The organism is Bacillus sp. 007/AIA-02/001, from assembly GCF_004634455.1.
Classification (GTDB): domain Bacteria; phylum Bacillota; class Bacilli; order Bacillales; family Bacillaceae_G; genus Bacillus_A; species Bacillus_A cereus.
The window spans coordinates 57,672-115,342 of the sequence record NZ_SEIY01000009.1 but is presented as its reverse complement, the minus strand read 5'-3'; the positions used below and the strand labels follow the sequence as shown (position 1 = coordinate 115,342).

The following is a 57,671-nucleotide window of genomic DNA, read 5'->3' as shown; positions in this document are numbered from 1 at the left end:
TTAAAGATGTTTGTAAAGAATTACAGTTTACATATGGCATAGATATGGATATAACGAGAACAGCGCGGGTATCAACAGCGCAAGTATAAAAAGGGAAAAGAAAGCAGATCCTTTGCTTTCTTTTTTTATGTAAGAACAGGGAGAGTAGGTTTTTAAGATGAAGGGGAAGTTGCAAAATATTCATCCGTTAGGAATGACAATTATAATAGGGACTTTATTTGCGAGGTTCGCCACGTCAATGAGTATTCCTTTTTTAGCAATTTATTTAACGACTGTGAAAGGTGTATCAGCTGGAATGACAGGTGCTATTATCGGAACGAGTGCACTTGTTGGAGTGTTTGCTAGTTTTATCGGAGGGAATTTATCAGATCGATTCGGTCGAAATATGATTATAATATGGTCCATGATCGTTTGGGTCTTTGTATTCATTGGTTTTTCACTTGCAGATCATGTTTTAAGTTTCTTTTTATTAAATGCTTTGAATGGATTATGTAGGTCATTTTTTGAGCCAACATCAAGAGCGTTATTATCAGATTTAACGAAACCTGAGTATCGTTTACTCGTATATAATTTGCGTTACGGTGCAATCAATGTTGGAGTAGCGATTGGCCCACTTGTCGGGTTACAGATTGGAAGCGCAAAATCAACAATTCCGTTTTTAGTAGCAGCTGGAGTATACATTTTATATACAGCTATATTAGCGTTCCAATTTAAGAAGTATCCGATTGGAAAAAAGAAAGTAAATACAGAAAAGCCTGTCACAATGTTAAAGGCAATTCGTATTTTGCGAAAGGATGTCGTATTTTTAGTTGCACTAGTTGGTATTATTTTGAGTAATTGTGGTTTTTCTCATTTAACGACAACAGTATCTCAATATTTTGCAAATGCACATATATTTCAGGATGGAGTGAAATTATTTTCATATATGCTAGCTTTAAATGCGATTGTTGTAGTCGTAATTCAATACCCTGTTATTCAAATTTGTAAAAAGTATACACCGTTAACATCAATTATGGTGGGGGCTTTATTTGTGAGTGGGGGATTATTTGGCTTTGGAATAGTAGAATCCATGCTAGGTGCTGCCGTTTGTACAATTATTTTTACAATTGGAGAAGTCTTAATGTTTTCGATGACGGATGTATTTATTGATGATATTGCTGTTGCGCATCTAAAAGGAACATACTTCGGTGCGATGGGCTTTTCGGGAATTGGAGCAGTAATAGGTCCGTGGTTTGGAGGAGTACTTCTCGATTACTACGGGTACCAAAATGGGTTTGCAGTATTTTCAACATTAGCTATATTCTCAACTGTGGCATTTCCTGTGCTTTTAGTTACAAAAGGTTTATTGAAAAAAAGATATGATAGAAATTCTAATATAGAAATGCATGCGAAATAACATAAGCCCCAGTACCAACTGGGGCTTATGTTTGTATTATATTAACTCTTAATTTGAAAAAAGAACTTTCTTTTCATGTTTATCAGCAACTTCATTTTTGGAAATATGAATGGCCAAAAAACCATTCTCTAAGCAGGCTAGCATCTTCTTATAAATAACATTAGCGGGTAAAGGGATAGTTCGCTGCAAAGAAATGTTTTTATGAAGTATGCAAATGGTTAGGCCTGTCTCCATCTTTTTAATGACTACATTTTGTTCATTGGCATTTGGTACATCTGTTTCCAAAATGTATTCTTGTTCAGTTTCGCAAAGGTCAATATGAATTTGATTTGGGAAACTAAAGTTACTACAAGAGTCAGAACAAAACTGATCCATCCATTCTTCGAAACCATCAACATGAAAAAGACAATCCTTCTTTTTCTTGCCCATGTAAGACACCCTCCGTAAAATCTCAATTCATACTATGTTATGCATGAATGAATTAGGGGTGAAGAATAAATGGAAAAATATAAACATTGTATGTGGAAAAGATAGCTAGTGTGCACTTTTTGTTTTACATATCATGATGCGCATGATGTTTTTGGCGTGAATGGTTACGGTTTTTTACTTTATGAGATCCGCTTAATGGTTCAGGTTGTCCTTTTTTTTCTTTCGCTTCACGATTGTTTTTTCCCATTGTATGTGACACCTCCTCTTCCTTTTTAGAATGAGAGAAGTTTGCAAATTTATACGAGAATGTTTTTAGAAAAAAAGGTAAAGATAATTGGGACTAACTATTACAGAAAGGGGATTATATAATGCCATATCATAAAGATAAACAACAAGCGTTTCAAGCAGCGCAGCAAGGCGTTACACAAGCAGAAAATGCATTTAACAACATTGTGAAAAATGATCCAAACTACGGTCATGATTTAAAAGAATTACGCCAAGAGGTTCAGGAAGCATATGAACAAATTCAAAATGCACTAGAGGTAGCTTCAGAAACACAACGTCCACAACTTGAGCAATATGAAAATAATCTCCAAAATATAATGCGAAATGTAGATCAATTAGAAAAGTAAATTAGGTTGTTGTGTATTTGACAACCTCTTACTTTAATGAACATTATGCGAAAACAGAAAATTTTTCTATTCGTTTTTTCTTTATTATGCGCAGTACATATATTTCAAGTTGAAAAAGTGGAAGCGAAAATGTTGCTCAGAAAAGAGCTAGAACCAACTGGCTATGTAACGTGGGAAGTACCTAATAATGAAAAAATTATTGCCATTACATTTGATGATGGACCAGATCCAACGTATACACCACAAGTTTTACATTTATTACGTCAATATAAGGCTGAAGCGACATTTTTTATGATTGGATTTCGAGTTCAGCGCAATCCATATTTAGTGAAACAAGTGTTAAAAGAGGGACATGAGATTGGAAATCATACGATGAATCATTTATATGCAAATAGTTCATCAGATGAAAAATTAAAAAAAGATATTTTGGATGGAAAGAAATTTTTCGAAAAATGGGTGAAAGAACCGTTGCTATTCCGTCCTCCTGGTGGATATATTAACGATGCTGTATTTAAAACAGCAAAAGAAGCAGGTTATCAAACCGTTCTATGGTCGTGGCATCAAGACCCACGTGATTGGGCAAATCCAGGGGTGGAATCTATCGTAAATCATGTAGTGAAAAATGCTAAAAGTGGCGATATTGTATTGTTACATGATGGAGGAAATGATCGTAGTCAAACGGTAGCAGCACTAGCAAAAATTTTACCTGAGCTAAAAAAACAAGGCTATCGATTTGTAACGGTTTCAGAATTGTTACGTTATAAACATTAGAAAAAATCCCAAAAGGTGAATGTTCCTTTTGGGATTTTTCGTTACTGGTTCTTTTTGCGTTTCTTATTATTTTGTCTTTCTGCAGGAGTTAAGTTTTCATTTGCAAACTCTTCGTTATAACCAGTACCTTGTCCTTGTGCGGATGCTGCATTCATTCCTGAAATAGTATGATTTGCTTTTCTTTTACCCATTTTATTTCACCTCTATAACATTTTTTTGTATGTTGAATGATGAGCAGTTCATAGTGTGTATGAACTATAAGTAAAGCGCTAATAGAGCACTTTACTTTATGGTAATAGTATTCATAAGGAGCATGAACACTATTCAAATTTAGAAACATAAAGAAAACTTATGATAATCTATAAGTTTCTTATTATTTACTTATTTAGAAAGTTGTAATAAGATATTATCGTAAGGTATTGAAAAGTTTGTCTACATTTTATATTCAGACAACTTAGTCACGTTTAACAGGGGGGAAACATAATGGTCAAACATAATCCATTTCAATCACGTGCAACTTTTGAAGTAGATGGAAAAACGTATCATTATTATGATTTGAAAGCGCTTGAAAATGCAGGGGTTGGCAACGTATCTCAATTACCATATTCCGTGAAAGTTTTACTTGAATCAGTACTTCGTCAAGTAGACGGACGTGTAATTACAGAAGAGCATGTTACAAATTTGGCGAAATGGGGAACGAAAGATGTGCAAGATATCGATGTTCCATTTAAACCATCTCGTGTAATTTTACAAGATTTCACTGGTGTACCAGCTGTTGTTGATTTGGCTTCGCTTCGTAAAGCAATGGCAGACATGGGTGGAGATCCTGATAAAATCAATCCAGAAATTACTGTAGACCTTGTAATTGATCACTCTGTACAGGTTGATAGAGCGGGTACGGCAGACGCGCTTGCATTCAACATGGACTTAGAGTTTAAACGTAATGAAGAACGTTATAAATTTTTAAGCTGGGCACAAAAATCATTTGATAACTATCGTGCAGTTCCACCAGCTACAGGTATTGTACACCAAGTAAACCTTGAATATTTAGCACCAGTTGTTCATGCTGTGAAAAATGCTGAAGGTGACTTAGTTGCATACCCAGATTCATTAGTTGGAACAGACTCACATACAACAATGATTAATGGTATCGGCGTTCTTGGATGGGGTGTTGGTGGTATTGAAGCAGAAGCAGGAATGCTTGGACAGCCTTCATACTTCCCAGTACCTGAAGTAATCGGTGTGAAATTAACAGGTACACTTCCAAGTGGTACTACAGCAACTGACGTTGCCTTAAAAGTAACGCAAGTATTACGTCAAAAAGGTGTAGTTGGTAAATTCGTTGAGTTCTTCGGTAATGGACTAAAGAGCATGCCTTTAGCTGACCGTGCAACAATTTCAAATATGGCACCAGAATACGGCGCAACTTGTGGATTCTTCCCAATCGATGATATTTCATTAGAATACTTACGTTTAACAGGTAGAGATGAAGAACAAATTCGCGTTGTTGAAGAATACTGTAAAGCGAACGGTTTATTCTATACAGCAGACAGTAAAGATCCAATCTACACTGATCTTGTAGAAATTGATTTAAATACAATCGAATCTAACCTTTCTGGACCGAAACGCCCACAAGATTTAATTCCACTTTCAGATATGAAAGATGCGTTCCACAAAGCTGTTTTAGCACCAGTTGGAACACAAGGACTTGGATTTAATGAGCAAGAGTTCGATAAAGAAGTGAAGGTTACATTAGAAGATAAAGAAGTAACGATGAAAACAGGTGCAATTGCAATCGCTGCAATTACAAGCTGTACAAATACATCAAACCCATACGTATTAATTGGAGCAGGTCTAGTTGCGAAGAAAGCAATTGAAAAAGGACTTGTAGTACCTGAGTATGTAAAAACATCATTAGCACCAGGATCTAAAGTTGTTACTGAGTACTTAGATAAGTCTGGTTTAACAACATATTTAGATCAATTAGGTTTCCAAACAGTTGGTTACGGTTGTACGACTTGTATCGGTAACTCTGGTCCATTAGCGCCAGAATTAGAAGAAGCAATCGCAGCAAACGACTTATTAGTAACATCTGTTTTATCTGGTAACCGTAACTTTGAAGGGCGTATCCACCCACTTGTAAAAGCAAACTACTTAGCATCACCACCACTAGTTGTGGCATATGCACTTGCAGGTACTGTTGATATTGACCTGAAAAATGATGAAATCGGTAAAGATGCAAATGGCAATGCTGTTTACTTCAACGATATTTGGCCATCAGCTAAAGAAATTGAAGATGTAGTTCAAAGTGTTGTTACATCTGAACTGTTCAAGAAAGAATATGCACAAGTATTTAACAGCAATGAGCGTTGGAATGAAATCCAAACTTCAAATGAAGCGTTATATACTTGGGATAATGATTCAACATACATTCAAAACCCACCATTCTTTGAAGGATTATCTAAAGAGCCAGGTGAAGTTGAAACATTATCAGGCCTACGCGTAGTTGGTAAATTTGGTGACTCTGTAACGACAGACCACATTTCACCAGCAGGTTCAATCGGTAAGCATACACCAGCTGGACGCTACTTATTAGAAAACGGCGTACAACCAGTTGACTTCAATTCTTACGGTTCTCGTCGTGGTAACCATGAAGTTATGATGCGTGGTACATTCGCGAACATCCGTATTAAAAACCAAATCGCACCAGGAACAGAAGGCGGATATACAACATATTGGCCAACAGGTGAAGTAACGTCTATCTATGATGCTGCTATGAAATATAAAGAAGATGGCACAGGCCTTCTAGTTGTTGCTGGTAAAGATTACGGTATGGGAAGTTCTCGTGACTGGGCTGCGAAAGGAACAAACTTACTAGGTATTAAAGCAGTAATTGCAGAAAGCTTTGAGCGTATTCACCGCAGTAACTTAGTGTTAATGGGTGTACTACCACTTCAATTTAAAGATGGCGAAAGTGCTGAAACGTTAGGTCTTGTTGGTAACGAGTCATTTGAAATTCAAATCGACAAAACAGTTAGACCACGCGATCTTGTGAAAGTAGTTGCAACTGATGCAGATGGCAATGAAAAACAATTTGAAGTAGTAGCTCGTTTCGATAGTGAAGTAGAAATTGACTACTACCGTCACGGTGGTATTCTGCAAATGGTTCTTCGTGAGAAAATTGAAGAGTCTAAAGTGTCGAACTAAATAATTGAAATGAATAATAAGGAAGCTAACAATAGTTAGCTTCCTTATTTTATGGAAAGGGATGAAACCATATGGTTTCATCCCTTTCTTTTTTACTACGAAAAATGGAGGAAACGTCATGAAAGAATATAAAAGAATTCTGTTACCGTTACAGAAAGAAAAAATATTAGTAATAGCAGCTGTATGTAGTGGGATAATTGCTGCCATTTTAAATTTATCTCGCCCAATTTTCATGGGATTAATTGTAGACAATCTTATTCAAAGGGAGCTAAAAGGTGCGTATGTATATATAGCTTTGTTTGCGGGTAGTCACTTTTTAATGTGGGCGAACAATCTTTTATTTGATTATATAAGTTCAAAAGCGAGTCAACGTATATTACAAACGAAACGTATAGAATTATTGCGTCACTATTTCTCATTACCGTTTGAAGAGAGTGAGAAGATTAAGCAAGGAGAGTTAGAAACTTTGGTCGTGTCTGATATTCCGAACTGGGTCAGATTATATGGCTCTATATTAATAGAATATATACACGCTATTGCCCAATTTATTGGAGCTTTCATAGCACTACAACATATAGATATACAGTTTATATTGTGGGTAACTCCGTTTTTATTTTTAAGTACAATTGTTCCAATACTGATGGGAGAAAAGGTAAGAGATATTGCAAGCGTTTCTCAAAAAAATCACTCAAGTGTTGTAGAGATGGTGTCACAGTTTGTAAAGGGGATACAAGATTTGCGGAGTTTACAAAAAGAAAAATGGGCAATTCGCTTATTTAAAGAAGTAACGGCACAATCGTATAAATCAGAAGTAAAGAAGACGATGATGCAACATTGCATTGGAGTAGTTGGAACGGTGATTGAAACAGGAGCATATATTGTTGTTCTCATTATAGGTGCACAAAAAATAATGAGGGGAGAAATAGAAGTTGGTTCACTCATTGCAGTGTTAGCGACAATTGAGATGCTCTTTTTCCCTGTCCGTTATGTGGGCGATTTATTAATAATGACACAAGTTGCAGTCGCTTCGGCAAATAGAGCTTTTTGCTTTTTAAATAAACGAGCAGCAGATAGCAATGTAGAAAGAGCGATGGGGATCAGGATAACAAATGTTTCATTTCAGGAGAATGACGAAGAGAAATGCAGAATTCATAATATTGATTTGCAAATTCGTCCTGGTGAACTCGTTATGATTGTGGGAGAAAGCGGTGCAGGAAAAACAACGCTTTTAAAGTTAATAACGGGCTTGTATAAACCATCTAACGGTAGCATTGCTTATTATGATAATGAAGCTCGTATGACTACAGTGTGGCAAGAACCACGTTTTTTCCGAACGACGGTAACAGAGAATATGTATTTCGGGGAAGAGGGTTTAGAAAATCAGTTAGAAAAAAATAGTGAACTTATAAATGCAACGCCGATTATTAGAGGGTTACCTGAAGGGAGTCAAACTGTGCTACATAAAAGCGGTGAAGAGTTTTCGGGAGGCGAAAGAAAACGTCTTGCATTATTGCGCGCGATTGTATCAAATCCAACTCTTATTATTTTAGATGAACCGACGGCCGGGTTAGATCCGGGCAATCAAGAACTGGTTTGGAATATGATTGAAGGGATAGGAAGAGATGTAACGAGAATTGTGGCAACACATGATGTAGAGAGAGCGATGATAGCAGATTGTGTTGTTGTCATAAAGAATGGGACTATTGTGGAATGTGGGAATCCTAGAGAATTATTAAATTGCAACTCATTGTACAAAGAGTTGCAAACAAAAAGATAAGAGATATGTAATGCTCTTATCTTTATTCCGCTATTTGCCGGGCAGCCCGATTGGTGAGGGCTGATTAAAGTTTCACTTTATTCGGTCTCATTAAGTTGATAAGTATAAGAATTCGAATCACTAGAATTAACTTCTTTGACGAGAGTAAGTTGATTTGTATCTGGATTATATTTGAAAATCTTAATTGTATGTTCGCTACTTAGTAATGGATTATATTCTTGAATAGCGAATGTATTTTCCGCGATTTGTGTCATATTACTGGTGGGAACATTTTCTATGGAATCATGATTTGTAGAAATTTCAACGACTTTTTCACTGTTGAAAAATAAAAGAACGATTACTAAAATAACTAAGCATATTCGTATATAGCGTAGCTCTTTGGTGATAGGGTGTTCTCCCAAAACAATCATCCTTTCTATAGCTATTCTATAGTAGTAATGGTAGTCATCGTGAAAAAAGTAATAATGCCGAGGCCTGCCAAAAGGATAAATGAGATTAATGCGATATAGAGACAAATATGTCCAACTTGTTTTTTTTCAGGATCTTTACTAAATAGTGAGATAATCCATGTGATAATTCCGATTGGGGAAAATATAAAACTAAGAATATATAGAAGTATTTTTTTAAATAAATTCATGAGAGCTCCTTTCATTGTAAAATGTTCTATGTATTTCTAATTATATGATTAAAAGGTAAATATTTCATCTTAGTTATAAAAATTCTGATTATTTAGAATGTGAATATTTCCAAGCTTATCCGTATAAGCTAAAATAAGGTATATAGTATTTTGATGAATGTGTTAAAAGAAGATAATACGTTAGGGTGATATAAAATGTGGCGAAAGCTTACGATTATTGTAGTGTTACTTTGTTTAGCGGGATATGCAGCTTATGAACAGTTTGGTCATAAAGAGCAGGCGGTAAAAGTGAAGCAAGAAAAAAGTGAAGCTGCGATGAAAGAGATTATCGCAAGGAATGGTATTGAGATAGGGAAGAGTGCACCGGACTTTACATTAACGAAGTTAGATGGGACAAATGTAAAGTTATCGGATTTAAAAGGAAAGAAAGTAATTTTAAACTTTTGGGCTACGTGGTGTGGACCATGTCAGCAAGAAATGCCTGATATGGAGGCTTTCTATAAAGAACATAAAGAGAACGTAGAAATTTTAGCGGTCAATTATACGCCTTCAGAAAAAGGTGGGGGGGAAGAGAAGGTAAGCAATTTTGCTAAAGAAAAAGGAATTACTTTTCCTATTTTATTGGACAAGAACATTGATGTGACAACAGCTTATAAAGTAATTACGATTCCAACTTCGTATTTTATAGATACAAAAGGTGTCATTCAAGATAAGTTTATTGGGCCGATGACACAAAAAGAGATGGAGAAAAGAGTTGCTAAATTAAAATAACGGTGAAAAGGTAGAGATGGAGAGTTCCCATTTCTGCCTTTTCTTTTTCAAGTAGTAATCACTTCATGATATGATGTAAGAAATATAACCGTTTAGAGATAAAGGAGTGTATGGAGTGGGGAATGTATCCTTACCGTTAGATTATGTTGTAATTGATTTTGAAACAACAGGATTTAACCCTTATAATGATAAAATTATTCAAGTTGCAGCAGTGAAATATCGTAATCATGAATTAGTAGATCAATTTGTTTCATACGTGAATCCAGAGCGGCCAATTCCGGACCGAATAACGAGTTTAACAGGTATTACTAATTATCGCGTTTCAGATGCACCGACGATTGAAGAAGTGTTACCTTTATTTTTAGCATTTTTACATACAAATGTTATTGTGGCCCATAATGCTTCTTTTGATATGCGCTTTTTGAAAAGTAATGTAAATATGCTTGGGTTGCCTGAACCTAAAAATAAAGTAATTGATACTGTATTTTTAGCAAAGAAATACATGAAGCATGCGCCTAATCATAAACTTGAAACGTTAAAACGAATGCTTGGAATTCGTTTAAGCTCTCATAATGCATTTGACGATTGCATTACGTGTGCTGCTGTTTATCAAAAGTGTGCAGCTATTGAAGAAGAAGGGAAACGAAAAGTAAATAAGGCTATGCTTGATGAAACTGCGGTATATGAAGCGGTGAAAGAAATACTTGCATGTAATAAACGTAATGTAGAATGGCTACGTTGTATGAACGTAGGAAGTTATTTAGATATAAAAGCTTTTTATCCAGTTATGAGATTAAAGGTAAAAGGGCGAAAGAAATATGTATTAACAGAGATATTAGAAGAAGATGTGAAAGAAATATGTACAAGTTTAAAATGTGAACCGGCGTTAAAAAGTGAAGTTGGTAATACGAGAATTATGCTTAATAGCTTAGAGGATGTTATGAAATTAGAAAGTTATATTTTAGAGCAGTATGATTTTGTATTACAGGCGCTTCATGATTATAAAGAAAATGAAATGAATGCAGATGAAAAGTTGAAAGAGTATTTAAATATTATGGTATAAAAAACTCCGTGTGCAATATATTGTACACGGAGTTTTTTTAGGAGTACTAAAACATAAAATTTTCTTGCAAATCTGATTAAAGAGTTTTTTGTTTGCTCATACTATGTAATAAGAAAGCGAAGGAGAGAGGGTGAACAACATGAGAAGAAGTCGCCGTAAATCGTTTGAAGAACTTGTAAATGAAAATAAACAACAATTATTAAGCGATCGTGAGGCAATTGATCGCATTGAAGAGCGCATTGAAAAACGTTATGAAATGAAACTTTTTAAGCAAGCTGAATAATTCTTAACACTAGTACGATACTAGTGTTAAGGAGGCGATAGTAATGGGTAATCCGAAAAAAAATTCAAAAGACTTTGCACCGAATCATATTGGAACACAATCAAAAAAAGCTGGTGGAAATAAAGGAAAGCAAATGCAAGATCAAACAGGTAAACAACCGATTGTTGATAATGGTTAAAGAAAAGGAGAATATTACATTCTCCTTTTTTATGTATAAATTTGCGGAAAGATAGGTAATTTAAGATGGTGTGTATATACAATATTAGGAGGGAAGTACATGCCAAATCCAGATAATCGAAGTGACAACGCTGAAAAGTTACAAGAAATGGTGCAAAATACAGTTGATAACTTTAATGAAGCAAAAGAAACAGCGGAACTTTCTAATGAAAAAGATCGTGCTGCTATTGAAGCAAAAAATCAAAGACGTTTAGAAAGTATTGACTCATTAAAAAGTGAAATCAAAGATGAATCTTAACAAAATGTACAAAAAGGGCTGACTTTTGTCAGCCCTTTTTCGTAATCGTAAAGTTTTCAACAAGTAAACGCCAATTTTGTGGAAATGGCAAGCCAATCTTCCAATAACTAATACCGCCAATGCCCTGCTCTTTCATTAAATTGAATTTACTTTGAATAGACCTCGCATCTTCAAACCAAACTTCATGTTGTACGCCATTTTCGTCAAAGTAATTAAAATGTGGAGCTTGAGCTGTGAAATCATAGCGGATAGGAACATTATATTTACGAGCAAGTGCAACAGCTGCGACAGAGCTAACTGCTTTTGCTGGTGGATTCCCTTGTTTGAACGGAAGTTTCCAATCGAATCCGTATAAGTTTTGCCCCATCATAATTTTTTGGGGAGGCATTTGAGATTTTGCGTATTGAAGTACTTCTTTTACAGGACCAATAGGAGAGATTGCCATTGGTGGCCCGCCCTGCCAACCCCAGTCATATGTCATAATGACGACGAAATCAACAATTTGCCCTTGCGCTTTATAATCATGGGCTTCGAAAAATTTTCCCTTTTGATTTGAACTTGTTTTCGGTACGAGAGTTGTGCTTAATGTGTACCCGCTAGGTAAGCGTGTTTTTACATTTCGTAAAAAGCGATTATAGGCCTCGCGGTCTTCGGGTGCTACACTCTCGAAATCGAAATGAATGTCTCGCATGCCATATTTTTCAGCTGTTTGCAAAATGTTAGTAATAAATTTGTTTTGAATCGTTGCGTCGCGTAAAATAACCGATGTTAGATCTGCACTGAAATTACCATTTTCAATATTTGTAATAACGAGCATAGGGATTGTTTGCCCTTGCGTTGCAATATTAGCAATTTTAGCTGTTTCAGTAGGTTCTTTTAATGTGCCATCTCTTTTTGCCTCAAAACTAAAATAAGCTAAATATGTTAAAAATGGATTGATGGCACGTGTAGCATTAACTAAACTCTCTTTAATCGGTATAGTGGAAGGTTGTAAATAAGCGATGGATTCTACAGCTCGTTTTGTGCCTTTTGGTACATATAATTGTTGTCCGACATGGAGAATAGATTTTAAAGATAAATTATTAACTTTAGCTAAACTAGCGAGGGGGACATTATATGTTTGAGAAATCCGATAGAGGCTGTCACCAGGCTGTACATAATAATTATTTCCTTTCGTATTAACGATAAGTGCCTGACCAACAACGAGCGTTTCAGCGGGATTTAGTCCATTGTCTTTTACTATTTCGTCAGGTGTTGATCCATATTTTGATGCCAAGCTATATACGCTATCACCGCTACGAACCGTTACAATTTGAATCATATGCTTGCTCCTTTCGGGAAAAGATTCACTATTTTTATTTTATTTTTGATGTCACTGTATTATGATTAAATGTATGCAAGGTAGCAGAAGTGAAAGAAGGGAAGAAACAGTTAGTGTATATCTACAAAAATATATAATTAGTGATAAAATATTTGTAGATGAAAAATTGTCGCCGGAGTAAAGTAGTTTCATGGGATGAAAAATATGAAAGTATATTCAATTGGTGATTTTGCAAAAAAAGGCAGGTAGGATAGAACAAACTAGTTGCCATCTTCAAGGGAAAATAAGCTAAGAAGATGGTTAAGGGGTTGCTGGAAAATGATGCTTGCGAAGAAAGTGAGAATCAAGCCGAATAAAGAACAAGAATTGCAACTTTGGAAATCTGTTGGTACGGCAAGATGGGCTTATAATTGGACACTGGCGAAGCAAGAAGAGAATTACAAGAATGGCGGAAAGTTCATATCAGACGTTTTTTTACGGAAAGAATTAACTGTATTAAAGCAGTCTGAAGAATATGCTTGGTTGTACGATGTTTCAAATAATATAGCCAAACAAGCGATTAAAGATGCTTGTGAAGCATATAAGCGATTTTTCAAGGGACTGGCTGATAAACCACGATTCAAAAGCAGAAGGAAAGCAAAACTCTCTTTTTACAATGATAATGTCAAGTTAAAAGTAAAAGAAAAACAAGTTTTGATTGAGAAAGTTGGTTGGGTAAAAACATCCGAAAAGTTACCTGTAGGGGTTAAGTACTCTAATCCACGCGTTAGCTTTGACGGTAAGTATTGGTATTTGTCTGTCGGTATTGAACAGGAGTTTACAAAAGAGAAATTAACGGCTGTTTCGTTAGGAATAGATATTGGAATCAAAGAATTAGCATATTGTTCTGATGGGCAGAGGAAGAACAATATCAACAAAACAAAAATGGTAAGACAGGTAGAGAAACGCCTTCGTAGGTTGCAACGTCAAGTTTCTCGTAAATATGAAATGAATAAGGAGGAAAACCGTTTTGTCAAAACAAGCAACATTATAAAAATCGAGAAAGAGATACGACAACTACATAGAAGGTTATCAAATATCAGAAAGAATCATCTTCATCAATCCACGAGCGAAATTGTGAAAACCAAGCCATTTCGCATTGTGATGGAGACGTTGCATATGAAAGGTCTGATGAAGAATAGATACCTAGCTAAAGCGATTGCGAAGCAGTGTTTATATGAGTTCAAAAGACAAATTCAATACAAGTGTGAAAAATATGGTATTGAATTTGTAGAAGCTGATACATGGTATCCTTCTTCAAAAATGTGTTCCAGTTGTGGAAGCATTAACAAAGAACTAAAACTTTCTGACCGTGTATACAAATGCACTTGTGGTCACGAAATGGATAGGGATTTAAATGCGGCTATCAATTTGTCACGGTATGAATTAGCCAGTTAACATCTAAAAAAGTTACGGCTAATATGTAGGATTCGTTGTATCCGAATTTACGCCCTCGGAGTGTTACATCAAACGAAAGTAGCTTCTGTGAAATCGGACACGTAGAACAGGGAAATAAACAAAAATTATAGATTTTTATAAGTTTATGGCAACGGCGAATATACATATGTTTGTAGCAGAACATGAAGTTGAAATCCGTTATGCGGAAACAGATCAAATGGGTGTTGTTTACCATTCAAACTACTTAGTGTGGCTTGAGTTAGGTCGCACGAAACTTATACAAGATTTAGGTTTTTCATATGTTGAAATGGAGAAAGAAGGAATTATTTCTCCTGTGTTAGATTTACAAATTTCATACCGTAAAGCGATGCGTTACGGAGAAAAAGCAATCGTAAAAACATGGGTAGATACTGTGAGCCCACTTCGCGTTGTATATGGATATGAAATATATAATGGTGATGGTGAACTTTGTATTACTGCAAGTACGACGAATATTTGTGCGAAAAAAGAAGGGTTCCGCCCTGTATCATTTAAAAAGTTATATCCTGAGTGGTATGCGAAATATGAGGAAATTAAGAAAAAATAAAAAAGCGTGGCAGAAGCCACGTTTTTTTATTTTTCATAATTAAATTGTGGGAAGTCGTCACCTTCGTTAAGTGTAACAGATAAATTATGTCCATCGAAGAACCATTCATCATCGCCTTCAATAAAGAAGTTAATACCTTCTTCTTGAATTTGAACAGCAGGATGTGCAGGATCATCTTTACGAATCCCTAAAGAAAGTCCTTTTTGCACAGTACTGCAACCACCGTATTGTACGAAAAAGCGTAGTGTTTCATTTGATTGTAAGTTTAATTCATTTTTATACCATTGTGCTGCTTCTTTTGTTACGGAAAGATTCATGTATAGTTCCTCCAAATTATGTTGCTTTTTCTTTAGTATAAAAAATAACGCAAAAAGACGCTATTAATATGCTTCACGTTTTCTTTTTGCGTTATGTGGGTTACGATCTTATTTTTGCTTTTTTGAAAAGTTTGCTTTTGGTTCAGTTTTATTTATAATTCGTCCGATATTTGCACGGTGTTTATAAATAACCATACCTGCTAATAAACACATCGCAATAATGAAGATTTTATCCCCGCTAACAATGGATGCAATAACAGCAACAACTGCTGTTACCATAGAAGAAAGTGATACGTATCTTGTTGTAAATAAAAGGGTGAAAAATACAACAGCCAATATTGCAAAAACAACTGGTGAATAGCATAATAGCACCCCAGCAGAAGTTGCAACTGCTTTACCACCGCGGAATTTTGCGAAGATTGGATAGACATGTCCAAGAACAGCCGCTAACCCGAACCATAGTGGATGAATATCTAATCCGAAAATCATTGGTAGACTTGTTGCTAATGTCCCTTTTAAAATGTCAGCAATTGTAACGGTAAAACCTGCTTTTTTCCCTAATGTGCGGAATGTGTTTGTTCCGCCTAGATTACCGCTCCCGTGCTCACGAATATCGATTCCGTAGCCGATTTTTCCAACAACTAGTGCAAATGGAATCGAGCCAAGTAAGTAGGCAACGATAAATAAAAGATATGTAGTAACCATAAGTTCAGTCTCCTTTATTCAAATGTGTTGATAAAGGGTAAAAAGAGTTTTTCCCGTATATTGTACCATACATTTGTAAAGAGCACATTTCTTTTTTGTAAATGAAAAATTCATTATTTCGTGAAAAAAATTTCACAGTAATGTTACATTTCTCACAGAAACAGTAAGACTATATGTAGTAACATTTTAATCAAAAGATAACAACATATTGGTGGAGGGTTATAAATGTTACAAAATAATACACGTGGAGAAGAAGAATTAATGAAAGTGTTTGAGACAATAGTCCACGGCAATGAACAAGATTTGATGCAAGAAAATGCAAATGTAGACGGCCGCTCTCCAATGGGCGTAATGGGAACGTTCGCATCTGAGAGTGCAAAATATTATGCTGTTGAGAATTTATTGTCAGATCAAGTGAAAAAAGCGATAAATGAAAATATATTATATCCACATGATTTAGATTTTTATGCAACAGGAACGACGACTTGTTCACAAATTCCGTTAGCGCAAATGCTTGCTAACGGTTTTCATACTGGACATGGACATATGAGACAACCGCAAGACATTAAAAGTGCATTGGCTCTTTCGTCTATTATTTTTCAAGCGAATCAAAATATGCAGCATGGTGGTCAATCGTTTGCACTCTTTGATATTGATTTAGCACCTTATGTACGAAAAACAATTGAGAGACATAAAAAACGATTACAATCATATCCGCTTACGAAAGAACAAATAGAAGAATTCGCATGGAAAGAAACGGAAAATGATACGTATCAAGCGTGTGAGGCTTTCGTTCATAATTCGAATAGTATGCATAGTAGGGGCGGAGGACAAGTACCGTTTATTTCTATTAATTACGGAACAGATACATCAAAAGAAGGAAGAATGTTAATTAAACAACTTTTAAAAGCGACACAAGCTGGACTTGGTAAAGGAGAGACACCGATTTTTCCGATTCAAATTTTCAAGATGAAAAAAGGTGTGAATTTTGAAGAAAGTGATCCGAACTACGATTTATTTGAATTAGCATTAGAGACAACGGCTGAACGATTGTTCCCTAACTTTTCATTTTTAGATGCTCCGTTTAATGCAGTACATTATGATGGAAGACCAGAAAGTGAAGTATGTTACATGGGATGTCGTACCCGTGTTATGTCTAATATACATGGAGAAGAAACAGCGATTGGTAGAGGGAATTTATCATTTACGTCTATTAATTTAGTGAAATTAGCGTTAATTAGTGGTTCAAAAGAAGCGTTTTTTGAAGCGCTAAACTATTATTTAGATTTAGGAATTAAGCAGCTATTAGAAAGATATGCGTATCAATGTACGAAGCGAGCAAGAGATTTTCAGTTTTTATATTCACAAGGTGTATGGCGTGGTGGAGAAACGTTGCAGCCTGAAGACTCCGTAGCCTCGATTTTAAAACAAGGGACGTTAAGTATTGGTTTTATCGGTCTTGCGGAATGTTTAGTAGCTTTAACAGGAAAGCATCATGGAGAAGATGGAAAATCATGGAAACTTGGGTATGAAATTATTTCCTTTATGAGAGATAGAATGGATAAAGCGACAGAAGAACATCAACTGAATTTCTCAGTAATTGCAACTCCAGCAGAAGGATTATCAGGGAAGTTTGTGAAAAAAGATAGAGAAGAATTTGGTGAAATTAACGGTATAACGAACCATAATTACTATACGAATTCATTCCATATTCCAGTTTATTATAACATTCAAGCGATAAATAAAATCCGTTTAGAAGGCCCGTTCCACGCTCTCTGTAATGGAGGACACATTACTTATATTGAACTAGATGGAGCAGCAATGCATAACAAAAAGGCATTAAAACAAATTGTACAAGCCATGGCAGAACATGGCGTTGGATACGGTTCAATTAATCATCCTGTTGACCGTTGTAAGTGCTGTAGTTATCACGGGGTTATTGGGAATGAATGTCCAAGTTGCGGGAATAAAGATGAGGCTAATATAGAAAGAATTCGCCGTATAACAGGCTATCTTGTAGGAGATATGTCGAAGTGGAATAGTGCGAAACGTAGTGAAGAGATAGATCGGGTGAAACATAAATGAAAGTGATGAATATTATTCATGATAGTGTAGTAGATGGAGAAGGATTGCGGACAGTCGTGTTTTTTGCGGGCTGTCCGCATCGTTGCGTTGGTTGCCATAATCCGAAATCGTGGAATATTTGCAATGGAACGGAAATGACAGTAGAAGAAATTGTGAAAGAGATTGCAAGTAATCCATTAACTGATGTAACATTTTCAGGTGGAGATCCATTTTTTCAAGCTGCTGAAGTGAAAAAGGTAGCAAAAATCGTGAAAGATTTGAAAAAAAACCTATGGATGTATACAGGTTATACGTTAGAAGAGATACAGAGTTCTCAAAATAATGATATGATAGAGTTGTTACATTATGGGGATGTTTTAGTCGATGGAAGGTTTGAAATTGAGAAAAAAGATTTAACACTTCCATTTCGCGGAAGCTCCAATCAACGTATTATTCGATTGAAAGAGTAAAAAGGCGGGATAGATTATATGAATAAAACAGTATTGCTTGTTGAAGATGAAAGAAGATTACGTGAAATTGTTAGTGATTATTTTCGTAATGAAGGCTTTGAAGTAATCGAAGCAGAAGATGGAAAAAAAGCGTTAGAGTTATTTGCAGAGCATGAAATTGATTTAATTATGTTAGATATTATGTTACCGGAAATAGATGGATGGTCTGTTTGTAGAAGAATTAGAAAAGAATCAGCAGTACCAATTATTATGTTGACAGCACGTTCGGATGAGGATGATACATTGCTAGGTTTCGAATTAGGTGCAGACGAGTATGTAACGAAACCATTTAGCCCGAAAGTATTAGTAGCTCGCGCAAAGACGTTATTGAAACGTGCGGATGGTGCGGTAGGAGTAGCGGAAGAAAATGCTATGTCTTTAGCTGGAATAGAAGTAAATCGTCTATCTAGAACTGTTTTAGTAGATGGAGAAGAAATTATATTGACACATAAAGAATTTGAACTTCTTGTGTATTTAATGGAGAACAAAGGAATCGTGTTATCACGTCAACATTTATTAGATCAGTTATGGGGATATGACTATTACGGTGATGACAGAACGGTTGATACCCATATTAAAAAACTTCGAAATAAGCTAGGAGATAAAGCGAAGCATATCGGTACTGTTATTCGAGTTGGTTATAAATTTGAAGAATAATCTAGAACGATTTGTGTAATTTAGCCTAGGGAAATGGCGATTTTATACTCTCTTTTGAAGGTAGAATGTACAAAAAATACTTTTTTTGTCTACAATGTTAGATAGGAGTATTTTTTTAATTAGATTTCACGATGAGTTCACAAGAAGGACACAAAACGTGACTATACTGAAAATACGAATTTACCAGAGAGGGGAAATAAAACATGGGATATTACGACGGACCAAATTTAAATGAAGAGCATAGTGAAACGAGAGAAGTGAGAAAATCAGGTAGTAAAAAAGGCTATTTCTTCACAGGTTTAGTGGGGGCTGTAGTCGGAGCGGTTTCGATTAGTTTTGCAGCACCATATATGCCATGGGCTCAAAATAATGGAGCGCCAGTATCATCATTTAGTTCGGATTCAAAAGTAGAAGGTACTGTAGTTCCTGTTGTAAATAAAGCGAAAAATGAAACTGATTTACCTGGTATGATTGAAGGGGCGAAAGATGTTGTTGTAGGTGTTATTAATATGCAACAAAGTGTTGATCCATTTGCAATGCAACCGACAGGTCAAGAACAACAAGCTGGTTCAGGATCAGGTGTTATTTATAAAAAAGCAGGGAATAAAGCATATATCGTAACAAACAACCACGTAGTAGATGGTGCAAATAAACTTGCTGTAAAACTAAGTGATGGTAAAAAGGTAGATGCAAAGTTAGTAGGGAAAGATCCTTGGTTAGACTTAGCTGTTGTTGAAATTGACGGGGCTAATGTGAATAAAGTTGCAACTTTAGGTGACTCAAGTAAAATCCGCGCGGGTGAAAAAGCAATTGCAATCGGTAACCCACTAGGTTTTGATGGAAGTGTAACGGAAGGTATAATCAGTAGTAAAGAACGTGAAATTCCAGTTGATATTGATGGCGATAAACGACCAGATTGGCAAGCACAAGTTATTCAAACAGATGCAGCGATTAACCCTGGTAACAGTGGTGGTGCATTATTTAACCAAAATGGTGAAATAATTGGGATTAACTCAAGTAAAATTGCACAACAAGAAGTTGAAGGAATTGGATTTGCTATTCCAATTAATATCGCAAAGCCAGTTATTGAATCACTTGAAAAAGACGGAGTAGTGAAACGTCCAGCGCTTGGAGTAGGTGTCGTTTCATTAGAAGATGTGCAAGCTTATGCAGTCAATCAATTGAAAGTACCGAAAGAAGTAACGAATGGTGTTGTATTAGGTAAAATTTACCCAATATCACCGGCTGAAAAAGCTGGTTTAGAGCAATATGATATTGTAGTAGCATTAGATAATCAAAAAGTAGAGAATGCGCTTCAATTCCGTAAATATTTATATGAAAAGAAAAAAGTAGGCGAGAAAGTAGAAGTTACATTCTACCGTAACGGTCAAAAAATGACGAAATCGGCTACTTTAGCAGATAATTCAGCTACAAAGAATCAATAATCGAAATAAAAGAAAGTCTCTTTCATATTGAAAGAGACTTTCTTTATCGGCTATACTAAAGGAATAGGAGGGATTAATTATGACAATTGAAAACCCAACTCGTACGGAAATTGGTGAAGTGTTAAAGAAAAGCAAAACAATTGCGGTTGTTGGATTATCAGATAAGCCAGAACGTACATCGTATATGGTTTCAAAAGCAATGCAAGATGCTGGATACCGCATTATTCCAGTTAATCCAACAGTAGATGAGGTGCTTGGAGAAAAGGCAGTTTCTTCACTAAAGGATATTAAGGAACACGTTGACATAGTAAATGTATTTCGTCGCTCAGAGTTTTTAATGGATGTTGCAAAAGAATTTGTAGAGATTGATGCAGATGTTTTTTGGGCACAATTAGGAGTACAAGATGAGGATACATACAAATTTTTAAAAGAAAAAGACTATACTGTAATAATGGATCGTTGTATTAAAGTAGAACATGCGATGACAAAATAGTATAGATTTAAAGGTAGAAAGATTGATTCAGCCCTCATTATAGATAAGTAGGGCCGATGAACGAGGTGTTCATCATGAGATTTTTTAAAGGCTGTTTTTGGGGGTTGTTATTTGTAATCCCATTTTGGATCTTGATCATTTGGATCATAATAAAGGTTTGGAATGTGTAATCTTGGAATACATATCCATTTCTCGTTGACAAACGATTATTTTTCTGAAATAGTAGCCTAGAGGAATCCTTGTGAGAAAACAAGGATTTTTCTATTGAAAATGGTATATAAAAGAGATAAGATAACTTGCCAAAACTATAGTCGAGGCGTTATTCTATAATAGAAACATATGTTCTGATTTTGGATTAGGAAAGGGGCAAGGAGTTTGGCGAAGCATCAGTTCCAATATAATGAAGATGCGATTCAAGTGTTAGAAGGACTTGAAGCCGTTCGAAAACGCCCGGGTATGTATATCGGGAGCACGGACAGCCGTGGATTGCATCATTTAGTATATGAAATAGTAGATAACTCCGTTGACGAAGCGTTAGCGGGATTTGGCGACGAAATTTCAGTCGTAATACATAAAGATAATAGTATTAGCGTTATAGATAAAGGGCGAGGAATGCCTACGGGAATGCATAAACTTGGGAAACCTACACCTGAAGTTATTTTAACTGTACTTCATGCCGGTGGTAAGTTTGGTCAAGGTGGTTACAAAACGAGTGGTGGTTTGCACGGTGTTGGGGCATCGGTTGTAAATGCCTTATCAGAATGGTTAGTCGTAACGATTAAGCGTGACGGAAATATTTACGAACAACGCTTTGAAAATGGCGGTGTTCCTGTAACGACGCTTGAGAAAATCGGGAAGACGAAAGAGTCTGGTACTACGATGCATTTCAAACCAGATACAACGATTTTCAGCACAACAAATTATAATTATGAAACATTATGTGAGAGATTACGTGAATCTGCATTCTTATTAAAAGGAATGAAAATCTCAATAAAAGATGAACGAAATGATTTAGAGGATGTATTTCATTATGAAACGGGAATTGAAGCTTTCGTTTCATATTTAAACGAAGAAAAAGATTCCATTCATCCAGTTGTATATTTCACTGGTGAACAAAATGGAATTGAAGCAGAACTAGCATTTCAATTTAACGATGGCTACTCAGAAAACATTTTATCGTTTGTAAATAACGTACGTACAAAAGATGGTGGAACACACGAAGCTGGATTTAAAACAGCGATGACGCGTGTGTTTAACGAGTATGCTCGTAAAGTAGCACTATTAAAAGAAAAAGATAAAAACTTAGAAGGCACAGATATTCGTGAAGGTGTAGCGGCTATCGTTTCGGTACGTGTACCAGAAGAAGTGCTTCAGTTTGAAGGGCAAACGAAAGGGAAACTAGGTACAAGTGAAGCGCGTTCTTCAATTGATGCCATTGTATCTGAGCATTTAGCATACTTTTTAGAAGAAAATCCTGATGTAGCTACACTTCTTGTGAGAAAAGCAATTAAAGCAGCACAAGCCCGTGAAGCAGCCCGTAAAGCAAGAGAAGAAGCGCGTAGTGGTAAGAAAAAGAAAAAATCAGAAGGTACGTTAAGCGGGAAATTAACACCTGCACAATCACGTAACCCGCAAAAAAATGAACTGTACCTAGTAGAGGGTGACTCTGCCGGTGGTTCTGCGAAACAAGGACGAGACCGACGTTTCCAGGCCGTATTACCGTTACGTGGTAAAGTAATTAATACAGAAAAAGCAAAGCTTGCTGATATCTTTAAAAATGAAGAGATTAATACAATCATTTATGCGATTGGCGGCGGTGTAGGAAATGAATTTGATGTTGAAGATATTAACTACGATAAAGTTGTAATTATGACCGATGCCGATACGGATGGGGCTCATATTCAAGTATTGTTATTAACGTTCTTCTACAGATATATGAAGCCACTTATCGAAGCTGGTAAAGTGTTTATCGCACTTCCTCCTTTATACAAAGTAAGTAAAGGAAAAGGTAAGAGTGAGGTAATTGAATACGCTTGGTCAGACGAGGAATTAGACGGTGTAACGAAAAAAGTTGGAAAAGGCTATATGTTACAACGTTATAAAGGACTTGGTGAAATGAATGCGGATCAATTATGGGAAACAACAATGAATCCTGAAACGCGTACATTAATTCGCGTGAAAATTGATGATGCAGCAAGAGCAGAGCGTCGCGTTACAACATTAATGGGCGATAAAGTAGAACCGCGCCGTAAATGGATTGAACGTAATGTACAGTTTGGTATGCAAGAAGAAGGAAATATTTTAGAAAATGAAATGATTATGGAGACGGAGGTGGAATAACATGCAAGCAGAGAAGTTTCATGACCTCCCGCTTGAAGACGTGTTAGGTGATCGTTTTGCACGTTATAGTAAATATATTATTCAAGATCGTGCACTTCCAGATGCACGTGATGGCTTAAAGCCAGTACAAAGACGTATTTTATATTCTATGTATGTAGAAGGTAATGTACATGATAAAGCGTTTCGTAAATCAGCTAAAACAGTAGGTAATGTTATCGGTAATTATCATCCACATGGAGATTCCTCTGTATATGAAGCAATGGTACGCTTAAGCCAAACTTGGAAAGTACGTAATGTTTTAGTTGAAATGCATGGTAATAACGGTAGTGTTGATGGGGACCCAGCGGCAGCGATGCGTTATACGGAAGCTCGTTTATCACCAATCGCATCTGAATTATTACGTGATCTTGATAAAGAAACAGTTGAATTCGTGTCAAACTTTGATGATACGAGTGAAGAACCGGTTGTATTACCAGCAGCGTTCCCGAATTTATTAGTGAACGGATCTACAGGGATTTCCGCTGGTTATGCAACAGAAATTCCTCCGCATCATCTTGGAGAAGTTATTGATGCTACAATGATGCGTATTGATAAGCCAAATAGTACTGTTGATGATTTATTAACAGTTATGAAAGGACCAGATTTCCCAACAGGCGGTATTATTCAGGGGATTGATGGTATTAAAAAGGCGTATGAAACAGGTAAAGGTAAAATTATTATTCGCGGAAAAGCAGAAGTTGAAACAGTGCGCGGTGGGAAACAACAAATTGTAATCACTGAAATTCCTTACGAAGTGAATAAGGCAAATCTTGTAAAGAAAATGGATGAATTACGTCTAGATAAAAAGTTAGATGGTATTGCTGAAGTGCGTGATGAGACAGATCGTACTGGTTTACGAATTGTTGTTGAATTAAAGAAAGAAGCAAACGCCGAAGGTATTTTAAATTATTTATATAAAAATACAGATTTGCAAATTCCATATAACTTTAATATGGTAGCGATCAATAATCGTCGTCCAACACTTATGACATTACCGAAAATTTTAGATGCTTATATTGGACATCAAAAAGAGGTTATTACGAGACGTTCGCAATATGAATTAAGAAAAGCAGAAAATCGTCAACATATTGTAGAAGGTTTAAAGAAAGCATTATCGATTTTAGACCAAGTAATTGAAACAATTCGAGCTTCAAAAGATAAACGTAACGCGAAAGATAATTTAAGTGCAAAATTTGGCTTTACAGAAGCACAGGCAGAAGCAATTGTTTCCTTGCAATTATATCGCTTAACGAATACAGACATTACGGCGTTACAAGAAGAAGCAGATGAGCTTAATAAGAAAATTATTGAGCTACAGGCAATTTTACAAAGTGAAAAAAGATTACTTCAAGTAATTAAAACAGATTTAAAGAGAGTTAAGAAAACATATAGTGATGATCGACGCGCAATTATTGAAGATCAAATCGAGGAAATTAAAATCGATGTAGAAGTGATGATCCCACAAGAAGATGTCATCGTTACTGTAACGAAAGAAGGATATGTGAAACGTACTGGATGGCGCTCACATAATGCCTCAAATGGCAAAGACTTCGGTATGAAAGAGGGTGACATCTTACTTGAACGATTCGATACGAATACGACAGAGACAGTCCTCTTATTTACGAATAAAGGCAACTATATATATCTGCCAGTATACGAAATGCCAGATATTCGTTGGAAAGATTTAGGTCAGCACGTTGCTAATATCGTTTCACTCGACCGGGATGAAACAATCATTTGGGCAACGGTTGTACCGAACTTTGAGGAAGAAAAACGATTTATCGTATTTGTAACAAGAAATGGTATGATAAAGAAAACAGAATTAAATCAATATAAAGTTCAGCGTTATTCAAGGGCATTCGTTGCTGTAAACTTGAAAAAAGATGATGAAGTTGTCGATATATTTGCGACAGATGGAACGAGTGATATCGTTCTTGCTACACACGGTGCATATGCACTTATTTTCCATGAAGATGAAGTAAGTCCAGTCGGTGTAAGAGCTGCTGGCGTGAAAGCAATTAATTTAAAAGAAGATGACTATGTCGCTTCTGGTAAACCGTTAAATGGTGACAAAGATCAACTTATTCTCGTAACACAGCGCGGTGCTGTAAAACGTCTAAAAGCATCAGAAATTGAAAAATCAACGAGGGCGAAACGAGGTCTTGTTATTTTCAAAGAATTAAAACGTAATCCGTACCGCATTGTCGGTATTGAAATTGTTCGGGACGATGAATTAGTTTACATGAAGACAGAGAAAAACATTGTAGAAGAGATTGATCCGAAAGCGTATCGAAATAAAGACCGGTATAGTAATGGTAGCCTAGTGCTAGATGTTAATGATACTGGTGAAGTAGTAGAAACGTGGACGAAGAAAAGACCAGAATAAAGAGGGCATCTTGCTATGAATAATAGCAAGATGCTTTTTTCTAGGCAATTTATTATGTAAATAATAATAATCTTGTTATAATAACTGAATGAAATCGTTCTCATAAAGTGAAACTTTAATCAATGGGGATTTTCTTTATCCACACTGATTATTAGTTGAACCAATCGGGCTTTAACAAGCAGTTGATTTCTCACCTAATTCCTTAGCTTTCGCTGAATTTTTGGTTAGGAATCTTACTGCCTGTTAAAGCGGGACAAATGGAGGGGCAACATGAAAAAAATAGGTGTAGGGATTGTAGGATTTGGTTTTTCTAGTACGACATTTCATATCCCACTATTACAAACGATAGAAGAATATGATATTCGTGCTGTATTATCCTCAAAAGAAGAGGTAGTAAAAGAAACATTACCAAATGCTAATGTTGTTAGTACAATTGATGAATTGGTGAAGCGAGCTGATGTTGACTTAGTTGTTATTACATCACCTAATACAACTCATTTTCCATATGTAAAAGAAGCAATTTTAAACGGTAAGCATGTTGTTGTAGAAAAACCATTTGTTGTCTCAATTGAAGAAGGGGAAAAGCTTATTTCATTAGCAGAGCAGCATAATATAATGTTAAGCGTATATCATAATCGTCGTTTTGATAATGATTTCTTAACAATTAAGAAATTGTTAGGAGAAAACAGAGTAGGGAATGTATACGCATATGAATCGAATTTTGATCGTTTCCGTCCACATGTACGTGATCGATGGAGAGAAAAAAATCTACCAGGCTCCGGTATATTATACGATTTAGGATCGCATTTAATTGACCAAGCGTTATCAATATTCGGGAAACCCGATGCGATAAGTGCAGATGTAATAAAACAAAGACCAGGTGCAGAGGTGGATGATTATTTCCACATAGTACTTCATTACGGAGTTAAACGTGTCATTTTACGTAGTAGCAGTTATGTGAAAAAAGCTGGACCGCATTTTATAGTGCATGGAGAGAAAGGTTCTATCGTGAAGTACGGTATGGATTCGCAGGAAGAGCAATTAAAAAATGGAATGAAGCCAGGTGATAACGGTTATGGAGTAGACGATGAAGAGAATTTTGCTACTTTAGAAACAGAAGAAAGCTTAGAGCGTATTCCAACAGAAGTCGGTTGTTATGACAATTATTATAAAGGTGTACGAGATAGTATATTAAATGGTGAGAAACTACCTGTAACAGCAAAAGAAGGTTTAGATGTTATTAAACTGATTCAATTAGCGATTGAAAGCAGTGAAAAAGGTAGAGTCATTTCTATAAAATAAAAAGACACGAAATTCGTGTCTTTTTATTAGGAATATGTGAATATGATTAATTATTTAGTTTAGTCGTTTATCATACATTAATTGGATATGTATGCCATAAGGATCTTCAATAATACCATATGCTTCACTAAATATATTTTTTTCTAGCGGAGAGATTATTTTCACATGCTTATCGGAAATTAAATTATTATAAAACCTTTGTATTTCTTCTAAATTAGCACTTTGAATGCAAAGTGACATGTTATTTCCAACGTTATAACGTTCATTAGTATTCATTGTATCTTCTGCTATCATTAGCTTTGTATTCCCAATTTGTAAAACAGAGTGAGCAATATGATCTTTATTTTCACTTGTAATTTTAAAAGAACGATCTCTTTTCGCCAGTTCTTCATACGTAACAATCATTAATTTTTTGGCTTCTAAATTACGTGTATAAAAGTTAATCGCCTCCTTTGCTTGCCCGTTCATTGAGAGAAAAATAGCTATTTCTAATGTCATAAATTCACAACTCCTTTATTAGTTAATAATTATAATATAGACTAAAAAGGTTTCAATACATGATACCTTTTTGGGAGGGAAATATGAAAAAAACTGAACGAATAAATGACATGCTTATTTTCTTAAATAATAAAAGATATTTTAATTTAAAAGATTTAATGGTTAGATATGATATTTCTAAAAGTACAGCTTTACGAGATATTCAATCATTGGAAGAAATAGGTGTACCCATATATTCTGAACTAGGTAGAAATGGAAGTTATAAAATTATAGAAAATAGTGTGTTATCGCCAATTTATTTTAGTGTGGATGAAATGTATGCGTTATACTTTTCGATTCTTACACTAAATGGATACAAGACAAAACCATTTAATATAGAAAGTATTGCGCTTGAAAATAAATTTAAACATGTACTACCTGATAATGTGAGTAAAAATATTTCGATTATGGAACGAACGCTTTCCTTTGAAGTAACAAATCATAGTAATTTTAGTCCGTTCTTAAAAGAAATTTTACAGGGGATTTTTGCTGAGCGAGTTTATTATTTAACATATTTAAAAAAAGATGAGGAGAAAGTATTGGTCGCCCAATTTATTCGAATCGAATCTAAATTTGGCCAGTGGTATGCTAAAATCTTTAATTTTGAGACAAATGGTGTTCAAATAATTAGATGTGATAAAATTCTTTCTATTGAGGAAACAAGCAACACGAATTCAAAAAATCTTGAAGAACTATTAAGTTATCTTACAAACTTTCACAGAAAACCTGATGCAATTGATTTTAGCGTCATTGTTAATCAAAAAGGAAAGGACATTTTTGATAAAGAGAATTATCCTTCCATGAGGATACAAAAAGAAAATGAAAATTATAGTATAACAGGCTATTTTAACAAGCAAGAAGTTGAGTTTATTTCAAGTTATTTTCTAAATTTTGGTGAAACGATTATTTCAATTCAGCCTGTCATGCTAAAAGAGTTAATCTATAATAAGGTGTTATCTATAAAGCAGCATTTAACTTCTTTAAGATAAAGTTAGTTTTAGTCATTTTTTGATATGAAAAAGCCCTTGCGATTTAAATATCCAAAGGGCTTTTTGGTGATTTTATTTGTTCTTTAGAAAAATTACTTTTGTGGAACAGAAAGACCATAGAAGAACATCGTAACGATATCTTTTATATGTTTTTCCCGATCTCCTTCAAGAAGTTGTGCTCCAAATTCATCACCTAATTTTGTAAACATTTGAATGTAAAGTAACATCATTTCTTTAGTAAGGTGTGGATTAATTTCGTTTTTGCGCTGAGCTCGTTCTAATATTTCTAAATACCAGGGTAGGATTTTTTCATTTTGATAACTATAAATAAACTTACGGAGTTCTTCGTCCCTTTGCATCATTTGTAGTAACATATCAGGTTGAAATAATCCGCCAGTATTCATTTTTCTTACAATCATTTTTTGCATCATATCATGAAAAGGTAATTTTTCTTCTGCAAGCTCTTTATAATATTGAAATTCAGATATGATAAATTCTTGTATAAGCTCCCTAAATAACGCATCTTTACTTCCGAAATGATTATAAATTGTAACTTGAGAAACGTTTGCTTCTTTTGCGATATGTTCTATTTTCACTTCATTAAATCCACGTTCTGAAAATAATAAGAATGCTGCTTCTTTAATGGCACGCTTTTTCTTTTCTTTTACTCTTTCAAAGCCGTTCAATGCAATCACCTCACTTAAAATATACAAGAAAAAATAATGGAAAACAATAATTTTGAAATATGGACTGATAAATATTTCAAAAAGTTGTTGCGAATATGAAAGATGAGGAGTACAATAATTTTGAAATATCACATATTAAATATTTCAAAAAATGAGGTGGAATTATGATTTCAGTTCAAGATGTCACAAAACAGTTTTCGAATGGAAAAGGTTTGTTTCATATTACATTTGATGTAAAAGAGGGAGAAGTATTTGGTTATTTAGGACCGAATGGTGCCGGAAAATCAACGACGATTCGTAATTTAATGGGATTTATAAAACCGACAGCTGGTAAAGCGACAATTTTTGGATTAAATTGTTGGAATGAAGCAGCGAAAATTCAAAGGGAAGTTGGTTATCTACCGGGTGAAATTTCTTTTATTGAAGGAATGAACGGATTAGAGTTTTTAAAATTAATGCAAGGAATGCGTGGATTAAAGGATACGAAAAGACGAGATGAACTGATAGAACGTCTGCAATTTGATGTGAAAACACCGATTCGCAAAATGTCTAAAGGAATGAAGCAAAAAGTAGGGATAGTCGCTGCATTTATGCACGATCCAGAGGTGTTAATTTTAGATGAACCAACATCTGGACTTGATCCACTTATGCAGCAAGTGTTTATAGATTTAATATTAGAGGAAAAGCAAAGAGGAAAAACAATTCTTATGTCTTCGCATATTTTCACTGAAATTGAGAGAACTTGTGACAGAGTAGCTATTATTAAAGATGGTCGACTCGTAACGGTTGAAAATATTCACGATTTACAAAGTATGAGAAGACAGGTGATAGATGTAACAGTATCATCACAAGAAGAGATTGAGTCTCTTACAAAGTGTAATTTGCAATTTGAAGCGGTAAAAGGCAGAGAGGCATCTATCATTGTACAAGGAAACTATCAAACTGTTTTACAAACACTTTCAAACTACAATGTAACGGCACTTCAAACGAGAGCGATGGATTTAGAACATTTATTTATGCATTATTACGATAAGAAAGAAGGGATAACGCATGAATAAGCAATTATTTTTAGCTAGTTTGAAAGAAACACAAAAAAGTATTTTGAGTTATGCGTCTGGTGCAGCTTTATATCTGTGGTTATTAATTTGGATATTCCCGTCAATGGTATCAGCGAAAGGGCTAAATGAATTAATAGGTGCCATGCCTGATAGTGTGAAAAAAATCGTTGGTATGGAAAGTCCGATTCAAAACGTAATGGATTTTCTAGCGGGCGAATACTATAGTCTATTATTTATTATCATTTTAACAATTTTTTGCGTAACAGTTGCGACACATTTAATTGCTCGTCATGTAGATAAAGGAGCAATGGCATACTTGCTAGCAACGCCTGTATCTAGAGTACAAATCGCAATTACGCAAGCGGCTATTCTTATATTAGGACTACTGATTATTGTAGCGGTTACGTATGTAGCGGGTATAGTAGGTGCTGAATGGTTTTTAGAGGATAATAACTTAAATAAAGAATTATTTTTGAAGATAAATGTAGTCGGAGGGCTCATATTTTTAGTCGTTAGTGCCTATTCATTTTTCTTTTCTTGTATATGTAATGACGAAAGAAAAGCACTAAGTTATTCAGCGAGTTTAACTATCTTATTTTTCGTATTGGATATGGTAGGGAAGTTAAGTGATAAGTTAGAATGGATGAAAAACCTATCATTATTCACGCTGTTTCGTCCGAAAGAAATTGCTGAAGGATCATATAATATATGGCCGGTAAGTATAAGTTTAACTGCTGTAGCGCTTTGTATTTTTATCGTAGCGATTGTAGTATTTAGGAAGAGGGATTTACCGTTATAGAGTAGAAAGTCCACTGAGAAAGTGGGCTTTTTTTATTTGTAAATTTAAACTAGTATGTTTATTGCATCCTTATAAAGGATATTTATCTTTTTAATTAAAAAAATATTCAAAAAAGTGAACCTTTTTCTAGGTTCATACGTCTAATATATGTAAAGTTAAATTGGAAGTGATGAAGTGAGGATGAAACAGGAGGAACGATTGTGAAAGTAATCCCTTTATATAAAATGATTATAAAAGAAGAAACGGATGTTTCTTTAGCGAAAAAAGGTGATCATGAAGCCTTTATAGCGCTTATACATACAGAAAAAGTGAAGATGTATCGAATAGCAAAGGCGATGTTACGTGATGAGACAAATATAGAGGATGCGATACAGACAACAATTTTAAAAGCCTATGAAAATATAAAAAAATTAAAAAAAGAAGAATTTTTTCAAACTTGGTTAATTCGAATACTAATAAATGAGTGTAACAATATTATTAGAGCGTATAAAAATGTAATTGTGACAGAGGAGAATGATTACAATATGAGTGCGTGTGATCAGTATGAAGATATAGATTTGTGTAATGCGATTCAATCGTTACATGAAGAATTAAGAGCTGTTACGGTGCTTTATTACTATGAAGACATGAATCAAGAGAGTATAGCAAAGCTGTTAGAAATACCGAAAGGAACAGTGAAATCAAGATTGTCACGCGCGAGGGAACAACTACAAAAACGATTAAAGATGGAATAGGGGGTGTAAAGGATGGATAATGAAAAATTATTTGATGAGAAATTAAAAAAGAGAATAAAAGATGAAAATGTTATAGTACCTCCAGAGTTAAATGAAAAAATTAATGGCACGCTACATAATCTTCAGGTAAAAAAGAAGAGTTACAAAATTCATATGATGATAATTAGTGCAGCGGTTTGTATACTTTCAGTGGTATCTATGTCTGAGTTTTCTATACAAAGTTTTGCGCAAAATGGTGGAGTATTTGAATATGTAAAGAAAAAAGCGTTTTCTGATTATGAAAATGAAGAAGAAATAAAATCGAATGTACATTATCCAGATAAAGAAAAGATTCATCAAAAAATGCTAGATTCTATTGATTATTTTAAAAATATTTCAGGACAATTTGAGGAATATTCTAGCTCATCAAGAATTGCTACAACATATAAGTATGCGATTGATACGGAGAAACAAAGAGGTATCTCTTCGAAAGAAGATAAACTAGCCAAAAAACGAACAATTATATATAACGAGGGCAAGAAAAAAGAGTTTGATGATGAGAAGTATACCTATAAAGAGACAAAATGGAACCCGAAAGAAAGAAACAATGAACTATTAAAATTAAATCCTACGGAAAGGTTAGTGAGAAAATCAGATGAGAAAAAGAGATATGATGATGAATATGTAGGGCTAGCTAAATATAGTATTCAATCAGAATTCGCAGATTTATTAATTCGATATAAAGATTGGAATTATAAAGAAACGAAATATCTTGGATTAGATTGTTACAAAATTGAAGGAGTTATAAACATAGAGATGCCTGTTAGCACCTCTGAAGATTTAAGAGGGAAATTCGAAATGGTTGTGGAGAAAAATACAGGGATTATGTTGAAATTTCTTAGTTTTCAAGAAGGCTTGATTCAATATTCAGTTACGACTGAATGGATACAAATAGATAAGGGATTGAAAGAAAGTATGTTTCAAAAGGATAGCGCTAAATATGAAAAAATGAAAAACATATTGGATCAATAGAAACAGGAGGAGAGTAAATGAGGAATCATTCATCTTTAAGAGAAGAGAAAAATAAGCAAAAATATAAAAAGAAAAAGATAATAAGTTTACTACTGGCGGTATTACTATTTGGTGGAATTGGCTATGGAGCCTATGTATATATGAAAACTTCTAGTCTTGTACAAAAATCTAATTTGAATTTAGCACGAGGTGAAAAATCCAATTTACGTGAGAAATCTGTAAAGCCAATTGCAAATCATGTTTCACTTTTAATTATGGGAATTGATGAAAATCAAGAACGACAAAAGGAATATAATGGTGCATTTCATACAGATGCATTATTGTTAGCGACTTTTAATAAAGACGATAAAACAGTGAAATTAACAAGCATACCGCGTGATACATATACATATGTTCCAGTTGAAAAGAAAAAAGATAAAATAACCCATGCATATGGAAGTGGTTTCGTTAAAAATGGTAAAGATGGAGGACCGCAAGCTTCTGTGGAAGCGGTAGAAAAATTGTTACAGGTGCCTGTTGATTATTTTGTGAAATTTAATTTTGGTTCCTTTACTAAAATTGTTGATGGGTTAGATGGTATTGAAGTGGATGTCCCAGTTGAATTTACGGAGCAAAATAGTAAAGATGAACCTGATGCGATTCATTTGAAAAAAGGATTACAAAAATTAAATGGGGAAGAAGCACTTGCACTAGCAAGAACGCGCCATATTGATAGTGATGCAATGAGAGGACAGCGCCAACAACTTGTTATTGAAGCGATTTTAAGTAAATTAAAAAGTGTAGGATCGATTACGAAGTTAGAAAAAATAGTTGAGGCGGTTGATGGTGATTTTAAAACAAATTTAGTAATGGATGATATTTTATCTTTTTATAAATACGGTTTAAACGGTTCAGTTGAAAAAATACAATTAGCTGGTGATGATTTATACTTACCTAATGGCCCAAACGGGCAACGTGTATATTATTATAATCCTAATAAAAAAGATCTACAGAGTTTGAGTAATACTCTTAGAACACATCTAGGATTAAGTGAAAAGCAAATTGAGGAGAATTAAAGCAGACGAAATGTCTGCTTTTTTATTTTTGTAGAAAAGATGTTTTTAGATATATGCATTATTTATTAGCAATAATTAACAAGTATTCAAGTGGTAAATGAGATGAAAGTGATTAAAACAACAAATGTGTATGAATGCGAAATAAGGTTTGAACAACATATGGCATTTTTATGAATATTACTGTAAAAAAATAATTTTTTAAAAATTTTCAATAATAATACTTTACAAAAATTAAAAAATTAGTAGAATAAGAATTAGTAAGAATCGTCTGATAAATATATAGAGAAAAACAGAATTATCAGAAAATTCTTTAGTAGCTATCGTTAAGAATTAGGGAGGGTACAAAATGAAAAAGAAACAAATGAAAAAACTAACAGCAGTTGTAGCACCGGTTTTAGCAATGAGCATGGCGTTAACAGCATGTTCTACATCAGGTGGAGATAAGAAGACAAGCACAAATTCTAGCTCTAGTGGAGATAGTAAGTCAGGGGAAAAATTAGCAGCAAAACAAGTGCTAAATCGAACAGTAACACAAGAGATTCCGACGATGGACTCTTCAAAATCAACTGATACAGTATCTTCACAAATGCTAGGTAATACGATGGAAGGGTTATATCGTCTTGATAAAGACAATAAGCCGATTCCAGCAGCAGCAGAATCTAGCACGAAAAGTGAAGATGGTAAAAAATATACGTTCAAACTACGCAAAGATGCAAAATGGTCAAATGGAGATCCAGTAACTGCGAAAGATTTCGTATACGCTTGGCAACGTCTATTAGATCCAAAAACAGCTGCTGAGTATGCATTTATCGCATTCCCGATTAAAAATGCAGAAGTAGTAAATAAAGGAGAAAAACCTGTAACTGAATTAGGAGTAAAAGCAGTAGATGATCTTACGCTTGAAGTTGAGTTAGAGCAAGCAGTACCGTACTTCTTAAACTTAGTAGCATTCCCATCATATTATCCATTAAACGAAAAGTTCGTTAAAGAAAAGGGCGAGAAGTTCGGTTTAGAGTCTGATACAACTGTCTATAACGGACCGTTCGTTCTTAAAGATTGGAAGCATGAACAAGGATGGCAATTAAAGAAAAATGATCAATATTGGGATAAAAAGACTGTGAAACTGGAAGAAGTTAACTTTAGTGTTGTTAAAGAGGCTGCGACTTTAGTCAATCTATATGATAGCGGTCAAGTTGACTTTGCTTTATTAAATGGAGAGTTCGTTGATAAATATAGAAGCAAGAAAGATGAATTTGGCACATATTCACAAGTAAGTACGTATTTCATTCGTATGAACCAAAAACGTGATGGACAAGACACGCCATTAAAGAGCAAAAAATTACGTGAAGCAATTGCGTTATCAATTGATAAAAAGAATTTAGCAAATGTAATTTTAAATGATGGATCAAAAGAAGCTGACTTCTTAGTGCCAAAAGGATTAGCAACCGGACCGGATGGTAAAGATTTCCAAGAGACGTTTAAAAACGGTTTGAAACCAAATGCTAAAAAAGCGGCTGCAGCTTGGGAAGAAGCGAAAAAAGAACTTGGAAAAGACCAAGTTACGATTGAATTCTTAAACTACGATACTGGTAATGCGAAAAAAGTTGGCGAATATATTAAAGATCAGATTGAGAAAAACTTAAAAGGTGTAACAGTTAATATTAAACTTCAACCATTTAAGCAAAAACTAAAATTAGAAACTGAACAACAATATGATATTTCGTATGGCGGATGGAATCCGGATTATGCAGATCCAATGACGTTCTTAGATATGTTTGAGACTGGACATTCTCATAACCAAATGAGCTTCTCTGACCCTAAATATGACGGCATGGTGAAAAAAGCTGGAACGGAATTAATGAGCGATGCGAAAAAACGTTGGGAAGAGTTAGGAAAAGCTGAAAAAACATTACTTGAAGAAGATGTAGCGATTGTACCTTTATATCAACGAGGAGATTCTTATGTTTTACAACCAAATGTAAAGGGAGTAGTAAAACATAATATCAGTCCAGAATTTAGCTTTAAGTGGGCATATGTGACTGAAAAATAATAGAGTTGAAAAAGCATTTAAAAGTGGCTTAGCTACTTTTAAATGCTTTTTTTGTGAGCTTAAAATACTAATTTTTAGTGTGGTTAAATAGAAGAGAATAAGGTGTATAGTATGTACATATAGTAGATGGGGGATAAATCATACTAAATTAAAAAAATCAGAATATTTAAAATTAAACTATTTACAAATACGAAAAAAAGAGTAGAATAACATTAGTTGTAATTTTCTGAAAAACGAATCTTTAGTAAGGGGTCTCTCAAGGATTGGTAATGTACATATAATTAGGGAGGGTATAAAAATGAAGAGAAAAAAGCTGAAAAAGTTAACGGCAGTTGTAGTACCAGTTTTAGCGATGAGTGTTGCATTGACAGCATGTTCTGGGTCAGGTGGGGAAAAGAAAACGACTACTACATCAAATAGTGGGGAAGAAAAAAAATCTGATATTAAATATGCAGCGAAACAAGTATTAAATCGTACGGAAAACCAAGAAATTCCGACGATGGATACTTCTAAATCTACTGATACATTAGGTTCGCAAATTTTAGGGAACACGATGGAAGGCCTATATCGCCTTGATAAAGATAATAAGCCAATTCCTGCTGCGGCAGAGTCTAGTACGAAAAGTGAAGATGGTAAAAAGTATACGTTTAAACTGCGAAAAGATGCAAAATGGTCAAATGGTGATCCTGTAACAGCGAAAGATTTCGTTTTTGCATGGAAGCGCTTACTTGATAAGAATACTGCGGCAGAATATGCATTTATTGCTTACTATATTAAAAATGCAGAAGCAATTAATAAAGGAGAAAAACCTGTAACTGAATTAGGGGCGAAGGCGGTAGATGATTACACGCTAGAAGTAGAATTAGAAAAACCGGTACCGTATTTCTTAAATTTATTAGCATTCCCATCATACTATCCATTAAATGAAAAATTCGTAAAAGAAAAAGGTGATAAGTACGGTTTAGAAGCAGATACAACTGTGTATAATGGTCCATTCGTTATGTCTTCATGGAAACATGAACAAGGTTGGCAGCTGAAGAAAAATGATAAGTACTGGGATAAAAAGACTGTGAAATTAGAAGAAATTAACTATAGTGTAGTAAAAGAGGTTGCAACGAAAGTAAACTTATATGATACAGGATCAATTGATTTTACATTACTATCAGGAGAGTTTGTAGATAAATATAAATCGAACAAAGAAGAATATGGTGAGTATGCGGAATCAAGTACATTCTTCTTACGTTTAAATCAAAAACGTAACGGACAAGATACGCCTTTAAAGAGCAAAAAACTTCGTGAAGCAATTGCATTATCAGTTGATAAAAAAGGATTGGCAAATGTAATTTTAAATAATGGTTCAAAAGCAACAGATCAATTGGTTCCAAAAGGACTTGCGACAGGGCCAGATGGTAAAGATTATCAAGATACATTTAAAAATGGTCTGAAATATAATCCGAAAAAAGGAGCAGCAGCGTGGGAAGAAGCGAAAAAAGAACTTGGAAAAGATCAAGTTACAATTGAATTGCTAAGCTATGATGATGGAACTGCGAAAAAGATTGCTGACTATGTAAAAGATCAAATTGAGAAAAATTTAAAAGGTGTAACGATTAATACGAAAATTCAGCCGTTCAAACAAAAATTAAAATTAGAAACTGCGCAAGATTATGAAATTTCTTATGCAGGTTGGAGTCCAGACTATGCGGACCCAATGACATTTATTGATATGTTTGAATCGAAGAGCCCGTACAACCAAATGAGTTATTCAAATCCAAAATACGATGAAATGGTAGGAAAAGCAGGTAATGAATTAATGAGTGATGCGAAAAAACGCTGGGAAACGTTAGGGAAAGCTGAAAAATTATTCCTTGAAGAAGATGCAGGGTTAGTTCCTTTATATCAAACAGGAAGATCGTATGTAATGAAACCGAATGTAAAAGGAATTGTGAAACATAACATCAGTCCAGAATATAGCTTTAAGTGGGCGTATGTAACTGAGGATGGCGGAAAAAAATAAAGTGAAAGCATTTCAAAAGTGGCTGAGCTGCTTTTGAAATGCTTTTTAGTATGTATAAGGGAATAAATCTCGTTAGCCTATTGAGAATCGGGTAGGTAATTAGGAAGGTTCTATCGGAGGGATTTAGAGAGGTCAGTAAGTAGTAAGACAGATGATAGTAAGAGACCTCATGCTAATAAGAAAAATATAGAACGTAGTAATAGAGTGGAATAAGGGGAGGGATGTTTACATATAGTAGACGGGGGATAATTCATATAGTAGTTAAAACAACAAGTTACTATAATAAAAAAATAAATATTTAGAAAATTTACAAAAATACTTTACAAAATTTAAAAAAACAGTAGAATATTAATTAATAAGAATTTTCTGATAACGAAAGTTAGTAGAGAATTTCTAAATGTTAATATCGTACATATAATTGGGGAGGGTACAAAAAAATGAAGAGAAAAAAGATGAAAAAATTGACAGCGGTCGTAGCACCAGTTTTAGTAATGAGTATGGCATTAACAGCTTGCTCTGGATCAGGAGATAAAGAGAAGGCAAGCACAACACCAAAAAGCGGTGAAAAAGAAGGCGGAAAGCTAGCGGCGAAGCAAGTGCTTAATTTAACAGAGTCTCAAGAGATTCCATCTATGGACTCTGCTAAAGCGACAGACCAAGTATCGTTTCTAGCTTTAAACAACGTAATGGAAGGTTTATATCGACTTGATAAAGATAATAAAGCAACACCAGGAGTTGCTGAATCATATAAAAAGAGTGAAGATGGTAAAAAGTATACATTTACATTAAATAAAAATGCAAAATGGTCAAATGGAGAGCCTGTAACAGCGAAAGATTTCGTGTTTGCTTGGAAACGTGCGGTAGATAAAAATACAGCAGCAGAATATGCATACATTATGTTTGATTTAAAGAACGCAAAAGCAATTAATGATGGGAAAGCACCACTTGATACGTTAGGTGTAAAAGCTGTAGATGATTACACATTAGAGGTAGAATTAGAAAATCCAGTTCCTTACTTTGTAGAATTAACTTCATTCGGAACATTCTATCCGTTAAATGAAAAATTCGTAAAAGAAAAAGGTGAAAAATTTGGTTTAGAAGCAGATACAACGTTATACAACGGACCGTTTACATTGACAGACTGGAAACATGAAGAAGGATGGAAATTAAAGAAAAATGCACAATATTGGGATAATAAAACAGTGAAGTTAGATGAAATCAACTTTAACGTAGTAAAAGATAGCGGTACACGTGTAAACTTATATGAAAGTGGACAAATCGATCGTGCGGGACTTACATCTGAAATGGTTGACAAATATAAATCAAATCCAGACTTCTATACACAAAAAACACCATCAACGTTCTTCTTACGTTTAAACCAAAAACGTGGTGGGCAAGATACAGTGTTAAAGAGCAAAGATCTACGTTTAGCGATTGCAAAAGCGTACGATAAAAAAGGTTTAACGAATGTAATTTTAAATGACGGATCTACACCGGCAGATTACTTAGTACCAAAAGAATTTGCGAAGAGTCCAGATGGAAAAGACTTCCGTAAAGATAACGGAGATATTTTAAAAACAGATGTGAAAAAAGCAAAAGAGCATTGGGAAAAAGCGAAAAAAGAACTTGGAAAAGAGCAAGTAACGATTGAGCTATTAAACTACGATAGCGATAATGCGAAAAAAGTAGGAGAATTCTTAAAAGGAGAACTTGAGAAAAACTTACCAGGGTTAACAGTGAACTTGAAAAATCAACCGTTTAAACAAAAATTAAAATTAGAATCAGATTTAGATTATGATTTATCTTACGCTGGTTGGGGCCCTGACTACTTAGATCCAATGACATTCATTGATATGTTCGTTACAAATGGTCCTCATAACCAAACTGGATATTCAAATCCAAAATATGATGAAATTGTAGAAAAAGGTAAAGGCGAGCTATTAACGAAAACGAAAGAACGTTGGGATAGCTTACTAAAAGCTGAGAAAATATTACTTGATGATGCTGTAATTGCACCATTATATCAACGTGGTGATGCTATCGTTCAAAGACAGAAAGTAAAAGGTATTGTTCACCATCCGGTTGGTGGAGACTACAGCTATAAATGGGCATATATTACAGAGGATAAGTAAGATGAGGGGCGTACAATACGCCCTTTTTTCTATGCACTTTTCTTCCGTGCTCGAATATATAAAATAAAAAAGGGAGAATCCCATGAAACGAAACACATACATCGATTTCCTAGCTTATTACGGAATAGGAAGTGCTCATCCTGGTGGCTTTACGTTAACAAAACAATTGTTAGCACAACTGCCTTTTAAATATGGAGCGAATGTCCTTGAGATAGGTTGTGGTACGGGGAAAACAGCGGCGTATATGACAAGGGAATTTGGCTATAAAGTAACAACGGTTGAAAAGAATGAAATTATGATTCAAAAGGCAAAAGATAGATGGTTGTTTGAAGGGTTAGATATACAATTAATTGAAGGAAATGTAGAGCATTTACCGTGTTTGAATAACTCATTTGAGTTCGTACTTGGAGAATCAATCATCGCTTTTACAGACAAAGAAAGGGTTATCTCGGAGTGTTATCGTGTATTACAGCAGGACGGTAAGCTTGTTGTCATTGAAATGATTATTGATAGGCACATTGATAAGGGTGAGGAAGAAAAAATCGCCCAATTATATGGCATGAAAGAACTGTTAACTGAGAATGAGTGGGTACAATTATTTCAGAAAGCAAATTTTAAAAGAATTACAATTGCGGGTGGTGGCACGATTGCAGAAACAATCTCTGGCTATGTAGAAGAGCCAGAATGGAATGTATCCTCACATATTCCGAATGAGTTATATGAGGCGTGGGCACAGCATGAAAATGTACGGCTTATGTACCAACACATTTTAGGGCATCGTATTTTTATATGTGAAAAATAAAGAAAAAGAGTTGGCTAAAGGTAGCCAACTCTTTACTATGTTAAATGAAAAATAATGCAGCTAATGTAATTCCGAAGATGAAACCAAATCCGAGTTCAACACCCCAGCCACAACCGCCGCCTCCCCAGCCGCCGCAACCACAACTACTACAACCACGACCACCACATCCGCAGCTGCTGAATCCACCACCGCATCCGAATCCACAACTATCACACCTGCTAAGGCCTCCACAAAGGTCACAACCACCGTTTGCATAAGCGTCGTAGTATCCGAACCCTGAATCAAAAGATGAGCGCTGTTGCACCGGTTCGATCCATACAGAGTTTTGTGTCACATCGATTATTTTACCTAAATGTATACGGCCATCACGGTCTTCAATCCGAACAACTTTTCCGAAATAACGTTGGCATGTATCATAACATTTTTGTCTATGCATATTCTTTCCTCCTTCCGCATTACAGTAATACGATATGTAAGGGGGACAAGTGCGGCTTGTACGAATGCCCTATCTATCATAATTGTTATAGGAAAGGGGAAATATAAGAAGAGGATATATAAGGAGGAAAAGGCATGAAATCTACAGATCAGTTTCAGACATACGAAGTACCATGGGAAGATTTTATTGAAGCGTTACGAGAGGAAATGAAGAAGCAAGTAGGGACAGATATTATTGATACAGTAGTTTGCAATTTAGAAGATGGTTTTGAAGTGTATACATATGTGCAGGGGGATTTAGATTTTGAATATAAGGAAGCGCTTGAGAGAAAATACGGAAGTGATGCGAAGACACCTAATGTGTTAACGATAATGTTATTAGCTAGTATTTATAATACAAGTGAAGAGAATATACGCTTGCATGCGGATAATAAAGAGAATCCGATTGTTGAAGTGTATGTAAAGCAATGAAACACGCTGTGGAAGGCGTGTTTTTTATTTGTATGATAAAATGTTAGAAAATTGAGAAAGAAGGTGAAGGATTGGGAATTAAACATCTTAATTTAACAGTTACAGATGTAACAGCAGCTAGAGAGTTTTTAGAGAAGTATTTTGGTCTAACTTGTAGTGGAACAAGAGGGAATGCCTTTGCAGTTATGCGTGATAATGATGGATTTATACTAACTTTAATGAAAGGAAAAGAAGTTCAGTATCCAAGAACATTTCACGTAGGATTTCCACAAGAAAGTGAAGAACAAGTAGATAAGATAAATGAAAGATTGAAGGAAGATGGATTTTTGGTCGAGCCTCCTAAGCATGTCCATGCGTATACGTTTTACGTTGAAGCACCTGGTGGATTTACAATAGAAGTGATGTGTTAAGTCAAAAATCAAACTTTTTGTTATGTGTTTTTAAAATAAAAAGTAGGAAAAGTCTGTTTTAAGTGTGGAGCTTAAACAGGCTTTTTTACTTATAGTATCGGATAGAAAACGCTAGAAGGAATAATATTCAGTTCTTATAACTGTTTACATAATAAAATTATGCTGGGTTCGTTGTCCTAAAATACAAGTCATATATCTTGTTTCCTCTCATAAATTTAAACATAGGAATTTGTCTACAAAGGTGGCGAAGCCTCATCATGAAAATCCGAATTTGTGCCACGTTCATGTTGTTTCTATTTATATGTTTACCTTTATCAGCTTTTGCAAAAGGAGAGGAGGCAAAGGAAAGGGTCGTTTCACTTGTATATGACGATTCGGGCAGCATGAGAAATAACGATCGCTGGAAATATGCCAATTATGCTTTGCAAAGTTTAGTTGCGCTATTGGATGAAAAAGATAAATTTTCTTACGTTCCAATGAGTAAGCCGAATGAGCCATTAAACATTTCGTTAACGAAGGATAAAAGGCAAACAGAAATTGAGGGAATTGGAGCATGGAAAACGTATTTAAATACTCCATTTAGCGCGGTAGAAACGGCGATGCAATCTATAAAAAAGGAAGCAGATATAGATGGAAAACGTGAATTTTGGCTTATTGTATTAACTGACGGGGCATTTAATGATTTAGAGAAAGATAAGGTTGGCGGAAAAGAACAAATTTTGCAGAAATTAGCCCAGTTTAAGAAAGAAATGGATGCAAAAAAGATATCGTTACATCCAGTCTTAATTACGATGGAAGAAGATTTAGGACAACAAGAAAAAGAACAACTAAATACGTTCAAGGAAATATGGAAGAAAGAGATAAATGGTGTTACGATGCCGTCAAGCGGAGAAGATGGCATTGTAAAAAGTGTAAATCAAGTGGCAGCATTAGTTGCAAATCGTGATCCATTCTCCTCTGTTGAATCGATTGTAAAAACGAAAGTAGTGGGGAAAAGAGTAGAGATTACAACACCGTTTCCGTTAAAGCGTATGACGCTTGTACGACAATCGCCTTCTCTGCCCGATTATCAGGTCACACAAATTTCTAAACCATTACAATTACAATCTTCTTTTTCCATACATGCACCAGGAGAAGCAAAGTTGTTCGGAAATATAGTTCATATAAGTACGGAAAATGAGGAAGTTATTAAACCAGGAACTTATACGATAGAAGTGGACCGAGATATTGAGAAAGAAGGGTTACAAGTACTAGTCGAACCGGCACTTAATTATACTGTTTCTACTTATGATAAAGAGGATAAGGATAGAAAAAATGTTGAGGAAATGTATGAAGGTGTGACAGCTGTTATTGAAGCAAAGCCTACGGAGTTGCCAGTTCAGTCTTCTTACTTTCAGGCAGAATTAGAAATAGAAGGAAAACAGTACCCGATGAAGTGGGACGATAAAAAACATGTATTTTACTACGAAATGAAGATTGCTAAAGGGCTAGTGCGTGGGAAAGTTCATATGAACATAAAGGGATTTTACAGACAGACGAAAGAATTTAAAATCGAAGTAACGGAAAAACCAAAATTATCACTACAAACGATTACGAAAGATTATGAAGAAAAAGTAACAAATTTAGAGAATAGTAAACCGTTTATTATACAACCACAGTTAGATGGTAAGCCGATGACAGAAGAGGCTGTAAAGAAACTATTAAAATCTACTGGTGTCACATCTAAACAATCAATCAACTATGAAATAAAGCAACATGGAAATCAAATCTATGTTTATCCTCGTCCTTATCACTCCGACACATTTAATTTTACAGATACCGGCACCGTAGAAGCTACCATCGTAATGCAGGATTCAAAGTTACAAGAAGTAAAGAAAAACATAACATTCCATATTCAAGATGCTCCGTTTTATGAAAAATATGCGCTTATTTTTAAGTTTGTCATTCCTATCACTTTATTACTGTTAGTAGTAGGAATCATTGTTTTAGGATGGATTGTTCGGCCAAGATTTCACCGGAAAGCACTACTGTATTATGAATGGGATCAAGAGGTAGCGAAAGATTGGCTATATCAATCTGAACCAGAATTACTTCGAAATAAATGGTGGAACCATTATTTTGGGATCCCATTTAGAGCAGAAAGAAAAACTGTGCAATCCGTTACATTTATAGCGAAGAAAGGTTCGAAATCTGTCTTTGTAGCGAAAGAATCACAAGTAGTTGGAATGATTATTGATGGAATGTTTATAACAGAGGATGAAGTAGGAATGGAACATAAGACACTATATCCAAATGAACTTTTACTAATTGATAGAGGATATGGTAAGGAGATTTACAAGTACGAATGTGAATAGTAGGTAGGGATAAGAAGGGGATGGAGTATTCATTCTCTTTCCCTTTTTTCAAACAAGCAAGAATAGGAAGGTGGTTCACATGACATTACAAGTTCCAACAATATTAATTGGTTTAGGTGGAATCGGTAGTACTGTGACGCATCAAATATATGAAAAACTGCCTGAAGAGCGCCGAAAAAAGGTAGCAATGCACGTATTTGATACAGATGTGAATACATTAAGTAAATTTGATCATATTCGAAAGTTTAAGACACAAACAAGTTCTAGTAAAACGCCTAGGGAGTATATTGCAGGAGATCCAACGATCCCAGAGTGGTTTCCGATGGATCCGACTATACTTGATAAGCCATTAACAGAAGGAGCAGGACAGTTACGCGTTATTTCACGTTTAGCGTTACGTGCTGCGATGAAAGAAGATAAATTGACGTCTTTTTGGCAAGAAATCGAGAAAATTTTTCCGGTTACAAGTGATCAAACGGAATATGGTGTGCGTGTCATTATAGTAACATCACTAGCAGGCGGAACAGGTTCAGGGATGTTTCTGCAAATTGCATTATATTTACGTGAAATGCTTCGGAAGAAATTGCAGCATCATAACATTTTAATACGCGGTGCGTTTTTAATGCCGGATGTTTTAGTAAAGACGAGAACAGTTAGCGCGAAAGAATTTGAAACGGTGCAAGCAAATGGCTATGCATCGTTAAAAGAATTACATGCTATTACGCTCGGTTCTACTGGAGAATTATCAAAACGCGGCGGTGTAACAATTGAATTAGAGTATCGCCCTGATCAAGTAGATGAAGACGGAAGAACGAATCATACAATTAAACAACATCATTTACCGTACAATTATTGTTTCTTATACGATTATGAAAACCTACATGGACACCATTTACACAATTTATCAGATTATATGGAACAGATGGCAAATACAATTTATTTACAGTTATTTAGCCCGATGTCCACAAGTCATTTTGCACAAGAAGACAATCAAATTCAGCAATTAGCAGAATCAAGCGGAAAAGGACGATATTGCGGGGCAGGAACGGCAAAACTCATTTATCCGTATGAGCATGTGTTAAAATATTGTGCTTTAAAATGGGCTGTGCAAGGTTTAGATGAATCGTGGCTTCATTTAGATCAACTGTTTCAAGAGAAGAAGCAAAGATATGACCAAGATGTAAAACGTGGGATGCAGCGTGAAAAGCCGGAGAGAGGTAAAAGTTATTTAGAGGACTTGGAACATCTTGCTACCCGTCCAGAGCAAGCTCATATTTTCTATAGACAAATGTACAATGAAACACGTGAAGGAGCAGAGGGTGGTAAGCTCGGAGTTGCGAAATCAAAACTGTTTTTAGAAGCTGTAGAAAGTTATGTACAACGAACGGTGCAAAAAGATGAGGAATTAAATCGTCTGCAACATGAGTGTAAAATTTCAGCTGCGAAACTGAAAATGATGGAACAAATGAAAGGTGAAGTGGCAAGAGTGGATCATGCGGTTCGTTTATATGCGTATGCGATTCCGAGCCGTGTACATGAACATGTAACGACACTTTTATATGACATGATTGAATCAGACCGCTTTTCACCAAGTGGTTCTGAAGGGCAGTCCTATCAATTAAATACATGGTTTTTAAAGAAAACAGATCCAGTTCACCCAGTAGCAGCACGTTTTATGTTATATGAAATTCGAAAGCAGTTAGTGGAAAAAATGAATCGACTACATGAAAATAATGAACAAAAGCGAAATGTAATTCAAAACTACGATAAAAAATTTAATGTGGGTAATATCGATGGAACGGTAACGGCTGTACGCCGAGTAGAAATTGCTCAACAACAAGGCTGGTTTGGAAAAATGATTAATAATCAGCAACGTTTATTCAAAAGAGAATTTGAAGACATTATAACGCAATATGTACACAAATTAAATGAATATCGAAAAGAAATGCTATTAGAACTTGTATATCAATCGCTATATCAAGCAGTTAATAAAATGATTCAATATTGGGAAAGATTTTTTGATAATTTACATGAAACACGTGAAAATTTACTGTTTGAAATCCAAAAGCGCAGTAAGGAATTTGAAGGGAAAACAAACCCGACGAATGTATATGTATTAGCTGAGGAACAGCTGCAAGAAAAGATATGGCAAGATATGCAGCAACATTTAAATTTAGGTGTACTACCGAAAGATATATCAGCGGAAATTTATATGAGTTTGTACGGGGAATATTGTCGTGATGCGAAAACAGAAGAGATTCAGTCGAAAAAGGTAGAGGATTTCTACCGAGAACATATACTGAGCTATTGTTATGACGAACTGCAAGTACGCTATCGTGATAAATTAGAACTGAATATCATTGAAGCGTTGCGAAAAGAAGCAGATTATAAGAAACGTGATCGCGATGAATACGTTCGTGAAAAAATTGAAGACCTGTTCCATTTAGCGAGTCCATTCGTTCCGAAAGTTGCTCATCATAGGGAATTACAATATTGGGGTATACATCCTTCTTTAAAGAAAGAGCTGCAAGAGGAATTAATTCAAGAAATGTTTAAAGAAAAAGATACAGTACATGAAGCCTTTTCGCCATTTGAAGTAATCTGTTATCGAGCGCATTACGGCTTATCGCTGCAAGATTTTCCTAAATTATCATCAGGACATATTTCAAACGGATTTATGAATGATAAAGGTGACTATTTCCAATCGTATTATCGCCGTGTAAATAAATTAAATAGTAAAAAATCTAGTTTAACGCCGCATTTAGATAAGTATTGGCACTTACCAGCCTTTATGCCAGATTTAAACGCGACTCAAACAAAATTAGATTATGATAAATGTAATCGTGCATTACTATACGCATATATGTATCGCTGGATTAGTTTAGTTGCTGTTGATGGACAATTTGTGTATCAATATAACGGTGTAGGACGTAGCTTTTTAATTCAGTCGATGGGGAAAAATATTTCAAGCGAAAGTTATAAATTACACAGAGCATTGCTTCATAATCCGTTTATTTATGAAAACATCTTGTCACGATTTGAAGAAGAGCAAGAAAAGGCGATGATACAAGGTGGACATTTATATACACATCCGTTCGTATTAGGAGCCCAAGATGTAAGATGGCTTAGAAAAGAACATGTCCACAATCTTTTAGATATGATTTTAATGTATGACCGTGAAGCGAAGTATGATCCGACATTAGAAGAAACATCAGATGAATTATTAAGACTATTCCTCGATGAAATCGAGTTGTATTTCCAGAACTATTACGGTACAGGTGCCGATATGGTGGCAAAGAAAGAGAAAGAAATGTTTATTAAACAATTGTGGGATCGCTCGCATGCAAAAGGATATGTAGATCCAAATAGCGCTCCGTATAAAAAATGGCAAAATTTATTAAGTGTTCAAGATGAAGAAGAAACGCCAAAAACGAATGTATAATGAATGAAAAGGGAATCCTTAAAAGTGGCAATACAACTTTAGAAAAGAGGGATTCTGATGCCGTTTTTAGGAAGTGTATATCAAATATTTGGGTTATATCCGGAACTTTATTATGGGATGATTTCAGCAGAGTTGCAAGAGGAAGCTCAGAAGGAGCATCTTGAAAATAGTAGTGCAGAAGCTGAAGTGGAAGAATAAAAAAAAGTGCAGATGAAAATCTGCACTTTTTTGTTAGTATTAAAATGGTGACATAACCTCAAATGAATTATTATCTAAAAATAATAATTTATTTGAGGTTATTATGATTTTTATTGCATTGTATGTAATGAAAATTGTATGAAAATCAATGTACTAAAATGCATATGAATATTAAGGTGGAAAACAACAATGTTTTTGAGAAAATAATTATGTATAAAAATAACATTTGATACATAATCAGCCGATTATTTTTGAGTGATTTATTATTGACAATATAATTAATTGTATGATAAATTCAATCAGCATTCTTAATGGTTTTTTGGTATGGTTAATATTTTGAAAATTCAATACGGTATAAAGAGATTGATTTTTCTGTTTTTATTGAGACGGGTTACTAAGTCTATAGGGGAAGTGAACTATGTATATTTTTATTTTTAAAATAGAACAGTAATAAAGAATGTAACAAGTAAGAGATAAATTTGAAAAAGAGGTTTCAAAGAATGAGTCTTTTCATAAAGAAAGCAATGGATGACGAAAAGAAAAAAGTATTGAATCAAACTTTAGGAGCGATTGATTTAACTCTTTTAGGTATTGGAGCAATTATTGGTACAGGTATTTTCGTATTAACTGGTATTGTAGCAGCGAAACATGCTGGTCCGGCGATTGTATTATCTTTTGTATTAGCGGCAATTATATGTGCATGTGTAGCTTTCTGTTATGCTGAATTTGCATCTACAGTTCCAGTTTCGGGAAGTGTATATTCATATACATATATGACACTAGGTGAGATTTTTGCATTTATAGTTGGCTGGTGTGTTATGCTGGAGTATTTATTAGCGACTTCTGCGGTTGCAGCAGGCTGGTCAGCATATTTTCAGTCATTGCTACTAGGTTTTAATATTCACATTCCTACGGTTTTTGCTTCGGCACCAGGAATGGGGAAGGGTGGAATCATTGATTTACCAGCAGTTCTTATTATTTTAGTTGTTACATTTTTATTAAGCCGTGGTGCAAAAGAAAGTGCACGAATTAATAATATAATGGTTATTATTAAACTGGCTGTTATTGTAGGATTTATTGTTGTAGGGACACAATATGTAAGACCAGAGAATTGGCAACCATTTCTACCGTTTGGTTTTCACGGTGTGGTAGGGGGCGCTGCTACTGTATTTTTTGCTTTTTTAGGATTTGATGCAGTTGCAACAGCCGCAGAGGAAGTGAAGCGTCCACAACGTAACGTGCCAATTGGGCTACTTGTTTCCTTGTTCATTTGTACCGTTCTATATGTAGGTGTTTCATTCGTGCTAACTGGAATGGTTCCGTTTACGGAATTAAATGTTGCTGATCCGGTTGCATATGCGTTGCGCACTGTAGGAGAAGATAGAATTGCTGGGTTGTTATCGGTGGGAGCGATAGCAGGGCTAACAACAGTTCTGTTAGTAGCTATGTTTGCATTTGTTCGTGTATCTTACTCGATGAGTCGAGATGGACTGTTACCAAAAAGACTTTCAAGTGTCCATAAACGTTTACAAACTCCATTTTTTAATACGTGGGTTACAGGTATACTAGCAGCTTTATTAGCGGGATTAGTGGATTTGAATTTATTAGCTAATTTAGTGAATATGGGAACGATAACAGCATTTGTGTTTGTATCTATAGCTGTCATTGTATTAAGAAAGACACATCCTAATATGAAGAGGCCATTCCGTGCCCCTCTAGTACCTTTTTTACCTATCGTTTCAATAGTAAGTTGTATATATTTGGCATTGAACCTTTCTAAGCTTACTTTAATTAGTTTTGTGGCATGGATTATAATAGGGGTTTTCATATATTTTGTATATGCTAAAAAACATAGTAATGTTAGAAATAGAAATAAAGTATAGTCCATTGAAATAATACTTGTAATGGAAATGAAAACACGCTACTTATTCATATAAGAACAAGTAGCGTGTTTTTTCTATTTAATAATCCCATTTTCTAAAATTTTAATAGTTGGTACCACTTTCACATTAGCTTTTGAAAAGGCACTCGGCCAATCATCTTCGACTTGTTTCCATTCTTTATATTGAAACGCTCTCGCATAATCACCAAATCCGAATGGATCAAGTTGCTGTTTTTGAATGTTGTGGATTAAATCGTTCAAATCTTTGTTTAGTTGTTTTGTAATAAGAGAAGTTAATTTCTTTCTATCTTTGTCTATATCCATATTGAATGTAAGTTCAGAGACAGCAATTTTCAAATCCATTTTAACATGAAATTTGAAGTGGTTATCGCTATAATCTGTATGGATATCACGATCCATGCTAAGAACATTTATTGTTACGAAATCGCCGCCATCGGTATCTTTTAAATCACTATTACTTTCAACTGAAGTAGAAGGGATTTTCAATGTAAGCGAAACCGGTGTATTCGCTTTCTTTTGTAACAAAAGAAGAAGGGCGCTTTCATAACGATTTAATGACATTTTATAAATTCCGCGAGAAGTTAATAGCGCGGAACCAGTAACGATAACATCCTTTTTACCTTTTTTTATTTCTGAAATAGCAGGTGTTATACCTTTATTAAACGTTTGCCTGTGAAATTCATGGAATGTCGTAAAAACGGTCCGATTGTACAGTTTGTTCGTATTAATTAAATCTGTTAAATACTCGGGAAGGGCAGGCTTATCTTTAAAGTTATTATATATAACTGAAGAAATTGGACCGTCTACTGCAACCATGCGCATGTTTCCAGTGTTTTTAGGATCACGATACCAAACATCAAGGTAAGGCATAGCCCCTTCTTGTTTTAAAAAATTTGTGCTAAATAAAATGAGCTGTAACTTTTCTGTAGATACTAAACCGCCACTTGAACTATTAAACGTTGCTTTTGCTTCTCGAGGTGTACGTACTTTCGCTTCATGTGTTTCGTACTTTTTTTCTACGTCTTCATTAAAAATAGGATTTACGTGGTACACAATTAATTTTCCTTTTGCTTTTGCATCAAAGCCGTAAATTATTGAAATCGATTGTTTTTCTAAGTCGAGTCGATCTCCACAGCCTGTTAAAAAGGTTATGAGAAAGTAAAGTATAGTGAAATGAATAAAGCGCCTCATTTAAACTCTTCTCCTTTTCCAATGCTGATAAAGTGTCATGTATAAGAGAAATACGACCGGGAATAGAAAAACGATAAAATAACTTGCAGTTCCCCAAAATTCTCGCAACGCACTTATTTGGTAAGAGGAAGGGATATAAAAGAATAAGATGAAGATACACCCGAATAATAAACCATAAATAGGTAATGAACTCCTTTTTTTGTTAAGTAATTGATTGATTCCATCTGAAGCAGTAAAAATATAAGGAATGCAAGAATCAAAAATAATAAAGAGATAAAATGACAAAAAGATAATTTCAAATCGTTCCAGAAAAGAAAAGTGAAATGGTGTAACGAGAGAAAGGGTAGGCCATAAAAACTTAGTTATACCATCTGGGCTAAAATAAAGGAAAGAAACGAACGTCACTTGCAGGTAAACGAATAAAGTAATCATATTTGCAATAACAATCCCTTTTTTTGCAGATGATTTATTACTGAGGTAAGGATAAAGGACGAATGCAAACTCAAATCCGAGAAAGGCAATAATAGTTGATTTTACTGTGTTGAAAACTGGTATCCATCCCTCTTTAAGGAGAGGAAGAAGATAGATCCAATGCCCATCTTTAAGTGGGATAAATAATAGTAATGGCATCCAGAGTGTAAATAAGACAGTAAAAACAGCATAGCGGCTAATAATAAGAACACCTTTACATGCGAGCATTACCATTGGAATAGATAATAGCATCATGATTAAAAACATTGGAGATCTAGGCAAAATCCAAATGTGAATAACGTATAAGAGGGAAAAAATTAAAGAAACCGCTGCAAGAACAGCATATAAAATCCAAAAAATCATTCCTACTCTTCCTAACCATTTTCCAAGATAACGAGTTAGCACATCAAGTAAATGGTAACCAGGATGCTTCTCCATGATTTTTACAATACATAGACTGACTAAAGTAGTGATAGCGCATCCTATAATAATAGACATCCAGCCATCTGTATTCGCCCCTTGGGCCACTTCACGTGGCAGTGTAAGTACACCGAATCCTACTTGAACACCACTAATCGTTAAAATGTATTGAAATAAACTAATCTCCCTCTTTACACGCTTTGTCACTTATCTTCCTCCTTTTCTTCTATATCCGGTTGTCGATTTTCTTGTTTTAAGTTAAGGGATAGTGGTCGTTTCTTCATTAGTTTCCATGGCAAACGCACAAGAACGTCTTTTAAATCCGTAGCAAATGATGGAGAAAAAGGACTACCGTAAGGAACACCAAGTGATTCCATAGAAAGAATATGGATGATGATAACTGACATTCCAACCATAATTCCAATGACTCCGAATAAAGAAGCGATTATCATCATTGGAAAGCGAAGAATCCGAACTCCTGCTGACATTTCCAGATTGGGAATGATAAAAGAAGCGACTGCGGTAATAGATACGACGATAACCATAACATTACTTACGATTCCTGCTTGAACTGCAGCTTGTCCAATGACAATCCCTCCTACGACGCCAATTGTTTGTCCGACGGGACCGGGAAGTCGAACTGCAGCTTCGCGTAGCATTTCAAGTACTAATTCCATCAAAAGTGCTTCTAATATAGGCGGAAAAGGAATTTTGGCTCGAGATTCTCCAATTGTTAACAATAATTTAAGTGGAATTACTTCATAATGAAAGGAAATCATAGCAATATAAAGAGCAGGAGCAAATATTGCAATAAATAGTCCAGTGAAACGAAGGAGTCGTATAAAAGATGGAATCATAGGTCTGAAGCTGTAATCATCTATCGTCTGAAAAAAGGATGAAAAGGTCATAGGTCCTATTAATACGCCTGGTGAGCGATCTACAATAACGGCAATTCGCCCATCTAGAATATGATGTGCTGTTGTGTCAGGACGTTCAGTTATTGATAATTGCGGAAAGAGAGTAAAGGAATTATCTTCAACAAATCCCTCTAATTCACCAGTAGTAAGAATCGCATCAACTTTTACTGACTCGATACGGGATGCCATTTCTTTTACGACATTTTCGTTCGCAACATCTGCTAGATAAAGCAAAAAAACCTTTGAAGTAGCTCGTTCACCAACAGTGAATTCCTTCACTTTCAATTCGCGATTTGGAATATATCGACGAATAAGTGCAAGGCTGTCGCTCGCTACCTCATTAAATCCTTCGTGTGAGCTTTTTATGGAGCTCTCTGTTGTAGGTTCTTCAATGCTCCTTTTTGGTGCCGCTTGCGTATCAAGCTCTAAAGCGGATAGTTGCCCGTTTATAAATAAAATACTTTTGCCGTGTAAAAGAGATTGTTCAATGTCTGTCCACTGTTGAATTTTTTTAATATTTCCGATAGAAACAGAGGCTTCCCAAAAATCGTCTTCATTCCACTCTTTAAATAAGAGAGGACGAAGAATGTTTACGTTAATAACAGTTTTGTCTACAAGTCCTTCCATATATATAAGTGCAGCTTCCTGTCCGTTTTTTAATGGAAAAGTGCGTGTTATTAATTCTGGAATACCGCTAAACAGTTTGGACAAGTGCTTTAAATTAAGGGAAAGGGAAGAAGAGATAGATTTATTTAATGTGTGATTAGCTTGCTCTTGGGTAGAAAAAGATTTTTCACCACGAATCCATTTATTAAAAGACCCCATTTGTTCGCTTACTCCTTGTTATGTTTTATATGGATTATTATGGATAGTTACAAGCTGACATATGCGTAGTTTAAATTTTATATTGTATATTTTTAACTTTAACGCTATAATTATAGTGTTAAAGATGGAATCGTGATATGACCTGTTATGACTCTATCGTTTTATTTATGAATAAATGGATTGGTATTTTAGCAAGATGTGCTAATAAACTACTCCACCATGATAATAACGTGCCGAAATGTGGTGCGTATATTTTCGTGGTGGAGTTTTTTTATTCTCAAAAAGGGGGAAAGACCATGAATAACAACATGGTTCATATTACAATTGACGGAAAAAAGTATACAGCGGAGCCCGGTTCAACGATATTGGGTGTTATTAATGAGAACGGGATTGAACATCCGCAAATTTGTTACGTGCCAGAAGTAGATCCTATTCAAACATGTGACACTTGTATTGTAGAAGTTGACGGAAAGTTAATGCGATCTTGTTCGACAGTAGTGATGGAAGGTATGAACATTGAACGTGCTTCTGTTCGCGCAAAAGAAGCACAAACGGAGGCGATGGATCGGTTACTAGAAAATCATTTATTATACTGTACAGTATGTGACAACAACAATGGGAACTGTAAACTCCATAATACAGCAGAATTAATGGAAATTGAACATCAAAAATATCCGTATGAACCGAAAGTAGATGTAAGTGAAGTTGATATGACGCATCCGTTTTATCGCTATGATCCTAATCAATGTATTGCATGCGGTCAATGCGTTGAGGTGTGTCAAAACTTACAAGTAAATGAAACGTTATCGATAGACTGGGAAGCGGAACGCCCACGAGTTATTTGGGATGAAGGAGTAAATATTAATGATTCTTCATGCGTTAGCTGTGGTCAATGTGTAACGATTTGTCCTTGTAACGCTTTAATGGAGAAAACGATGCTCGGTGAAGCTGGATTTATGACGGGATTAAAACCAGATATTCTTGAACCGATGGTAGATTTAATTAAAGAAGTTGAGCCTGGTTATAGCGGTATTTTTGCGGTATCAGAAGTGGAAGCGGCCATGCGTGATACTCGTACGAAGAAAACGAAAACAGTATGTACATTTTGTGGTGTAGGTTGTTCGTTTGAAGTGTGGACGAAGGGGCGTAAAATCCTTAAAGTACAGCCATCTTCAGATGCACCAGTTAACGCAATTTCCACTTGTGTAAAAGGGAAATTTGGTTGGGATTTCGTAAATTCTAAAGAACGAATAACAAAACCTTTAATTCGTAAAAATGGAACCTTTGTTGAATCTACATGGGAAGAAGCACTGAATGTAGTTGCAAATAAATTAGGCGCTATTAAAGAAGAGTACGGTAAAGGTTCTATTGGATTTATTTCTTCCTCTAAAATTACAAATGAAGACAATTATGTAATTCAAAAATTAGCTCGACAAGTATTTGGAACGAATAATATTGATAACTGCTCACGTTATTGCCAATCACCAGCAACGGATGGTTTGTTCCGTACAATTGGTATGGGCGGTGATGCCGGAACGATTAAAGATATTGCGCAATCTGGTCTTGTTATTATTGTGGGATGTAATCCGACAGAAGGTCATCCTGTTCTAGCTACACGTATTAAACGTGCACATAAATTACACGGACAAAAGTTAATTGTAGCTGATCTTCGTAAAACCGAAATGGCAGAGCGATCAGATGTCTTTATTAGTCCAAAACAAGGAACAGATCAAGTATGGTTAATGGCTGTTACGAAATATATGATCGATCAAGGTTGGCATGATCAGGAATTTATTAATGAGAATGTAAACTTCTTTGAAGATTTCAAAGAGAGCCTAGAAGAATATGCACTTGAATATGCAGAAGAAGTAACAGGTATTTCAAAAGAAACACTTATTCAAATGGCTGAAATGATTCGTGATGCAGATGGTACATGTATCCTTTGGGGTATGGGGGTAACGCAAAATACAGGTGGTTCTGATACTTCCGCTGCAATTTCAAACTTACTTCTTGCAACAGGGAACTATCGTCGTCCAGGAGCAGGTGCATACCCACTTCGAGGTCACAATAACGTACAAGGTGCTTGTGATATGGGTACTTTACCAGGATGGCTTCCAGGATATCAGCACGTTACTAACGAAATGGAACGTGCGAAATTTGAAACTGCTTACGGAGTGAAAATTGATAGTGAACCAGGTCTTAATAATATTGAAATGCTTCACGCAATTGACGAAAGAAAAATGAAAGCAATGTATCTTGTCGGAGAAGATATGGCTCTTGTAGATTCTAATGCAAATCATGTACATGAAGTGTTATCTAGCCTTGATTTCTTCGTTGTGCAAGATGTTTTCCTTTCTAAAACTGCTCAATATGCAGATGTTGTATTACCAGCAGCGCCATCTCTTGAGAAAGAAGGTACTTTCACAAATACAGAGCGCCGTGTCCAAAGATTATATCAAGTGCTTCCTACGCTAGGAGACGCGAAACCAGACTGGTGGATCGTCCAGGAAGTTGCGAATAAACTAGGTGCAAACTGGAATTATAGCCACCCAAGTGAAATCTTTGCTGAAATGGCAAGTTTATCACCATTGTTCTCGCAAGCGAACTATGAAGTGCTTGAAGGATGGAACAGTTTCCATTGGGGAACTTTTGATGGAACAAATACACCACTTCTGTTCCAAGATGGATTTAACTTCCCAGATAAAAAAGCTCGTTTTGCGATTGCTGACTGGGTACGTCCAGCTGAATTTCCAGCTGAGTTCGACCTTCACATTAACAACGGTCGTATGCTTGAGCATTTCCATGAAGGGAATATGACAAATAAATCAACAGGTATTCAAACGAAAGTACCTGGTGTTTTCGTTGAAATCTCTCCAGACCTTGCAAAAGAACGTGGCATAAAAACAGGTTCGTTAGTTCGTCTTGTCTCTCCTTTTGGAGCATTAAAATTACGTGCACTCGTTACAGATCGTGTAAAAGCGAATGAGTTATATTTACCGATGAACTCTACAGATAACGAAACGGCAATTAATTTCTTAACAGGTCCTGCTGTGGATGTACGTACGAATACACCTGCGTATAAACAAACGAAAGTGCGTATGGAAGTGTTAGAAGTTGATGGCGAAAATCCGATGCCAAAAGCGAACCCACGCAATAAAAAACGTCACCCTCAAGCTGGAATTGAGGTACATCGTAAGTGGGCACGTCCAGGGTATGTGCATTTAACGGATAAGTAGGAGGAGAAAACTATGGCTGCACCTATAAAAATGATTCAAAAACAAGAATTAACTGAGGAAGAAATAAAACAGCAAAAATTAGATGATTTAAAGGAGCTTTTAACTAATAATGAAGAAGCTCTAAATCAGATGTTTAATATAGTAGGGGAATTAAATGACATTGGAATGCTAGAAGCTGCAAATTCTATGCTGAAAGCGAAAGAACCAATTGCAAAGATCGTTCTAGGTCAAGTAACTCGTGAGCCTGTTACAAATTTAATTAATAATATGATGGGTGCTGCAGGGGCGTTAACTGAACTTGACCCAGAACTTACGAAAAAGCTTATAGGTAGTTTATTAGTCGGGCTAGAAGAAGGTAATGAACATCTAGAAAGTAATAAAAAAGTAGGGGTATTCGATCTTATGAAAGTATTGAAAGACCCAGATATTAACCGTGCTATCGGGTTTGGGCTTCATTTCTTAAAAGGTATGGGGAAAGGGTTAAAAGAC

General features: G+C 35.2%; 53 protein-coding genes (2 of these 53 cut by a window edge). 39 read left to right on the top strand and 14 right to left on the bottom strand.

Translation table 11 applies throughout. The annotated features are described in order from the left end of the window. Together ES895_RS18130 and ES895_RS18125 are read left to right on the top strand one after the other, a co-directional pair. Positions 1–89, top strand: partial view of a hypothetical protein gene (locus tag ES895_RS18130; protein ID WP_000965133.1) — the 3' portion only. Its footprint begins 319 nt before the window's first position; only the last 89 of its 408 coding nucleotides appear in the window; its start codon lies beyond the left edge, outside the window; the stop codon is at positions 87–89. Positions 90–157: 68 nt separating this feature from the next. Continuing rightward, a complete protein-coding gene (locus ES895_RS18125) occupies positions 158–1,396 on the top strand; it encodes an MDR family MFS transporter (RefSeq protein WP_097999077.1) in 1,239 nt (412 codons plus the stop codon). 48 nt (positions 1,397–1,444) lie between these two features. On the opposite strand, the gene ES895_RS18120 is transcribed toward ES895_RS18125, so the two are convergent. Then, positions 1,445–1,825, bottom strand: a complete 381-nt coding sequence (locus tag ES895_RS18120) for an Hsp20/alpha crystallin family protein (protein WP_000516731.1) — start codon at positions 1,823–1,825, stop codon at positions 1,445–1,447. Between the two features lie 124 nt (positions 1,826–1,949). Continuing rightward, on the bottom strand, positions 1,950–2,072 hold the full coding sequence (locus ES895_RS18115) for a small acid-soluble spore protein P (protein ID WP_000517649.1): 123 nt from the start codon (positions 2,070–2,072) through the stop codon (positions 1,950–1,952). A 121-nt stretch (positions 2,073–2,193) separates the two neighbouring features. Here ES895_RS18115 and ES895_RS18110 point away from each other — a divergent pair, with 121 nt between their 5' ends. After that, on the top strand, positions 2,194–2,457 hold the full coding sequence (locus ES895_RS18110) for a hypothetical protein (protein ID WP_001146295.1): 264 nt from the start codon (positions 2,194–2,196) through the stop codon (positions 2,455–2,457). A gap of 45 nt (positions 2,458–2,502) precedes the next feature. After that, a complete protein-coding gene (gene pdaB, locus ES895_RS18105; protein WP_003284976.1) occupies positions 2,503–3,228 on the top strand; it encodes a polysaccharide deacetylase family sporulation protein PdaB in 726 nt (241 codons plus the stop codon). A 41-nt stretch (positions 3,229–3,269) separates the two neighbouring features. On the opposite strand, the gene sspO is transcribed toward pdaB, so the two are convergent. Further along, positions 3,270–3,419 (bottom strand): acid-soluble spore protein SspO, encoded by a 150-nt coding sequence (gene sspO, locus ES895_RS18100; RefSeq protein ID WP_000518055.1) that lies wholly within the window; start codon positions 3,417–3,419, stop codon positions 3,270–3,272. Between the two features lie 292 nt (positions 3,420–3,711). On the opposite strand from sspO, the gene acnA reads away from it, so the two are divergent. Both acnA and ES895_RS18090 read left to right on the top strand, forming a co-directional pair. Beyond that, a complete protein-coding gene (acnA, locus tag ES895_RS18095; protein ID WP_000238558.1) occupies positions 3,712–6,435 on the top strand; it encodes an aconitate hydratase AcnA in 2,724 nt (907 codons plus the stop codon). 118 nt (positions 6,436–6,553) lie between these two features. Next, a complete protein-coding gene (locus ES895_RS18090) occupies positions 6,554–8,212 on the top strand; it encodes an ABC transporter ATP-binding protein (RefSeq protein ID WP_097995121.1) in 1,659 nt (552 codons plus the stop codon). A gap of 77 nt (positions 8,213–8,289) precedes the next feature. Here ES895_RS18090 and ES895_RS30120 read toward each other — a convergent pair whose 3' ends face one another. Both ES895_RS30120 and ES895_RS18080 read right to left on the bottom strand, forming a co-directional pair. Beyond that, on the bottom strand, positions 8,290–8,622 hold the full coding sequence (locus ES895_RS30120) for a YmzC family protein (RefSeq protein ID WP_074595727.1): 333 nt from the start codon (positions 8,620–8,622) through the stop codon (positions 8,290–8,292). An 11-nt stretch (positions 8,623–8,633) separates the two neighbouring features. Further along, complete coding sequence (locus ES895_RS18080; RefSeq protein WP_001048152.1) at positions 8,634–8,849, bottom strand: hypothetical protein; 216 nt, start codon at positions 8,847–8,849, stop codon at positions 8,634–8,636. 195 nt (positions 8,850–9,044) lie between these two features. On the opposite strand from ES895_RS18080, the gene ES895_RS18075 reads away from it, so the two are divergent. The 5 genes from ES895_RS18075 (at position 9,045) to tlp (ending at position 11,441) form a co-directional block, all read left to right on the top strand. Next, the gene (locus ES895_RS18075) at positions 9,045–9,620 is read left to right on the top strand and encodes a redoxin domain-containing protein (protein WP_000269054.1); all 576 of its coding nucleotides are present in this window, start codon (positions 9,045–9,047) and stop codon (positions 9,618–9,620) included. 115 nt (positions 9,621–9,735) lie between these two features. Continuing rightward, the gene (locus ES895_RS18070; RefSeq protein ID WP_000528755.1) at positions 9,736–10,683 is read left to right on the top strand and encodes a 3'-5' exonuclease; all 948 of its coding nucleotides are present in this window, start codon (positions 9,736–9,738) and stop codon (positions 10,681–10,683) included. A gap of 139 nt (positions 10,684–10,822) precedes the next feature. Further along, positions 10,823–10,966, top strand: a complete 144-nt coding sequence (locus tag ES895_RS18065) for an FbpB family small basic protein (RefSeq protein WP_001254703.1) — start codon at positions 10,823–10,825, stop codon at positions 10,964–10,966. Between the two features lie 43 nt (positions 10,967–11,009). Next, a complete protein-coding gene (gene sspN / locus ES895_RS18060) occupies positions 11,010–11,144 on the top strand; it encodes an acid-soluble spore protein SspN (protein WP_000527987.1) in 135 nt (44 codons plus the stop codon). Positions 11,145–11,243: 99 nt separating this feature from the next. Then, entirely contained in the window at positions 11,244–11,441 is a 198-nt protein-coding gene (gene tlp, locus ES895_RS18055) for a small acid-soluble spore protein Tlp (RefSeq protein WP_001133511.1), read from the top strand. A 28-nt stretch (positions 11,442–11,469) separates the two neighbouring features. Here the strand turns inward: tlp and ES895_RS18050 are convergent, their stop codons facing one another. Further along, the gene (locus ES895_RS18050) at positions 11,470–12,762 is read right to left on the bottom strand and encodes a glycoside hydrolase family 18 protein (protein WP_000614862.1); all 1,293 of its coding nucleotides are present in this window, start codon (positions 12,760–12,762) and stop codon (positions 11,470–11,472) included. Positions 12,763–13,080: 318 nt separating this feature from the next. On the opposite strand from ES895_RS18050, the gene ES895_RS18045 reads away from it, so the two are divergent. Further along, positions 13,081–14,199, top strand: coding sequence for an RNA-guided endonuclease InsQ/TnpB family protein (locus ES895_RS18045; protein WP_000978852.1), 1,119 nt, complete (start codon positions 13,081–13,083; stop codon positions 14,197–14,199). A 166-nt stretch (positions 14,200–14,365) separates the two neighbouring features. Further along, on the top strand, positions 14,366–14,785 hold the full coding sequence (locus tag ES895_RS18040; RefSeq protein ID WP_000495812.1) for an acyl-CoA thioesterase: 420 nt from the start codon (positions 14,366–14,368) through the stop codon (positions 14,783–14,785). Positions 14,786–14,811: 26 nt separating this feature from the next. Here ES895_RS18040 and ES895_RS18035 read toward each other — a convergent pair whose 3' ends face one another. Both ES895_RS18035 and plsY read right to left on the bottom strand, forming a co-directional pair. After that, complete coding sequence (locus tag ES895_RS18035) at positions 14,812–15,102, bottom strand: HesB/YadR/YfhF family protein (protein ID WP_001054453.1); 291 nt, start codon at positions 15,100–15,102, stop codon at positions 14,812–14,814. 108 nt (positions 15,103–15,210) lie between these two features. Beyond that, positions 15,211–15,807: a glycerol-3-phosphate 1-O-acyltransferase PlsY gene (gene plsY, locus ES895_RS18030; protein WP_000258974.1), complete on the bottom strand. Its 597-nt coding sequence runs from the start codon at positions 15,805–15,807 to the stop codon at positions 15,211–15,213. A 225-nt stretch (positions 15,808–16,032) separates the two neighbouring features. On the opposite strand from plsY, the gene ES895_RS18025 reads away from it, so the two are divergent. The 8 genes from ES895_RS18025 to ES895_RS17990 all read left to right on the top strand — a co-directional run bounded on the left by ES895_RS18025 (position 16,033) and on the right by ES895_RS17990 (position 27,042). After that, on the top strand, positions 16,033–17,892 hold the full coding sequence (locus ES895_RS18025) for an anaerobic ribonucleoside triphosphate reductase (protein ID WP_097863037.1): 1,860 nt from the start codon (positions 16,033–16,035) through the stop codon (positions 17,890–17,892). Continuing rightward, positions 17,889–18,341, top strand: coding sequence for an anaerobic ribonucleoside-triphosphate reductase activating protein (gene nrdG / locus ES895_RS18020; RefSeq protein ID WP_000867078.1), 453 nt, complete (start codon positions 17,889–17,891; stop codon positions 18,339–18,341). Before ES895_RS18025 ends, nrdG begins: the two co-directional genes overlap by 4 nt. A gap of 18 nt (positions 18,342–18,359) precedes the next feature. Beyond that, positions 18,360–19,037 (top strand): response regulator transcription factor, encoded by a 678-nt coding sequence (locus ES895_RS18015; RefSeq protein ID WP_001044679.1) that lies wholly within the window; start codon positions 18,360–18,362, stop codon positions 19,035–19,037. 203 nt (positions 19,038–19,240) lie between these two features. Beyond that, the gene (locus ES895_RS18010) at positions 19,241–20,482 is read left to right on the top strand and encodes a S1C family serine protease (protein WP_000542641.1); all 1,242 of its coding nucleotides are present in this window, start codon (positions 19,241–19,243) and stop codon (positions 20,480–20,482) included. A 79-nt stretch (positions 20,483–20,561) separates the two neighbouring features. Beyond that, complete coding sequence (locus ES895_RS18005; protein ID WP_000151387.1) at positions 20,562–20,975, top strand: CoA-binding protein; 414 nt, start codon at positions 20,562–20,564, stop codon at positions 20,973–20,975. A gap of 375 nt (positions 20,976–21,350) precedes the next feature. Then, entirely contained in the window at positions 21,351–23,315 is a 1,965-nt protein-coding gene (gene parE, locus ES895_RS18000) for a DNA topoisomerase IV subunit B (protein ID WP_001062202.1), read from the top strand. Between the two features lies 1 nt (position 23,316). Then, entirely contained in the window at positions 23,317–25,740 is a 2,424-nt protein-coding gene (gene parC / locus ES895_RS17995) for a DNA topoisomerase IV subunit A (protein ID WP_001147463.1), read from the top strand. Between the two features lie 270 nt (positions 25,741–26,010). Beyond that, positions 26,011–27,042 (top strand): oxidoreductase, encoded by a 1,032-nt coding sequence (locus ES895_RS17990; RefSeq protein WP_000719771.1) that lies wholly within the window; start codon positions 26,011–26,013, stop codon positions 27,040–27,042. Positions 27,043–27,096: 54 nt separating this feature from the next. Here ES895_RS17990 and ES895_RS17985 read toward each other — a convergent pair whose 3' ends face one another. After that, positions 27,097–27,540: a VOC family protein gene (locus tag ES895_RS17985; protein WP_135238543.1), complete on the bottom strand. Its 444-nt coding sequence runs from the start codon at positions 27,538–27,540 to the stop codon at positions 27,097–27,099. Between the two features lie 59 nt (positions 27,541–27,599). On the opposite strand from ES895_RS17985, the gene ES895_RS17980 reads away from it, so the two are divergent. Next, on the top strand, positions 27,600–28,568 hold the full coding sequence (locus tag ES895_RS17980; protein WP_069605212.1) for a helix-turn-helix transcriptional regulator: 969 nt from the start codon (positions 27,600–27,602) through the stop codon (positions 28,566–28,568). A gap of 92 nt (positions 28,569–28,660) precedes the next feature. On the opposite strand, the gene ES895_RS17975 is transcribed toward ES895_RS17980, so the two are convergent. Continuing rightward, positions 28,661–29,263, bottom strand: a complete 603-nt coding sequence (locus tag ES895_RS17975) for a TetR/AcrR family transcriptional regulator (protein WP_002005560.1) — start codon at positions 29,261–29,263, stop codon at positions 28,661–28,663. Between the two features lie 155 nt (positions 29,264–29,418). On the opposite strand from ES895_RS17975, the gene ES895_RS17970 reads away from it, so the two are divergent. The 9 genes from ES895_RS17970 to ES895_RS17930 all read left to right on the top strand — a co-directional run bounded on the left by ES895_RS17970 (position 29,419) and on the right by ES895_RS17930 (position 40,909). Beyond that, the gene (locus ES895_RS17970) at positions 29,419–30,312 is read left to right on the top strand and encodes an ABC transporter ATP-binding protein (RefSeq protein ID WP_016111144.1); all 894 of its coding nucleotides are present in this window, start codon (positions 29,419–29,421) and stop codon (positions 30,310–30,312) included. Continuing rightward, the gene (locus tag ES895_RS17965; RefSeq protein ID WP_087967720.1) at positions 30,305–31,111 is read left to right on the top strand and encodes an ABC transporter permease subunit; all 807 of its coding nucleotides are present in this window, start codon (positions 30,305–30,307) and stop codon (positions 31,109–31,111) included. The genes ES895_RS17970 and ES895_RS17965 overlap by 8 nt, the downstream gene beginning before the upstream one ends. A gap of 200 nt (positions 31,112–31,311) precedes the next feature. Beyond that, complete coding sequence (locus tag ES895_RS17960; RefSeq protein ID WP_000864723.1) at positions 31,312–31,845, top strand: RNA polymerase sigma factor; 534 nt, start codon at positions 31,312–31,314, stop codon at positions 31,843–31,845. A gap of 12 nt (positions 31,846–31,857) precedes the next feature. Next, positions 31,858–32,856: a hypothetical protein gene (locus ES895_RS17955; protein ID WP_000368246.1), complete on the top strand. Its 999-nt coding sequence runs from the start codon at positions 31,858–31,860 to the stop codon at positions 32,854–32,856. 17 nt (positions 32,857–32,873) lie between these two features. Further along, positions 32,874–33,911, top strand: coding sequence for an LCP family protein (locus ES895_RS17950; RefSeq protein ID WP_135238542.1), 1,038 nt, complete (start codon positions 32,874–32,876; stop codon positions 33,909–33,911). A gap of 346 nt (positions 33,912–34,257) precedes the next feature. Next, on the top strand, positions 34,258–35,961 hold the full coding sequence (locus tag ES895_RS17945) for a peptide ABC transporter substrate-binding protein (RefSeq protein WP_000730165.1): 1,704 nt from the start codon (positions 34,258–34,260) through the stop codon (positions 35,959–35,961). A 298-nt stretch (positions 35,962–36,259) separates the two neighbouring features. Further along, entirely contained in the window at positions 36,260–37,975 is a 1,716-nt protein-coding gene (locus tag ES895_RS17940) for a peptide ABC transporter substrate-binding protein (RefSeq protein WP_000823429.1), read from the top strand. Positions 37,976–38,412: 437 nt separating this feature from the next. Beyond that, a complete protein-coding gene (locus tag ES895_RS17935; protein WP_000823449.1) occupies positions 38,413–40,107 on the top strand; it encodes a peptide ABC transporter substrate-binding protein in 1,695 nt (564 codons plus the stop codon). Between the two features lie 82 nt (positions 40,108–40,189). Continuing rightward, positions 40,190–40,909 carry a class I SAM-dependent methyltransferase gene (locus tag ES895_RS17930; RefSeq protein WP_000828247.1) on the top strand — a complete coding sequence of 240 codons (720 nt, stop codon included), beginning with the start codon at positions 40,190–40,192 and terminating at the stop codon, positions 40,907–40,909. Positions 40,910–40,949: 40 nt separating this feature from the next. Here the strand turns inward: ES895_RS17930 and ES895_RS17925 are convergent, their stop codons facing one another. Then, entirely contained in the window at positions 40,950–41,345 is a 396-nt protein-coding gene (locus ES895_RS17925) for a hypothetical protein (RefSeq protein ID WP_000554977.1), read from the bottom strand. Positions 41,346–41,479: 134 nt separating this feature from the next. Here ES895_RS17925 and ES895_RS17920 point away from each other — a divergent pair, with 134 nt between their 5' ends. The 6 genes from ES895_RS17920 (at position 41,480) to ES895_RS17895 (ending at position 50,102) form a co-directional block, all read left to right on the top strand. Next, the gene (locus ES895_RS17920) at positions 41,480–41,815 is read left to right on the top strand and encodes a hypothetical protein (protein ID WP_000842888.1); all 336 of its coding nucleotides are present in this window, start codon (positions 41,480–41,482) and stop codon (positions 41,813–41,815) included. A gap of 71 nt (positions 41,816–41,886) precedes the next feature. Continuing rightward, positions 41,887–42,225, top strand: a complete 339-nt coding sequence (locus ES895_RS17915; RefSeq protein ID WP_000511523.1) for a VOC family protein — start codon at positions 41,887–41,889, stop codon at positions 42,223–42,225. Positions 42,226–42,482: 257 nt separating this feature from the next. Next, a complete protein-coding gene (locus ES895_RS17910) occupies positions 42,483–44,579 on the top strand; it encodes a vWA domain-containing protein (protein ID WP_135238541.1) in 2,097 nt (698 codons plus the stop codon). A 79-nt stretch (positions 44,580–44,658) separates the two neighbouring features. After that, positions 44,659–48,021: a tubulin-like doman-containing protein gene (locus tag ES895_RS17905; RefSeq protein ID WP_000175107.1), complete on the top strand. Its 3,363-nt coding sequence runs from the start codon at positions 44,659–44,661 to the stop codon at positions 48,019–48,021. Between the two features lie 57 nt (positions 48,022–48,078). Next, entirely contained in the window at positions 48,079–48,219 is a 141-nt protein-coding gene (locus tag ES895_RS17900) for a hypothetical protein (protein ID WP_001116193.1), read from the top strand. 500 nt (positions 48,220–48,719) lie between these two features. Continuing rightward, on the top strand, positions 48,720–50,102 hold the full coding sequence (locus ES895_RS17895; protein ID WP_135238540.1) for an APC family permease: 1,383 nt from the start codon (positions 48,720–48,722) through the stop codon (positions 50,100–50,102). Between the two features lie 74 nt (positions 50,103–50,176). Here the strand turns inward: ES895_RS17895 and gerSC are convergent, their stop codons facing one another. Genes gerSC through ES895_RS17880 form a run of 3 tightly spaced genes read right to left on the bottom strand, consistent with a single transcriptional unit; the run spans position 50,177 to position 53,946 of the window. Continuing rightward, positions 50,177–51,313 (bottom strand): spore germination protein GerSC, encoded by a 1,137-nt coding sequence (gerSC, locus tag ES895_RS17890; RefSeq protein ID WP_135238539.1) that lies wholly within the window; start codon positions 51,311–51,313, stop codon positions 50,177–50,179. Further along, positions 51,314–52,411, bottom strand: coding sequence for an endospore germination permease (locus ES895_RS17885; protein WP_000167067.1), 1,098 nt, complete (start codon positions 52,409–52,411; stop codon positions 51,314–51,316). Next, positions 52,408–53,946, bottom strand: a complete 1,539-nt coding sequence (locus ES895_RS17880) for a spore germination protein (RefSeq protein ID WP_061655789.1) — start codon at positions 53,944–53,946, stop codon at positions 52,408–52,410. The genes ES895_RS17885 and ES895_RS17880 overlap by 4 nt, the downstream gene beginning before the upstream one ends. Before the next feature lie 296 nt (positions 53,947–54,242). Between ES895_RS17880 and fdhF the strand changes: the two genes are divergently transcribed. Both fdhF and ES895_RS17870 read left to right on the top strand, forming a co-directional pair. Continuing rightward, positions 54,243–57,182 carry a formate dehydrogenase subunit alpha gene (gene fdhF / locus ES895_RS17875; RefSeq protein ID WP_135238538.1) on the top strand — a complete coding sequence of 980 codons (2,940 nt, stop codon included), beginning with the start codon at positions 54,243–54,245 and terminating at the stop codon, positions 57,180–57,182. A gap of 12 nt (positions 57,183–57,194) precedes the next feature. Further along, positions 57,195–57,671, top strand: partial view of a helical membrane plugin domain-containing protein gene (locus tag ES895_RS17870; RefSeq protein WP_000729897.1) — the 5' portion only. The gene runs 6 nt beyond the window's last position; 477 of the gene's 483 nt are visible here — the first part of the coding sequence; the start codon lies at positions 57,195–57,197; the stop codon falls past the right edge of the window.

What these genes read in the sequence shown, in the direction of transcription:
- ES895_RS17930 (WP_000828247.1), top strand. Translation starts at nt 40,190, where the DNA reads ATGAAACGAAACACATACATCGATTTCCTAGCTTATTACGGAATAGGA.
- ES895_RS17990 (WP_000719771.1), top strand. Translation starts at nt 26,011, where the DNA reads ATGAAAAAAATAGGTGTAGGGATTGTAGGATTTGGTTTTTCTAGTACG.
- ES895_RS30120 (WP_074595727.1), bottom strand. Translation starts at nt 8,622, where the DNA reads ATGATTGTTTTGGGAGAACACCCTATCACCAAAGAGCTACGCTATATA.
- ES895_RS18015 (WP_001044679.1), top strand. Translation starts at nt 18,360, where the DNA reads ATGAATAAAACAGTATTGCTTGTTGAAGATGAAAGAAGATTACGTGAA.
- ES895_RS18025 (WP_097863037.1), top strand. Translation starts at nt 16,033, where the DNA reads ATGTTACAAAATAATACACGTGGAGAAGAAGAATTAATGAAAGTGTTT.
- ES895_RS17910 (WP_135238541.1), top strand. Translation starts at nt 42,483, where the DNA reads ATGAAAATCCGAATTTGTGCCACGTTCATGTTGTTTCTATTTATATGT.
- ES895_RS18120 (WP_000516731.1), bottom strand. Translation starts at nt 1,825, where the DNA reads ATGGGCAAGAAAAAGAAGGATTGTCTTTTTCATGTTGATGGTTTCGAA.
- ES895_RS17985 (WP_135238543.1), bottom strand. Translation starts at nt 27,540, where the DNA reads ATGACATTAGAAATAGCTATTTTTCTCTCAATGAACGGGCAAGCAAAG.
- parC (WP_001147463.1), top strand. Translation starts at nt 23,317, where the DNA reads ATGCAAGCAGAGAAGTTTCATGACCTCCCGCTTGAAGACGTGTTAGGT.
- ES895_RS17965 (WP_087967720.1), top strand. Translation starts at nt 30,305, where the DNA reads ATGAATAAGCAATTATTTTTAGCTAGTTTGAAAGAAACACAAAAAAGT.
- ES895_RS17905 (WP_000175107.1), top strand. Translation starts at nt 44,659, where the DNA reads ATGACATTACAAGTTCCAACAATATTAATTGGTTTAGGTGGAATCGGT.
- nrdG (WP_000867078.1), top strand. Translation starts at nt 17,889, where the DNA reads ATGAAAGTGATGAATATTATTCATGATAGTGTAGTAGATGGAGAAGGA.
- ES895_RS17900 (WP_001116193.1), top strand. Translation starts at nt 48,079, where the DNA reads ATGCCGTTTTTAGGAAGTGTATATCAAATATTTGGGTTATATCCGGAA.
- ES895_RS17955 (WP_000368246.1), top strand. Translation starts at nt 31,858, where the DNA reads ATGGATAATGAAAAATTATTTGATGAGAAATTAAAAAAGAGAATAAAA.
- ES895_RS17980 (WP_069605212.1), top strand. Translation starts at nt 27,600, where the DNA reads ATGATACCTTTTTGGGAGGGAAATATGAAAAAAACTGAACGAATAAAT.
- ES895_RS17950 (WP_135238542.1), top strand. Translation starts at nt 32,874, where the DNA reads ATGAGGAATCATTCATCTTTAAGAGAAGAGAAAAATAAGCAAAAATAT.
- acnA (WP_000238558.1), top strand. Translation starts at nt 3,712, where the DNA reads ATGGTCAAACATAATCCATTTCAATCACGTGCAACTTTTGAAGTAGAT.
- sspO (WP_000518055.1), bottom strand. Translation starts at nt 3,419, where the DNA reads ATGGGTAAAAGAAAAGCAAATCATACTATTTCAGGAATGAATGCAGCA.
- gerSC (WP_135238539.1), bottom strand. Translation starts at nt 51,313, where the DNA reads ATGAGGCGCTTTATTCATTTCACTATACTTTACTTTCTCATAACCTTT.
- ES895_RS18010 (WP_000542641.1), top strand. Translation starts at nt 19,241, where the DNA reads ATGGGATATTACGACGGACCAAATTTAAATGAAGAGCATAGTGAAACG.
- ES895_RS18080 (WP_001048152.1), bottom strand. Translation starts at nt 8,849, where the DNA reads ATGAATTTATTTAAAAAAATACTTCTATATATTCTTAGTTTTATATTT.
- ES895_RS17925 (WP_000554977.1), bottom strand. Translation starts at nt 41,345, where the DNA reads ATGCATAGACAAAAATGTTATGATACATGCCAACGTTATTTCGGAAAA.
- ES895_RS18110 (WP_001146295.1), top strand. Translation starts at nt 2,194, where the DNA reads ATGCCATATCATAAAGATAAACAACAAGCGTTTCAAGCAGCGCAGCAA.
- ES895_RS18115 (WP_000517649.1), bottom strand. Translation starts at nt 2,072, where the DNA reads ATGGGAAAAAACAATCGTGAAGCGAAAGAAAAAAAAGGACAACCTGAA.
- ES895_RS17935 (WP_000823449.1), top strand. Translation starts at nt 38,413, where the DNA reads ATGAAGAGAAAAAAGATGAAAAAATTGACAGCGGTCGTAGCACCAGTT.
- plsY (WP_000258974.1), bottom strand. Translation starts at nt 15,807, where the DNA reads ATGGTTACTACATATCTTTTATTTATCGTTGCCTACTTACTTGGCTCG.
- ES895_RS17880 (WP_061655789.1), bottom strand. Translation starts at nt 53,946, where the DNA reads ATGGGGTCTTTTAATAAATGGATTCGTGGTGAAAAATCTTTTTCTACC.
- ES895_RS18045 (WP_000978852.1), top strand. Translation starts at nt 13,081, where the DNA reads ATGATGCTTGCGAAGAAAGTGAGAATCAAGCCGAATAAAGAACAAGAA.
- ES895_RS18125 (WP_097999077.1), top strand. Translation starts at nt 158, where the DNA reads ATGAAGGGGAAGTTGCAAAATATTCATCCGTTAGGAATGACAATTATA.
- ES895_RS17895 (WP_135238540.1), top strand. Translation starts at nt 48,720, where the DNA reads ATGAGTCTTTTCATAAAGAAAGCAATGGATGACGAAAAGAAAAAAGTA.
- ES895_RS17970 (WP_016111144.1), top strand. Translation starts at nt 29,419, where the DNA reads ATGATTTCAGTTCAAGATGTCACAAAACAGTTTTCGAATGGAAAAGGT.
- ES895_RS18040 (WP_000495812.1), top strand. Translation starts at nt 14,366, where the DNA reads ATGTTTGTAGCAGAACATGAAGTTGAAATCCGTTATGCGGAAACAGAT.
- tlp (WP_001133511.1), top strand. Translation starts at nt 11,244, where the DNA reads ATGCCAAATCCAGATAATCGAAGTGACAACGCTGAAAAGTTACAAGAA.
- ES895_RS18065 (WP_001254703.1), top strand. Translation starts at nt 10,823, where the DNA reads ATGAGAAGAAGTCGCCGTAAATCGTTTGAAGAACTTGTAAATGAAAAT.
- ES895_RS17945 (WP_000730165.1), top strand. Translation starts at nt 34,258, where the DNA reads ATGAAAAAGAAACAAATGAAAAAACTAACAGCAGTTGTAGCACCGGTT.
- ES895_RS18005 (WP_000151387.1), top strand. Translation starts at nt 20,562, where the DNA reads ATGACAATTGAAAACCCAACTCGTACGGAAATTGGTGAAGTGTTAAAG.
- sspN (WP_000527987.1), top strand. Translation starts at nt 11,010, where the DNA reads ATGGGTAATCCGAAAAAAAATTCAAAAGACTTTGCACCGAATCATATT.
- pdaB (WP_003284976.1), top strand. Translation starts at nt 2,503, where the DNA reads ATGCGAAAACAGAAAATTTTTCTATTCGTTTTTTCTTTATTATGCGCA.
- ES895_RS18050 (WP_000614862.1), bottom strand. Translation starts at nt 12,762, where the DNA reads ATGATTCAAATTGTAACGGTTCGTAGCGGTGATAGCGTATATAGCTTG.
- ES895_RS18035 (WP_001054453.1), bottom strand. Translation starts at nt 15,102, where the DNA reads ATGAATCTTTCCGTAACAAAAGAAGCAGCACAATGGTATAAAAATGAA.
- fdhF (WP_135238538.1), top strand. Translation starts at nt 54,243, where the DNA reads ATGAATAACAACATGGTTCATATTACAATTGACGGAAAAAAGTATACA.
- ES895_RS18090 (WP_097995121.1), top strand. Translation starts at nt 6,554, where the DNA reads ATGAAAGAATATAAAAGAATTCTGTTACCGTTACAGAAAGAAAAAATA.
- ES895_RS17920 (WP_000842888.1), top strand. Translation starts at nt 41,480, where the DNA reads ATGAAATCTACAGATCAGTTTCAGACATACGAAGTACCATGGGAAGAT.
- ES895_RS17940 (WP_000823429.1), top strand. Translation starts at nt 36,260, where the DNA reads ATGAAGAGAAAAAAGCTGAAAAAGTTAACGGCAGTTGTAGTACCAGTT.
- ES895_RS18075 (WP_000269054.1), top strand. Translation starts at nt 9,045, where the DNA reads ATGTGGCGAAAGCTTACGATTATTGTAGTGTTACTTTGTTTAGCGGGA.